The sequence below is a fragment of the Pseudomonas sp. VMV1 genome (genome assembly GCF_056790235.1).
On sequence record NZ_JBXGSE010000004.1, the window covers coordinates 281,238 to 336,253 of the forward strand.

A 55,016-nucleotide genomic window follows, 5' to 3' on the forward strand; every position below is an offset into this window, starting at 1 on the left:
GGGGCGACTGTCCATTCTCATGAGCCGCCGTGCCGGCCCCATGGCCTGCCTGCCCGACGACATCAACGACAACCGCATCATCAACCAGCTCGTCGAATTGCGTACCCAGCATCCCCAGGAGCGGGTGGTGCTAGTCACCAAGGACATCAACATGCGCCTCAAGGCGCGTGGCTGTGGCATCGCCGCGGAGGACTACCAGACCGACCAGCTGCTCGACGACGTCTCCCTGCTATCCCAGGGTTATCACAATCTACCCGGGTCCTTCTGGGACAACGTGAGCAAGGTGGAAAGTCGCCAGGAGCTGGGCCGGGTCTGGCACCGGGTGCAGCTGTCCGCCGAGTTGCCGCCGTTCAACGTCAACGATTTCGTGCTCGACGAGCAGGGTTTCGTTGGCTGGGTCAAGGCGGTACGCGACGGTGAGGTCATCCTGCTGGACATGCATCAGGAGCCGTTGATGCATCAGGAGGCCTGGGGCCTCAAGCCGCGGGACATCTATCAGGCATTGGCACTGTTCGCCCTGCTGGAGCCGGACATCCACCTGGTCAACCTGACCGGTGCCGCGGGTTCGGGCAAGACCATCCTGGCGTTGGCCGCGGCCATCGAACAGACCATGGTCACCAAGAGATACCGGCGGATCATCGCCACCCGCAGCGTCCAGGGCCTGGACGAGGACATCGGCTTTCTGCCCGGCACCGAGGCCGAGAAGATGGAGCCCTGGCTGGGTGCCATCACCGACAACCTCGAAGCCCTGCACATGGATGACCACAACCCCCACGGCAGCGTGGACTACATCCTCAGCAAGGTGCCGCTGCAATTCAAATCCCTGAACTACATCCGTGGTCGCAGCTTCCAGCAGAGCCTGATCCTCATCGACGAATGCCAGAACCTCACCCCGCACCAGATGAAGACCATCATCACCCGCGCCGGTAGCGGCTCCAAGGTGATCTGCCTGGGCAACCTGGCGCAGATCGATACGCCTTACCTCTCCGCCACCAGCTCGGGTCTCACCTACCTCTCCGAGCGCTTCAAGGGCTTCAACCACGGGGTGCACATCACTCTCCAGGGCGTGCCCCGGTCCATCCTCGCCGAATACGCCGAGGCTCATCTGTAAAGGCCATGATCCCCGCCTGGCCAGGGGCGGGGATCAAATCTCCCACGGCAGGTCTACAATGGCAGGTCCTTTTCAGGAGTCATGCCGTGCTGACCCATCTCGATTCCCAAGGCCGTGCCAACATGGTCGACGTCACCGACAAGCAGGTGACCTTCCGTGAAGCCACGGCCGAAGCCCGGGTGCGCATGCGTCCGGACACCCTTGAACTCATCCAGAGTGGCGGCCACCCAAAGGGCGATGTCTTTGCCGTGGCGCGCATCGCCGGTATCCAGGCGGCCAAGAAAACCGCCGATCTCATTCCGCTCTGCCATCCGCTGATGCTGACCAGCGTCAAGGTCCACCTGACCGCTGAAGCACCGGATGCGGTACGTATCGTTGCCACCTGCAAGCTGTCTGGCCAGACCGGGGTGGAAATGGAAGCCCTGACCGCAGCCAGCGTGGCGGCCCTGACCCTCTATGACATGTGCAAGGCGGTCGATCGCGGGATGACCATCGAGGCGGTGCGCCTGCTGGAAAAGAGCGGTGGCAAAAGCGGTCATTTCCGCGCCGAGGAGCAAGCATGATCCGCGTGCAATTCTTTGCCCGCTATCGCGAGGTCCTGGGCTGCGCCGAGGAAAATCTCGCCTGGGAGCCGGACTTGGCCACCGTGGGTGATCTGCGGGAGCATCTGGTCCAGCGTGGCGGGCTCTGGGCCGATACGCTGGGCGAGCGCGGGCTGATGTGCGCGCGCAATGAGGAGCTCTGTGGCCTGGCCGAGCCGTTGCACGACGGTGATGAGGTCGCCTTCTTTCCCACCGTGACCGGAGGTTGACCATGGCCATTCGTGTACAGGCTGCGGCTTTCGACCCCGGCCAGGAGCTCAATGCCCTGCATGCGGCCAACACCGGCATTGGCGCCGTCGTGGGCTTCGTCGGCTATGTGCGGGACTTCAACGACGGTCGAGACGTGGGTGGGTTGTTCCTCGAACACTTTCCCGGCATGACCGAGAAGGCACTGGCGCGCATCGTGGAGGAGGCGGGTCAGCGCTGGCCGCTGCTCAACGTCGATATTCTGCATCGTATCGGCCGGCTCGAGCCGGGCGAGCCCATCGTCTTCGTGGGCACCGCCAGCGCTCACCGTCAGGCTGCCTTCGAGGCCTGCAACTTCGTGATGGACTATCTCAAGACCCGCGCGCCTTTCTGGAAAAAGGAGGATACGGCCGAGGGTCCACGCTGGGTGGAAGGTCGCGCCAGCGATCAGGATGCCGCGGAGCGTTGGACGAAGGGATGACAAGGTAGGGTGGAAAATCGCACAGCGTTTTCCACGAGGTGAGCCGCCTGCCAGGTGGTTAAGGCTGCGCCGTTATCCACCCTGCGGAGGTGCCGGCTGCCCTGGCGAGACCGGCAGGGCAGCCTTCGGCAGTGGCGCTGGTCTCAACGCTGCCGCGGGACCGGCTTGAGCAGCTCGGCCGGCGGCATCTCGCAGCCGATCTTGCGGCCCAGCAGGGCTTCGATGGGTGGCAGGGCGAAGGAGTCGTCTTCGCCGGCGAAGCTGATGGAGGTGCCGGTGGCGCCAGCGCGGCCGGTACGGCCGATGCGGTGCACGTAGTCGTCCGGGTCTTCCGGCAAGGTGAAGTTGATCACGTGGCTGATGCCGTCGACGTGAATGCCGCGACCGGCCACGTCGGTCGCCACCAGCACGCGGATCTTGCCGGCGCGGAAGCCTTCGAGGGTCTTGATACGCTTGTGCTGAGGTACGTCGCCGGACATCTGGGCCGCGCTGATGCCGTCCTTGGTCAGGCGCTCTTCGATACGGCGCACCTCGTCGCGACGGTTGGCGAACACCATCACCCGCTCCCAGTTGTTCTGGGCGACCAGGTTGTAGAGCAGGCGATACTTGTCGCTGGAGGACACGGCGTAGACGTGCTGCTCGACGGTATCGCTGGCCACGCTTTCCGGCTCGATCTCGACGATGGCCGGATCGGTGGTCCACTGCCGTGCCAGGTTCATCACGTCATCGGTGAAGGTGGCGGAGAACAGCAGGGTCTGGCGTTCGCTCTTGGGCGGCGTCTGGCGGATGATCTGGCGGACCTGGGGGATGAAGCCCATGTCCAGCATGCGGTCGGCCTCGTCCAGCACCATCACCTCGACCATATCCAGGTGCACCTCACCGCGCTGGTTGAAGTCCAGCAGACGGCCGGGGGTGGCGACCAGGATGTCGCAATAGCGTGCTTCGAGCTGCTTGAGCTGCTTGTCGAAGTCCATGCCGCCGACAAAGCTCATGACATTCAGGCCGGTGTACTTGGCCAGATCCAGGGCGTCGTTGGCGATCTGCACCACCAGCTCGCGGGTTGGCGCGATGATCAGTGCCCGCGGCTCACCCATGTACCTTTCCTTGGGCGGCGGGGTGGTCAGCAGCTGGGTGATCGTCGAGATCAGGAAAGCAGCGGTCTTGCCGGTGCCGGTCTGCGCACGGCCAATGGCGTCCTTGCCCTTGAGGGTAAAGCCCAGTACTTCCGCCTGGATCGGCGTGCAGTAGGGAAAGCCAAGGTCATGGATGCCGTGCATCAGGCGCGGATCCAGCTTGAAGTCGTGGAAGCGCGTCTTGCCTTCCTGCGGCTCGACCGCGAAGTCTTCCAGCTTCCAGGTGTCAACCGGCTTGGGCTTGCGCGGGCTGCGTTCACGACGCGGCTTGGCAGTCTTGTCCGCCTGAGGGCAGGGCTCCTGGGCGCGGGCTTCGTTCTGGTTCCGGGGTTTGCGTGGCGGCCGCTCGACCTGGGGCTCGAGTGCGGCCGGGGCGGGAGCGGAGGGAGCTGCGGGAGCGACGCTGGGGGTAGCTTGGGGCGCAGGAGAGGGGGTCGGCTGAGCGACCTCTTGATCCTTGCCCAGAAATTTTTTGAGTGCCTTGAGCACGGAGGGTCTCGATCATCGAAAGCGGAATGAGACCGCAGTGTAAAGCAACCGACGTGCCCGGCAACAACTACCTGCCGAACACGGGCGCAATCGGATCAGCCGCTGATCCGATTGCGCCCGGCATTCTTGGCCTGATAGAGCGACTTGTCCGCGCGCCCTACCAGCTCCTCCAGGGAGTCGGCCTTGCGCATCTGGGCCAGTCCGATCGATACCGTAACGCCCGGCAGCTTGCCGCAGGGCGAATAGAAGTCCTTGATCTCCGCCAGGCTCTGGCGCAGCCGTTCAGCGATGGCAATCGCCTCGTCGCGATCGATCTCTGGCAACAGGATGACGAATTCCTCGCCACCATAGCGCGCCATGCTGTCCTTGGGTCTCAGCTGGTCGCGCAAGGTGTTGGCGACCAGGCACAGGGCATAGTCGCCCGCCAGGTGGCCGTGGGTATCGTTGTAGCGCTTGAAGTGGTCCACATCGAGCATCAGCAGGCTCAGGGGCTGTCGATTGAAGGCACAGCGGGTGCTTTCGCGCTCGAACAGCTGCTCCAGGCGGCGACGATTGAAGAGGCCGGTGAGCGTATCGACGTTGGCATTGCGCTCGGTATCGACGATGAGCTGGTTGCCACGGCGCATCCGCTCGCAGAGGATGCCGAGCAGGTTGTGCATGGCCTTGGAGGAGCGCTCGATCAGTTCGAGTACCAGGTCGCGATGCAGGCAGAGCACCTGGGTATCGGCCTCGGCGATGACATGGGCGCTGGGCCGCTCGCTGTCCATGAAGCTGATCTCGCCAGAGCACTCGCCCGGGCCGAGCAGATAGATGGGGGGATTGTCCGGCGAGCCCAGGTGGACCCGCAGCCGACCTTCCAGAATAAGGTACATGTACTGGTTGGTCATGGCCGGTGACAGCAGGCATTCGCCTGCCACCAGGCTACGGGTGACCGAGCGGGCGATGAGCGCTTCCAGCAGAAAGTTCTCCACACCCTTGAACAGGCGGAGGTCTTTCAGAGACGCGACCGGAACTTCGGCCAGCCATACCGACAAGGGGGCAGCCATCAACACATCACCTCGGGGGCTGAAAGGAAAACTCGGACCATAGCTGCTCCATGCAAATCACGACCTTCAGGCACCCCTACTGGACCGGATGGGTACCGCAAAGTTCGTTCGCTTTTCCCTTCGTGAGCCTCTGTTTGCGACCTGATGACGGGAATTGTCGACCGGTTTCCAAAAACGTCACCGCACCGCCAGCATTCCTTTATTTTCCGCCCAGACGTGTCAGCAGCCAGGCCTGGATGTCCTGGATTTCCGCCGGAATGACTTCGTGGCGCATGGGATAGTCGCGCCAGAGCGCTTCAACGCCTGCGGCAGCCAGGGCGTCGTAGGCGGCGCGCCCCAAAGCTAGCGGTACGACGTCGTCCTGACTGCCGTGCAGGCACAGCGCCGGGGTGGTACCACCCCGGTTGGTCTGATCGTTTTCGAAGCTGGGGGCATAGGTCGATAGCGCCAGGACACCGCCGAGGGTGATGCAGGAGGTGTTGTAGGCGGTGTGCAGTACCACGGCACCGCCCTGGGAGAAGCCTGCGAGCAGGATGCGTTCAGCTGCGATGCCCTGGGCCCGCTGGGCCTCGATCAAGGCATGCACGCTGGCAGCCGATTCTTCTAACTGGGCGCGATCGATGGCCCGTGCCGGATTCATTGCCAAGATGTCGTACCAGGACGGCATGGCCCAGCCGCCGTTGATGGTGACGGGACGGGTAGGTGCCTGGGGCAGAATGAAACGGGTGGTGGTCAGGGTGCGCTGCAATAATTCAGCAACGGGTTCGAAGTCATGCTGGGTTGCGCCCAGGCCGTGCAACCAAATGACGCAGCTATCGGCGGTCCCGCTGGTCGATTCCAGCACAAGAGGTGAACTTTCCAAGGCTTTGCTCCAGTTTGGTGCCACTAAAAATGGGCGTGGTAACAGATGGTGCACAAAATGCATGTCGCATTTTCGTAATTTATTTAGCCGGCTTTTTGCTCAAGGTCTCGGGATTGCCGGGTTTGAGCCAAGTGCAGCGTTGTCGCCTTCACTGGTCCGCAAATTGCCTCAACTAGGTTGCGGCCAGGTAGTGCACTAACAGGTAACACTGACTCACTGCTTCGTCACGCCTTCCAGTGCGTCACCTTCATCCCTTGATGAAGGACGCCCAGGGATCGGGTGGGCGGGTTCCACGGCAATCAGGCGAGAGACATCGTGCTGCCGTGCGACTGGAACGTAACTCATAAACAAAGTGGAGCTTATCGATGAAGATGGTGAAGTCTACCCTGGCAATTCTGACCACCGCCGCCGCTTTTGGCCTGTCCGGCATGGCTCACGCAGGCGCTACCCTGGACGCGGTGAAGAACAAAGGTTTCGTGCAATGCGGCGTCAGCGATGGCCTGCCGGGCTTCTCCTTCACCGACTCCAAGGGTGACTACAAGGGTATCGACGTGGACGTCTGCCGGGCCGTCGCCGCGGCAGTCTTCGGCGACGCCACCAAGGTTCGCTTCACGCCCCTGACCGCCAAGGAGCGCTTCACCGCGCTGCAATCCGGCGAAATCGACGTGCTGTCGCGCAACACCACCTGGACCAGCTCCCGCGACGGCGGCATGGGCCTGATCTTCGCAGGCGTCACCTACTATGATGGCCAGGGCTTCCTGGTGAACAAGAAGCTGGGTGTGCAGAGCGCCAAGGAACTGGACGGCGCTACCGTGTGCATCCAGGCCGGTACCACCACCGAACTCAACCTGGCCGACTACTTCCGTTCCAACGGTATGAAGTTCACCCCCATCACCTACAGCACCTCGGACGAAAGCGCCAAGTCGCTGGAAGCGGGTCGTTGCGACGTCCTGACCTCCGACCAGTCGCAGCTGTACGCCCAGCGCAACAAACTGTCCAAGCCCGACGACTATGTTGTGCTGCCCGAAGTGATCTCCAAGGAGCCGCTGGCGCCGGCCGTCCGTCGTGGCGATGAAGACTGGCTGACCGTGGTCAAGTGGTCGCTGTTCGCCATGGTCAACGCCGAAGAGCTGGGTCTGACCTCCGCCAACGTCGAAGCCCAGGCCAAGGACTCCAAGAACCCTGACGTGCGTCGTCTGCTGGGTGCCGATGGCGAATTCGGCAAGGACCTGAAGCTGCCGAAAGACTGGGCGGTGAAGATCGTCAAGCAGGTCGGCAACTACGGCGAAGTTTTCGAGCGTAACGTCGGCATGGGTAGCGATCTGAAGATCAAGCGCGGCCTCAACGCCCTGTGGAATGCAGGCGGTCTGCAGTACGCCCCGCCGGTCCGTTGATCTCGGCGCCTTAGTCGCCGACCACCTTCCGGATGTGCAGATTCTCGCCCTGCAGCGCTCCCCGCGCTGTGGGGCGAGAATTTAATGAGGCTTCTAGTAGATGCAAAACGTTAGCAAACCGTCCTCGCCGGTCCGTGGGTCTCTGCTCACCGATCCGCAGGCGCGCTCCTGGCTGTTCCAGATCGTGGCCGTGGTCGCCGTCGTGGCCTTCGGCTGGTTCCTGTTCAGCAACACGCAGGCCAACCTTGCCAACCGGGGTATCACCTCCGGCTTCGGCTTCCTGAACAATACCGCCGGCTTCGGCATTCCCCAGCACCTGATTCCCTACAGCGAAGGCGATACCTACGGGCGGGTCTTCCTGGTCGGCCTGCTCAACACCCTGCTGGTGTCGGTCATCGGCATCTTCCTGGCGACCATCATCGGTTTCACCGTGGGTGTGGCCCGGCTGTCGAACAACTGGCTGCTGCGCAAGGTCGCCACGGTCTACATCGAGACCTTCCGCAACATTCCACCGCTGCTGCTGATCTTCTTCTTCTATTTCGCCGTGCTCGCGCCCCTGCCGGGTCCACGCCAGAGTCTGAGCTTGGGCGACGCCTTCTTCGTCAACAACCGTGGCCTGTACATGCCCGCGCCGAGCGCCGATGCCGGGTTCCTGCCCGGCTTGATCGCGCTGCTCATCGCCATCGTCGCCAGCGTGGTGGTGGTGCGCTGGGCTCGCAAGCGGCGGCATGCCACGGGCCAGCGCTTTCCGGTGCTGTGGACCGTACTGGCGCTGCTGATCGGGATCCCGCTGCTAGCGGCCCTGGTCTTCGGCAGGCCGTTGCACTGGGAAGTGCCGGAGCTGCAGGGCTTCAACCTGCGCGGCGGCTGGGTGATCATCCCCGAGCTGGTCTCCCTGGCGCTGGCCCTGTCGGTCTACACCGCGGCCTTCATCGGCGAAACGGTGCGCGGCGGTATCCAGGCGGTCAGCCACGGTCAGACCGAGGCGGCCAGTTCCCTGGGGCTGCGTCCGGGGCTTACCCTGCGGCTGGTGATCATTCCCCAGGCCTTGCGGGTGATCATTCCGCCGCTGACCAACCAGTATCTGAACCTGATGAAGAACTCGTCGCTGGGTGCTGCCGTCGGCTATCCGGAGATGGTGGCGCTGTTCGCCGGCACCGTCCTGAACCAGACCGGTCAGGCCATCGAGACCATGGCCATCACCATGAGCGTCTACCTGGCCATCAGCATCAGCATCAGCATCCTGATGAACTGGTACAACAAGCGCATCGCGCTGATCGAGCGTTAAGGAGCGCGTATGAGTAACCAGACCCATACCTTCAAACCGGACCTGCCGCCGCCGCCCTCCAGCGTCGGTGCCTGGGCCTGGATTCGTGGCAACCTGTTTTCCAGCGTCGGCAATACCCTCCTGACGCTGTTCGGTCTCTACCTCGTCTGGCTGATCGTGCCGCCGGTGGTGAACTGGGCCTTCATCAATGCCACCTGGAGTGGCAGCACCCGTGCCGATTGCGTGCCAGGCGGCGCCTGCTGGGTGTTCATCAAGGAGCGCTTCGGGCAGTTCATGTACGGCTTCTACCCCAGCGATCAGCGCTGGCGCGTGGATCTGACCGTGGTGATCGCCGTGATCGGGGCGATTCCGCTGTTCCTCGACAGCTTCAAGCACAAGGCCCGTTACGGTCTGTCCTTGCTGGTGATCTATCCGCTGGTGGCCTTCTGGCTGCTGTATGGCGGCTTCGGTCTGCGCGTGGTGCCCTCCAGCGAGTGGGGCGGCCTGATGCTGACCGTGGTGATCGCCGCGGTGGGCATCGTCGGCGCCTTGCCGCTGGGCATCCTGCTGGCCCTGGGGCGCCGCTCCAAGCTGCCGGCGATCAAGGTCATCTGCGTGACCATGATCGAGTTCTGGCGGGGGATCCCGCTGATCACGGTGCTGTTCCTGTCGTCGGTGATGCTGCCGCTGTTCCTGCCCGATGGCATGAACCTGGACAAGCTGTTGCGCGCCATCGTCATGGTGATCATCTTCGAGGCGGCCTACATCGCCGAGGTGGTACGGGGCGGCATGCAGGCCATTCCCAAGGGCCAGTACGAAGCCGCTGCGGCCATGGGGCTGGGCTACTGGCGGACCACCGGCCTGGTGATCCTGCCCCAGGCGCTCAAGCTGGTGATCCCCGGCATCGTCAACACCTTCATCGCGCTGTTCAAGGATTCGAGCCTGGTGGTCATCATCGGCCTGTTCGACCTGCTCAACAGCATCAAGCGTGCTACTTCCGACCCGGCGTGGCCTGGTCTATCCACCGAAGGCTATGTGTTCGCCGCGCTGGTCTTCTGGGTTTTCTGTTTTGCCATGTCCAGCTATTCCGCCCGTCTGGAGCGCAAGCTGAACACCGGCCACAAGCGTTAGGAGTCAACAGATGAACGTAAGCAACAAGCAGCCGGTCGACAGCAGCAAGGTCATGATCCAGCTCAAGGACGTGAACAAGTGGTACGGCCAGTTCCACGTGCTCAAGGACATCAACCTGACCGTCACCCAGGGTGAGCGTATCGTGCTGTGCGGGCCTTCCGGCTCCGGCAAGTCCACCACCATCCGCTGCATCAACCGCCTGGAAGAACACCAGAAGGGTCAGATCATCGTCGACGGCACCGAGCTGACCAACGATCTCAAGCAGATCGAGACCATTCGCAGCGAAGTCGGCATGGTGTTCCAGCATTTCAACCTCTTCCCGCACCTGACCGTGTTGCAGAACTGCACCCTGGCGCCCATGTGGGTGCGCAAGCTGCCGAAGAAGCAGGCCGAAGAGATCGCCATGCATTACCTGCAGCGGGTGCGCATTCCCGAGCAGGCCAACAAGTTTCCGGGCCAACTGTCCGGTGGCCAGCAGCAGCGCGTGGCCATCGCCCGGGCGCTGTGCATGCAGCCGCGCATCATGCTGTTCGATGAGCCGACCTCGGCGCTCGACCCAGAGATGGTGAAGGAGGTGCTGGACACCATGATCGGCCTGGCCCAGGACGGCATGACCATGCTGTGCGTGACCCACGAGATGGGCTTCGCCCGCACCGTGGCCAACCGGGTGATCTTCATGGACAAGGGCGAAATCGTCGAACAGGCCGCACCGGACCAGTTCTTCGATAATCCGCAGAACGAGCGTACGCGCCTGTTCCTCGGGCAGATCCTGCACTGAGACGCGGCCGGGGTGGACACCCATCCGCCCCGGTCTACCTGCGAACCCAATCACGGGCGTTCGGCGGGAAGGCGGGCAAAGGACTTCAAGGCGCGGTATCCTCGATGTTTGGCGCCCGGTTTCCGGGGTCGGCGGTCAAGGTCCGCCTTGCCGTTCACCGGCTTCATTGTCGATTCCGTACCGCATCGCGAGAACGTGCGGTGCAACGGGCAGTCGAAGCCGTCATCATAGAGAGACGCCCGTGAACTCCATTTCCCATCCGCTCATGCTGACAAAAGCCAAGGCCTGGGGCGCCCATGCGGTGACCTCCAGTGGTGTGATCCTCGCGCTTCTGGCGCTGCTCGCTCTGGTCGACGGTCAACCCAAGGGTTGCCTGATGTGGCTCGGCATCGCGCTGCTCGTCGATGGTCTCGACGGCACCCTGGCCCGCAAGTTCGAGGTCAAGCGGGTCCTGCCCCATTTCGATGGTTCCGCGCTGGACCTGGTGGTCGATTACCTGACCTATGTCTTCATTCCAGCGATCTTCATCTATCGCTTCGTACCCTTGCCGCTGCACTTCGAGCTGGTGGCGGTGGGCATCATCCTATTGTCGTCACTGTTCTGTTTCTGCAATGTGAACATGAAGAGCGCCGACAACTATTTCATCGGCTTTCCTGCGGCCTGGAACGTGGTGGCGCTGTATTTCTACGTGCTGGACCTGGCGCCCTGGTTCAGCATGGCGGTGGTGCTGGTACTGGCCGCCCTGACCCTGACCCGGGTCAAGTTCCTGCACCCCTTCCGCGTCCGTCAGCTGATGGCGGTGAACATCACTATTACCTCCATCTGGCTGCTCAGCAGCGCCATGATGGTGTTCCTGCACCCCGACAAGCCGCTGTGGCTGATGGTGCTCTGGTTCGCCAGCGGCATCTACTTCGTTGGCGTGTGCGTCTGGCGTACCGCCCGGGAGTGGTTCGCCTGACGGTGAGCGATATCCCCCAGCCACCCGCGCGCACCTGGTATGTCTACCTGGTGCGCGCCGAGAACCAGGCGCTCTATTGCGGCATCAGCGATGATCCCGAGCGCCGCTTCGCCCAGCACCGCAGTGGCCGTGGTGCCCGCTTCTTCGCTTCCAGCCCGGCCCAGGCGCTGGTCTATGTCGAAGCCTGCACCGACAAGTCGGCCGCCTTGCGCCGCGAGATCCAGATCAAGAAGCTACCCAAACGAGCCAAGGAATCCCTGGTGCTGGCCCTGTCCGGCCCACGGTCCACGGCTGATTCAGGAGTGCTGTCATGTCCGAGCTGATTCTGCATCACTACTGGCAATCGCCCTTCGCCGAGAAGGCGCGCCTGCTGTTGGGCTTCAAGGGTCTCGCCTGGCGTTCGGTGATCATTCCGCGGATGCTGCCCAAGCCCGAGCTGGTGGCGCTCACCGGTGGTTATCGCAGGACTCCGGTGCTGCAGGTGGGTGCGGACGTCTATTGCGACACGGCGCTGATCGCTCGCCGCCTGGAGGCGGAAAAAGCCGTACCGGCGCTGTTTCCGGAAGGCCAGGAGGCGGTCGTGGCCGCCTTTGCCGGCTGGGCGGACTCGGTGTTGTTTCAGCACGCCGTGGCGTTGATGTTCCAGCCGGAGATCATGGGGCCGCGCCTGGCCAGTCTGCCGCCGGAGCAGGCCCAGGCCTTTCTGGATGACCGCAAGGCGCTGTTCAGCGGTGGCAGCCTGAGCCGGCTGACGCCCGAGCAGGCTCGGCAGCAGTTGCCGACCCTGTTGTCGCGGCTGGAGACGCAGCTGCAGCGCAGCCAGGGTGAATTCCTCTTCGGCGCGCCCTCGGTGGCCGACATCGCCCTGGCCCACAACTTCTGGTTCCTCAAGAGCACGCCGCAACTGGCGCCCCTGGTCGACGAACGACCCGAGATCGCCGCCTGGTTCGCGCGGGTGCTGGGTTTTGGCCACGGTACCCACGAAGAGCTCCAGGCCGAGGAGGCGCTGGTCATCGCGCAGACAGCCGAGCCTGAGGCGCTACCTCGTGATCAGGCCATTCCGGTGGAAGGCTTTGCCTGGGGTGAGCGGGTCAGCGTGGCCGCGACCGACTACGGGGTGGACCCGGTGGTGGGCGAGTTGGTCCATGCCGATAGCGAATCCCTGGTGCTCTTGCGCCACGATGAGCGACTGGGTGCGATCCAGGTGCATTTCCCTCGGCTCAATTTCCGTGTCAGTGCAGGCTAAGCCATTTCGCTAGAAAAAACGGCGCCCAAGGGCGCCGTTTTGCCTTCCAGCGCCGGTCGATCAGCCGGGGCGACGCATGCGGAACAGCGCCGATTCGGTGATCTCGAAGTAGTCGGCCGGGCCACCGCCACGGACGATGGGACGAGCCGCGGCAGTCTGGTAGATACCGTCCTTGAGCAGGCGCTGGTCGATATGGGCGGCGACCACCTCGCCGAGCACCAGCCACTGGTCCAGCTCGTCGCCGGCGGCGGTCTTGAGGCGCACAATCTGGCTCAACTTGCATTCGAAAGCCACCTGGGCACGGGCGACCCGCGGCACCTTGACGATCGTCGAGGGGGCAGGCTCCAGGCCGGCCAGGGCGAATTCGTCCACCTCCGGACCTACCATGGCGCTGCTGGCGTTCATCTCCTCGGCCAGCTCGCGGGTCGCCAGGTTCCAGACGAATTCACCGGTGCGCTCGATGTTGGCCACGCTGTCCTTGTAGCCCTGGCTGGAAAAGCCGATCAGCGGCGGCTTGTAGTTGAAGGCGTTGAAGAAGCTGTAGGGCGCCAGGTTCAGCACGCCGCTTTCGCTATGGGAGGAAATCCAGCCGATGGGACGCGGCGCGATGATGGCGTTGAAGGGATCATGGGGCAGGCCATGGCCCTGACTGGGTTCGTAGGAGTGGTAGGAGATGCTCATCGGGGTTCCTTCAGGGGGTGAGTTCCAGGATCTCGGCCTGGATCTGGCCGGCGTCCAAGGTCAGGCGGCCGACGCTGATCGGCAATCGAAAGCGGCGCGGACCGGCGCTTCCCGGGTTGACGTAGAGTACGCCATCGCGCTCTTCGATCAGCGGCTTGTGCGAGTGGCCGCTGACTACCACCCGCACCGCGGCACCGGCGGTCTGCAGGTCCAGTTCCGGCAGGATATGCAGCATATGGATGCCAATGTCGGCCAGGGTCAGGGTGACGCGCTCGGGGATGTCGTCGGCCCAGGGCACATCGTCGTTGTTGCCCCGGACCACGGCCAGGGGGGCCAGCTCGCGCAGCGCATCGAGAATCTCGGGCTTGCCGATGTCGCCGGCATGCAGGATGAAATCGCTGCCGGCCAGGGCCTCCAGTGCCTGGGGGCGCATCAGGCCATGGGTGTCGGCGATCAGGCCGACGCGATAGGGATTGGCCATGGTAGTTCCTCAGTTGGCCTGGACGATGTCCAGCGCCTCAGCTCGTTTCAAGGGCTGGCGCAGACGCTGGGCCAGGATGGCAGTAGCACGCTCTCGTTGGCAGGCGACTACACCCACTACCAGATCCTCGGCCAGCAACAGGGCGACGAAGGTCTGGTCACCCAGGCTGCCGTCGAGGTGCATGTCATCCCACTGGCGGGGGTGGCCGAGGTATTCGTAACGCTTGCCGTGGTGCAGGGTCCAGAAGAAGGGGACGTCGGCATAGGCCTCGGCCTCGCCGAGCAGATTACGCGCGGCCAGGCGGCCGTGCTGCTGGGCCAGGCGCCAGTGCTCGATCCGGGTGGGCCGGCCGGCATAGGGGAAGGTGGCCAGGTCGCCAGCGGCGTAGAGGCCTTCCGCGGCCTTGAGCTGGGCATCCACCGGTACGCTGCCATCGTCCGCCAGAGACAGGTTGGCGAGGAAAGCCGTCGCCGGAGCGATGCCGGTGCCTACCAGTACGACATCGGCAGGTAGACGGGTACCGTCCTTGAGTCTGACCTGCCGGACCTGACCCTCGCCTTCGAAGCCCACCACCTCGTGGGGCGCATGAAAGGTGACGCCATTGGCCTCGTGCAGGGTCTTGAAGTGCTGACCCAGGGTCTCACCCATCTGTTTGACGAAGGGCAGGGAGGCGGGAGAGATGACGTCCACTGCCAGGCCCTGCTTGCGCAGAGCGGAGGCGGCTTCCAGGCCGATGAAGCTGGCACCGACGATCACCGCCCGGCCCTCGTCGGGCAGGTCGGCCAGGATGGCGGCCGCGTCAGCGCGGGTCCGCAACAGGTGGATGCCCCGGAGGTTGGCGCCTGGCACGGCCAGGGGTTTGGGCTCGCCGCCAGTGGCTAGTACGCAACCGTCATAGTCCAGGGTCTGGCCATTGCTTAGTTCCAGCTGGCGTACCTGGGCATCCAGGCGCACCACCTCGGCGTGCAGGCGTTCGATGTGCTGCTGACGGAAGAAGTCGGCATCGCGCAGCGGTGGAGCCTCTTCCGGGGCCTTGTCGCCCTGGAGGACGAATTTGGACAGGGCGGTACGATCATAGGGCTCGCCCGGTTCCTGGCCGATCAGCACGAGGCGGCCGCCAAAGCCGAACTCACGCAGGGCAGCGGCGGCGGCCGTGCCTGCGGCGCCAGCGCCAACGACGACGAACAGGCGCTCGTCACGCTGGATTTCGGCCGCTTGTGCGGGCAGTGGCTCGGTACCGACCAGCACCTCGCCATCGCGCACCTCCACCGGGTAGCGCTGCAGGGCGTCCAGCGCGGGTGGTTCGCAGAGGCTGCCGTCATCCAAGGCGAAGCTCGCCTTGTGCCAGGGACAAACCAGCCGCCCCTGGCAGACGGCACCCTCGGCCAGCGGGGCGCCGGCATGGGGACAGTTGGCCTGAAAGGCCCGCACCTCGTCGCCGACGCGCAGCAGCAGGATGGTGGTGTCTTCGATCTCGACCGCGGTACCGCGGTCTTCACGCAGGTCCGCAAGGCGCGCGACCGGGTGCAGGGTATTCATGGTCATCTCCCGGCGCTCTCTGGAACGCTCTCCGAATCAGGCTTGCAGATTCGAGAGAACGCAGCGGCGCCGGGTTCCGCTCAGGTGGCGGGCGGCAGGGGATGACGGTGGGGGACGTCCGGTGCATCCAGCGGATCGGCGTGGACCAGCACCTCGGCCTGGGGGTATTCGGCGCAGATGGCCGCCTCGACCTCGTCGCACAGCACATGGGCGCGCGACAGGCTCATCTGCCCCGGCAGCTCCAGATGCAGTTGCACGAACCAGTGATTGCCGGAGAGACGGGTACGCAGGTCATGGGCACCGATCACGCCAGGTACCTGGCAGGCCAGCTGCAGCATGTGCTCGCTGATGTCGGCGGGCAGTTCCTGGTCCATCAGCACGCCGAAGGAGTCACGGGCGATGCCGTAGGCGCTCCAGAGGATGTAGAGGGCGATGGCCAGGCCGAACAGTGGATCCAGCCAGTACCAGCCGAAGCCGGTCAGCGCCAGGGCGATCAGGATGCCGACGTTGAGCAGCAGGTCGGAGCGATAGTGCAGGGCGTCGGCGCGGACCACCGTGGAGTCGGTAAGGCGGATGACGTGCTGCTGGTAGGCCACCAGCATGGCAGTCAGGGCCAGGGAAAACAGGGTGACGGCGATGCCCAGGGCATGGGCGCCGAGGGGCTCGGGGTGTTGCAGGCGGCCGATGGCCTGCCAGGCGATGAGCACTGCGCTGACGCCGATGAACACCGCCTGGGCGATGCCGGCCAGAGACTCCGCCTTGCCATGGCCATAGCGGTGGTCGTCGTCCGCCGGCTTGAGGGCGTAGTGCACCGCCAGCAGGTTGAAGACCGAGGCCAGGCCGTCGAGCAGCGAATCAGTCAGGCCGGCGAGCAGGCTGACCGAACCGCTGAACCACCAGGCGACGGCCTTGGCCAGGATCAGCGTCGTCGCCACCGCTACCGAGGCGGCCGTGGCGCGACGCAACAGCCGCTCGGTGCGGTGCGGATCGCTCATCAGGCGTGCGGGGAGAGGCCCAGGCTGGCGAGCTGTTCGGTGTTGCCACTGCGTTGCAGCAGGCGCGGGTCGTCCAGCGGCAGGTTATGGCCGGTGGCCTGCTGGATGATCGCCTTGAGGCGTGCGCGATCGACGCTGCCGTCCGGGTTGACCGCCTTGTTCAGCTCGGCCGGATCCACCTCGGCACGGCGGTTCTCGGGCAGATAGATGGCACCGGTGGCGAAGTCCACGCCAAAGGCGACCAGGCCGGGGATGATGTAGAACAGCAGGCCGATGGCATCGAGGGCGACGATGCCCGGGTCGATACGGCCACTGCCGGTGATCTGGCCGCGGCGCTCGGGGTAGAACAGGGAGCCGCAAGCGGTCAGCTGGGTGAACAGGGCGGCGGCGAGGACGCCACACACCGCGCGGGTACGCATCGACATAGACAACCTCCGGTTGGATGAGGCCGCCACTATAGCGGCCGGAATCACGGCGGGCGAGACGCTTTATACTGCCCGCCCCGTTGAGACCACCGGCCGTGCCCAATGACGCCCTTGCCCATCGATGTTGTCCTGCCCGACCTGCGCCAGGCCCTCGCCCGCCGTGATGACTGCGTGCTGGAAGCGCCGCCCGGCGCCGGCAAGACCACCCGGGTGCCCCTGGCGCTGCTGGACGAACCCTGGCTGGCCGGTCAGCGCATCCTGCTGCTGGAGCCGCGCCGGCTGGCGGCTCGCGCTGCCGCCGAGCGCCTGGCCGCGGAACTGGGCGAAGGCGTCGGCGAGACGGTGGGCTATCGCATCCGCCTGGAAAGCCGGGTAGGGCCGCGCACCCGCATCGAAGTGGTCACCGAAGGCATCCTTACCCGCCGGCTGCAGGACGATCCGGCGCTGGACGGTGTCGGCCTGGTGATCTTCGACGAATTCCATGAACGCAGCCTGGACGCCGATCTGGCCCTGGCGCTGACCCTGAGCGGGCGCGAGCTGCTACGCGATACGCCGCTCAAGGTGCTGGTGATGTCCGCCACCCTGGAAGGCGAGCGCCTGGCCGCGCTGCTTGGTGATGCGCCCGTGGTGCGTAGCGAAGGCCGGATGTTTCCGGTCACGACCCGCTGGAGTCGACCGCTCGGCCAGGACGAACGCCTGGAGGTGCGGGTGGCCGCCACGGTGCTGCAGGCATTGGACGAGGAGTCCGGCAGCCTGCTGGTGTTCCTGCCCGGGCAGGCGGAGATCCGCCGCACCGCCGAGCGGCTGGCGGATCACTTGCCTGCTGCGGTGCTGCTCTGCCCGTTGCATGGCGAGCTGGAGCTGGCGGCCCAACGGGCGGCCATCGAGCCGGCGCCAGTGGGCAGCCGCAAGGTGGTGCTGGCCACCAATATCGCCGAGACCAGCCTGACCATCGAAGGGGTACGGGTGGTGGTGGATGCAGGTCTGGCGCGGGTGCCGGCCTTCGATCCCGGCAGCGGCATGACCCGCCTGACCACCCGCCGCATCTCCCGCGCCTCGGCCACCCAACGCCAGGGCCGCGCCGGCCGACTGGAGCCGGGCGTCTGTTACCGGCTCTGGTCGGAAGAGCTGCACCAGCAATTGCCGGCCTACGACAGCGCCGAGATCCTCCAGGCCGACCTCGCCGGGCTGGCGCTGCAACTGGCCCGCTGGGGCATGAGCGCCGAGGAGCTGGCCTGGCTCGATCCCCCGCCCGCCGCGGCCCTGGCCCAGGCCCGCGACCTGCTGATGCGCCTGGGTGCCCTGGACGACCAGGGCGTGCTCACCCCTCACGGCCAGGCCATGAGCGGTCTGCCGGCCCATCCGCGGCTGGCGCACCTGCTGTTGCGTGGTCAGTCCTGGGGCCTGGCCGAGCGCGCTTGCGAGATCGCCGCACTGTTGGGCGAGCGCGACCTGGCGCCGGGGCAGGGCGCCGACCTGCATACCCGTCTGCTGCTCCTGGCCAGCGAAGGGCGCGGCCCGCGCGGCGGGGTGGCGCGCATTCGTCAGCTGGTCCGTCAGTACCGCGGCCTGCTGCGTGGCAAGGCCGAGCGGCCGGTGGCCGATCCCGAACACCCGCGCTGGACCGGGGCCCTGCTGGCCTGCGCCTATCCGGATCGTATCGCCCAGCAGCGCAAGGCCGGCGGCCAGGACTATCGGCTGGCCAATGGCCGGGCCGCCAGCTTTGGCGAGCCGGATGGGTTGATGAAGTCGCCCTGGCTGGTGGTGGCCGACCTGGGCAGTCGCCAGGGGCAGCGCGAGGAGCGCATCTACCTGGCCGCCGAACTGGATCTGGCGCTGTTCGAGGGGCCGCTGGCCGAGCAGGCGGTGAGTCACGACGAACTGGACTGGGACGAGCGCGAAGGCGTCCTGCGCGCTGAACGCCAGCGCCGGGTCGGCCAGCTGGTGCTGAGTCGCGAGCCGCTGAAGAACCTGGACGCCACGGCCCGCAGCCGCGCGCTGCTGGGGCTGGTGCGGCGGAAGGGCCTGGAGTTGCTGCCCTGGACGCCGGAGTTGCGCCAGTGGCAGGCGCGGGTGGCCTTGCTGCGCCAGCTGGACCTGCAGCAGAAGCAGGCGAGCGACTGGCCGGACGTCAGCGACGCGGCCCTGCTGGCCAGCCTGGAAGACTGGCTGCTGCCCTACCTGGACCGTGTCACCCGCCTGGCCCACTTCGCCAATCTGGACTTGGCCGCCATGCTCCAGGGCCTGCTGCCCTGGCCGCTGCCGCGGCAGCTGGACGACCTGGCCCCGCGCACCCTGGCGGTACCCTCCGGCTCCAACATCCGCCTGGACTACGGCGAGCACCCGCCGGTGCTGGCGGTGCGGTTGCAGGAGCTGTTCGGCCTGGTCGATACCCCGCGCATCGCCGGCGGGCTCCTGGCGGTCAAGCTGCACCTGCTTTCCCCAGCGCGGCGTCCGGTGCAGGTCACCCAGGACCTGGCCAGCTTCTGGGCCAACACCTACCTCGACGTGAAGAAGGACCTCAAGGGCCGCTACCCCAAGCACTACTGGCCGGACGATCCGCTGATCGCCGAACCGACGGCGCGAGCCAAGCCCAGAGGGACCTGAGCCACTGGCGTCGATGTTGAGAGGATTGGGCAAGACCACCAGACGATCCGGCAGCGAAGGCTGCGTACCCGGGCGCTAGCATGGCCGCTTCCTACACCGAGGGAGCGAGCCATGAACGAGTACAAGACCCTTTTCATCACTGGCGTGAGCAGTGGTCTGGGCAATGCCCTGGCACGGGAAGCCCTGGTGGCCGGCCATTGCGTCATCGGGACGGTGCGCCAGGAAGCCGATCGCCAGGCGTTCGCCGCCTTGTCGCCCAGGGCCCATGGCGTCCTGCTGGATGTCACGGATCACGATCGCGTGGACGCGGTAGTGGCGGAGGTCCAGGCAGCGCTTGGCCCGGTGGACGTACTGGTGAACAATGCCGGCTACGGGCACGAGGGCATCCTTGAGGAGTCACCCCTGGAAGAGCTGCGTCAGCAATTCGAGGTCAATGTCTTCGCGGCGGTTGCCGTCACCAAGGCCTTCCTGCCGTCCTTCCGCGAGCGGCGTCGCGGTCATATCATCAACATCACCTCCATGGGCGGCACCATCACCCTGCCGGGCATCTCCTACTATTGCGGTAGCAAGTTCGCCCTCGAAGGTATCTCGGCGGCCCTGGGCCAGGAATTGGTGCCGTTCGGGGTCTGGGTCACCGCCGTAGCGCCAGGCTCCTTCCGCACCGACTGGGCGGGTCGCTCGATGCGCCGCAGCGCCCGCAGCATCGCCGACTACGATGAGCAGTTCGCGCCGATTCGCACGGCGCGCGAAGCCAAGAGCGGCAAGCAGCTCGGCGATCCGCGCAAGGCCGCCCAGGCGCTGTTGCGCCTTATCGCCATGCCAGCGCCGCCCACGCAATTGCTGCTGGGCAGCGATGCCTTGCACCTGGTGCGCGAACGCCTGGCCGCGGCCAGCCGGGAGATCGACCGGTGGGAGGGCCTGACACTTTCCACCGATGGCTGAAGAGGAGGGTCCATGACCCCGAGCGATCCCGTCCCCGCGCGTCTGGTAGCCCTGCTAGGTAAGCTGGCACCACGGGAGGGCTACAACCTCAGCGCCTTGGAGGACGTCCGCTTCCTGCGCTCGGATCGCCCCCTGACCGGCGTACCGGTGCTCTACGATCCCGGTGTCGTCATCGTCTGCCAGGGTGGCAAGCGCGGCTACTTCGGCGAACGCGTCTATCGTTACGACGCCCAGCATTACCTCGTGGTATCGGTGCCCGTACCCTTCACCATGGAGACCGATGCCAGCCCGGAGGCACCGCTGCTGGCCATCTACCTGCGGCTTGATTTTCGCCTGCTCGGTGAACTGGTGCTGCAGCTCGATAGCGAACTGGGACCAACGGTCGAGCCACCCCGAGGACTCTATGCTTCGCCCCTCGATGAGCCGCTGCGCCAGTCGACCCTACGCTTTCTGGAGGTGTTGAGCGTGCCGACGGACGCCCGATTGCTGGGGCACGCCTTGCTGCGCGAGGTCTACTATCGGATCCTGACCGGTGCCCAGGGCGGCTCGTTACGCGCGGCCCTGGATCGCCAGGGACATTTCGGCCGCATCGCACGATCATTGCGTACCCTGCACGCCCGCTATGCCGAGCGGCTGGACGTCGCGTCGCTGGCGCAGGAGGCGCGCATGAGTCAGCCCAGCTTTCATCGACACTTCCGCGAGGTGACGGGTACCACGCCCATGCAGTACCTGAAGTCGACCCGGCTGCATCAGGCGCGGCTGCTGATGCTGCGCGACGCCCTGCCGGCCGCGAGCGCGGCCTTTGCCGTGGGCTACGAAAGCGCCTCGCAGTTCAGCCGCGAATTCAAGCGTCTGTTTGGCCGGACGCCGTTGGCGGAAATCGACTGGATGAAGGCGACTTACGCACTGCCGGTGCCGCCCGCGTCGGCGCTATACGTGTCTTCCCACTAGGGCAGCCCGTCCGAAAAGCCAGGTCGGCGTCTGCGCATCGGAACCAAGCGGCAGCAGTTCCGGGTCTGAATTCAGACGGGCAACACCGCCCACCCTACCGGAGCGACCCCCATGGCCGACAAGACCCTGCACGACCTGTCCAAAGCGATGAGCGATCTGGATTTCTGCATGCTGACCACCGGCACCGGGCGCCTGACCAGCCGGCCAATGAGCAACAACGGCGACGTCGAGTACGACGGTGATTCCTGGTTCTACGCCTATGACGACTCGGCCAAGATCCGCGACATCGAACAGGATCCGGCGGTGGGCCTTAGCTTCAGCGAGGGCAAGAGCCTGCTGGGCAAGCCCGGCATCTTCATCGGCATCGAGGGCCGCGCCGAACTGATCCGCGACAAGGCGCAGTTCGAGGCGCACTGGACCAAGAACCTGAACCGCTGGTTTCCGCAGGGTACCGATACGCCCGGCATGATTCTCATCAAGGTGCATGCCGAGCGCATCCGTTATTGGGATGGCGAAGACGAAGGCGAGCTGCGGCCCTAGCGTCTCAGAAGCAGGTCGCGAAGGTCTCCACCACCTGCAGGCTGTCATCTACCAGGCAGCCCTGGCGCCACTTGTCGAAGGTCAGGCAAGGATGGGAGGTACCCAGGGCGACAATATCGCCGATGGCCAGCTCCGTACCTGGCGCGACGACCATGAAGGCGTGCTGGTCCATGATGGCAGTGACGGTACAGCCGCTCATGTCGACGGCTTCAGCGCCCGCCTGGCCTGGTAGGTAGCGGCGTAGCGGCAGTGGCAGGCCGGCGTCATGGGCGACGTCGCGCTTGCCCAGGGCCAGGATGGCAAAGCCGGGTTCGGGCAGCGACTGCACGTGGGCCCAGACCTCCAGCGCTGGCTGCAGGCCCTCGGCCAGGCCGGTGCGCGCCAGGACGCCGCCCTGGGCGTCGCGGTAGATGCCGTGATCATGGACCACATAGCTGCCGGGACGCAGGACGGCCAGGAAACGTTCGCGTACCTCCAGCTGATCGAAGGCGGCGGCGATCAGGTCGTACCAGGCCGAGCCCGAAGCGGTGACGATGGGCCGGTCGAGGGAGAAGGCGCCCTGGCCACGCAACTCCTCGGCCAAACGCACCAGGGAATCGGCGAAGGCGCGGATGTCGGTCACTGCCTCGACGCCGTGAATCACGCCCTCGTAACCTTCGATACCGGTCAGCCGCAGCGCCGGTTGTCCGGCGATGGCCTGGGCCAGGGCACGTACCTCGGATTCGCTGCGGCAGCCGCAACGACCGCCAGGCACGCCGTATTCGATCATCACCTGTAGCGCCAGGCCGCGTTCGGCGAAGAAGGCGCCCAGGGCCGTGACCTGATCGGGATGGTCCACCAGGCAATGGAAATCGAAATCAGGGTCGGCGCTCAGTAGCTCGGCGATCAGCGCCATGTTCGGCGCCCCGACCAGCTGGTTGGCCATCAGCACCCGGCGTACGCCATGGGCCTGGGCGGCGCGGGTCTGGATCGCGGTGGCCAGGGTCATGCCCCAGGCGCCGGCCGCCAGCTGCCGCTGGAACAGCGCCGGAGCCATGCTGGTCTTGCCATGGGGCGCCAGCTGCGCGCCGCGGTCGCTGGCGAAGGCCTGCATCCAGGCGATGTTGTGATCGAGCGCCCGCTGGTGGATGACCAGGGCGGGCAGGGCGATGTCGCGGAGCAGGCTGTCGCCAGGGGTGGCGGCGCCTTTCTCGGGGGCATGTAGAGCGGTCATGGATTCTCCTGGCCGCCCAGGCGCTGGGACAGGCGGCGAGCGCTGTCGACCAGCACCTGGCGGTACTCGGCATGGTGGGCCTGGGCGTCGGCACGGGGCGCGACGATGCACAGGGTGGCGATGCACAGGCCGCTGGCGTCCTGCACCGGAGCGGCGAAGCAGTGGGTGTAGGTGTCGGCGATGCTGTCGAAGGAAAAGAAGCCCTCGGCGCAGGCGCTGCGGATCTCGGCGATAAAGGTCGCCGGCGGCAGGCGGCTGCCGTCGGGCAGGATGAAGTCGTCCGGATCGATCAGGGCGAGGATCTCGGCGTCGCTCAGATGGCCGAGCAGCAACCGGCCGGAGGCGGTCCAGGGAATGGGCGCGTCCTCGCCGACGTTGGAGGAGATGCGAAAGGCGCGGGCGCCTTCCTTCATCAGCGAGACGGTGTACTTGCGGCCATTGAGCTGGCACAGCTGGGCGGTCTCGCGGGTCCGGGCGACGATGTCGTCCAGCAGCAGCCCGGCCTCGCGGGCCAGGTCGAAGTGGCGCAGGTGCGCCTGGCCGAGAAAGTACAGCTCGCGGCCCAGGTAGACCTGACCGTCGCGGCCCACGGCATCGAGCATGTGCCGCTCCAGCAACAGGCCGACCAAGTCGTAGACGGTGGACTTGGGAATGCCCAGGCCGGCGGCGATCTCGTTGGGTCGCAGCGGCCGACCCACCCGCTTGAGGTGATCGAGGATGTCGAAGGCGCGGTCCAGGCCGCGGGCTCTCTGGCGGGTAGGTTCGGTCATCTGTGCGATTTGTCTCAGGCCTTGGGTTTGTAGGCGATGCAGTCGATCTCGACCTTGCAGTCCACCATCATGGAGGATTGCACGCAGGCGCGCGCCGGGGCATTGCCGGCGAAGTACTCGGCGAACACCTTGTTGAAGCTCCAGAAGTCGCGTGGATCGTCCAGCCAGACGCCGGCGCGTACCACGTGCTCCAGACCGTAGCCGGCCTCGTTCAGGATGGCGATCAGATTCTGCATGGTCTTGTGGGTCTGGGCGACGATGCCGCCGTCGATGATCTCGCCGTTCTCCATGGCCACCTGGCCGGAGACGTGCAGCCAGCCATCGGCTTCCACCGCGCGGGCGAAGGGGAGGGGTTGGCCACCTGCGCCGCGTTCGCCGGCGCCGTAACGAATGATGCTCATGGTGTTGCTCCTGTAGCGGGGATGATTCAGAAAGAGGTCCGGCCGAGGAATTCGGCGAGACGGGTGGAGCGGGGCCGCTCGAACAGTTCGCGCGGCGGACCCTGCTCCTCGATGCGACCCTGGCTCATGAAGACGATGCGATCGGAGACCTCATAGGCGAATCTCATCTCGTGGGTCACCAGCAGCATGGTCATGCCATCCTGGGCCAGGTCCTTGATCACTGCCAGCACCTCGCCGACCAGCTCCGGATCCAGCGCCGAGGTGGGTTCGTCGAACAGCATCAGGCTGGGGTTCATGGCGATGGCGCGGGCGATGGCCACCCGTTGCTGCTGACCGCCGGAGAGCTGGCCGGGATGGTGGTCGCGCCGCTCGAGCAGCCCGACCCGACGCAGCCACTGCTCGCCGAGGGCGATGGCTTCGTCCTTGCCCATCTTCTTGACCTTGCGCAGGCCGAGGGTGACGTTTTCCAGAGCGGTGAGGTGGGGGAACAGATTGAATTGCTGGAAGGCCATGCCGGTGAGCGAACGCTGGCGGGCGACCTCGCGCTCCGGCAGGCGCTGGCGGCGACCGCCGTCTTCGCGGTAGCCGATGGCCTCGCCGGCCAGCTGGATGCTGCCACCCTGGAAGTCTTCCAGCAGGTTGACGCAGCGCAGCAGGGTGGTCTTGCCCGAGCCACTGGAGCCGATCAGGGTCACCACGTCGCCACGGTAGAGGCTGAGATCGATGCCCTTGAGCACCTCCACCTCGCCAAAGCTCTTGTGCAGGCCGTTGATACTCAGCAAGGGATCGTTGGCAGCGGTCATGGCAGGGTCACCCGTTTTTCCAGGTAGCGGCCGAGCCGCTCGATGGCGAAGTTGATGAGAAAGAACAGCAGTCCGGCGAACAGATAGAACTGCAGGGTCATGAAGGTGCGGGCGATGACCTGCTGGCTGCTGAGCAGCAGTTCGGCCACGCCGATCACCGAGAGCAGGGTGGAGGCCTTGACGATCTCGGTGGAGGCGTTGACCCAGGTCGGCAGGATCTGGCGCAACGCCTGGGGTAGCAGTACCTCCTGGAGACTCTGGACGAAGGTCAGGCCGATGGCCTTGGCGGCCTCGTGCTGACCGCGCGGGATGGCCTGCAGGGCGCCACGGACGATCTCCGCCACATGGGAGCCGCAGAACAGCAGCAGGGCCGCGGTGCCGGCCTGGAAGGGCGTGGGCCGCAGGCCCAGGGCAGGGGCCATGTAGTAGCAGGCCAGCACCAGCACGAACACCGGGGTGCCGCGGATCAGATCGGAGTAGAGGCGGAACGGTAGGCGCAGCGGCCAGCGGCCGTAGGTCAGCGCCAGGCCGCCGAGGGTACCCAGCAGGGTACCGCCCAGCACTGCCAGCAGCGAACAGGCCAGGGTGGTGGCGAAACCGGCGGCCAGGGTCTGGCGAGCGTTCCACAACTCCAGGAACCAGGAGGGGGCTTCGTACACGTTCGGGCTCCTAGCGGGTCAGGCTCAGTCGCCGCTCCAGCTGGCGCAGCAGCAGGGCGATGACGTAGCAGGTGAGGATGTAGAGGACGCTGGTCACCAGCCAGGTCTCGATGACCCGGTAGCTTTCCAGGTTGATCTTGCGGGCCTGGTAGGTCAGCTCCGGCACGGCGATGGCCGCCGCCAGGGAGGTGTCCTTGAACAAGGAGATGAAGCTGTTGGAGAGCGATGGCAGGACGTTGCGCAGCATCACCGGAATGATGACGTAGGCCTTGATCTGCCATTCGCGCAGGCCGATGGCCAGGCCCGCCTCGCGCTGGCCCTTGGGAATGGCCATGAGGCCGCCGCGAAACACCTCGGCCAGGTAGGCCCCGGCATAGAGCGCCAGGGTGATGAGAAAGGAGCTGAGCTTGTCCAGGCGGATGCCGACGCTGGGCAGGGCGAAGTACAGCAGCAGGATCAGCACCAGGATCGGGGTGTTGCGCACCAGGGTGACGTAGCCCGCCGCGAGCCAGCGCAACGCCCGCACCCGCGAGAGCAGGGCGAAGGCGGTGGCCAGGCCGATCAGGCAGCCGATGGCGATGCCTACCAGGGCCAGCTGCAGGCCGAGGGCAAGCCCGGCCAGCAGGTGATCCAGGTTCTGCCACACGGGGGCGAAGTTCAGGGTGTAGTTCATGCTCAACGTCTACCGAGAGGGCGCGGACGAACCGCGCCGGGCCAGGATCACTTGAACTCGACAGGGAAGCCGATCGCCGGGGAAGGCAGCTGGACACCGAACCACTTCTTGAAGGACGCCTGGTAGGTGGGGAATTCCACACCGGTCATGGCCTCGTGCAGGGCGGTGTTGACGAAGTTCAACCAGTCCTGTTCTCCGCGCTTGACCGCGCAGGCGTAGGTCTGGGGGCTCCAGGCATAGTCGGGCGAGCGGTAGCGGCCGGGGGTCTGGGTCATCAGGTACTTGACCGAGGACTGGTCGGTGGCCACGGCGTCGGCACGGCCGGTGCCCAGGGCCTGGTAGAGCAAATCGACGCTGTCGTACTGATCGACCTTGGCGCCGGGCAGCGCCTGGTGCACCAGCTCCTCGGCATAGACGTTCTGCAGCACGGCCACGGTCAGGTCGTCCTTGGCCGCCTTGAGGTCATCGATCTGCTGGTAGCGGCTGTTGGCCGGCAGGAGCAGGGCAACGCCCTCACGGTAATAGGGCAGGGTGAAGGCGACCTGCTGGGCGCGGCTGGCGGTCACGGTGATGAACTGGCAGCTGATGTCGACCTTGTCGGTGAGCAGGTTGGGGATGCGTGCATCCGAGCCCTGGACGACGAATTCGACCTTTTCCGGATCGTTGAACAGCCCCTTGGCGATGACCTTGGAGATATCGATATCGAAGCCCTGCAACTTGCCGTCGGCGCCCTGGAAGTGCCAGGGGGCGTTGGTGCTGCCGGTGCCCACTATCAGGTGACCGCGCTTGAGTACGTCATCCAGCTTGGCCGCCTGGACGCCAGTCATGGCGACCAGACCCACCAGCAGCGCCAGTGTTTTCCACCCCTTCGTCTTGCCCGTCATTGTGCGACTCCTTTTCCGTTATAGCGGAATAATGTTCGTAACAACGGAATAGATTGCAGTCACTGTGCCAGCTTTTTCGACGGCTTTGCAAATCAATGGCTTGGCTTGAACGACGGGCAAAGAAGAGGCTCCCGGTGCCGTGGGTGGCACCGGGAAGTGGCGGAAGGTAACGGCGGCGCACCAGGTCGGGACGTTACCCGGTAGCGTTCGATCAGCAGCGTGGGAAGGTTTGCCGCAGGTCCCCGGCACGGGGCAGGAAGCGGCCATGGCGCTCGTCGATGCTCTGGTCCGGCGCATAGGCCAGACGGCCATTCACCCAGACGGCGTGGATGCCTTCGGCGGGGCGCTGTGGCTCGCTGAAATCGGCCACATCGCGAATACGGGCAGGATCGAACAGCACCAGGTCGGCATGGGCGCCCGGTTCGATCAGGCCGCGATCCTCTAAGCCGAAGCGCGCGGCGGAAAGACCGGTCATCTTGTGCACGGCGGTGTGCAGGGGGAAGAGACCGAGGTCACGGCTGAAATGGCCGAGCACCCGCGGGAAGGCGCCCCAGAGGCGTGGGTGCGGGAAGGGATCCTCGGGCAGGCCGTCGGAGCCGATCATGCTCAGTGGATGCGCGAGGATGAGGTGCACATCGGCTTCGCTCATGCCGTAGTAGACGGCCCCGGCCGGCTGCAGGCGGCGTGCGGCGCTGTCCAGGTCCAGGCCCCAGTCGGCGGCGATGGAGTCCAGGTCGCGGCCGCCGCATTCGGGATGCGGGGTGGACCAGGTGATGGTGATGCGATGCCGCTGGGTGACCTGGTTGAGATCCAGGGTGGAGGAGCTGGCGGCATAGGGATAGCAGTCGCAGCCGACCTGTTGGGTCTGCGCGGCCTCGGCCAGGGCGCCGAGCAGTTCCGGTGCGCGCCCCCAATTGTCCACCCCGGCGCACTTGAAGTGGGAGACCACCACCGGTGCCCGGGCCTGGCGACCGATGGCCAGGGCTTCGTCCAGCGCTTCGTGGACCGCGGCGAATTCGCTGCGCAAATGGGTGGCATAGAGTCCGCCCACGGCATCCAGCTCCGCGGCCAGCTGGGCCACCTCGTCGGTCGGGGCCGCCGCGGCGGAGGCATAGGCCAGGCCGCTGGAAAGCCCCAGGGCACCGGCGGCCAGGCTGTCGCGCAACTCGGCACGCATGGCGGCGATCTCGGCCGGAGTGGCGGCGCGATAAAGATCATCCAAGTGATTGCTGCGCAGCGCCGTGTGGCCCACCAGGGCGGCGACATTGACGCCGGGGCGGGCCTGTTCCACGGCGGTGCGGTAGGCGGCGAAGGTGGGATAGACGAAGGCCGCGGCCGGGCCGAGCAGATTCAGCGGGTCCGGCGGCTCACCGCGCAAACGGACCGGCGCGGCACTGATGCCGCAATTGCCCACCACCACGGTGGTGACCCCCTGGCTGAGCTTGGGCAGTTGCTGCGGCCGGCGGATGACCATGCTGTCGTCGTGGGTATGGACGTCGATGAAGCCAGGCGCCAGCACCAGGCCGCTGCCGTCGCGGACCTCTCGGGCTGGTTCAGTGGACAGGTCGCCCAGCTTCTGGATACGTCCGGCTGCGATAGCGACATCGAGCGGCCTACCCGGACGGTCGTGGCCGTCCAGCACCAAGGCATTGCGAATCAATAAGTCATGCATGCTAGAGCTATCCGAAGACCGTTGAGGGGCGGCTTTCGACCGCCGAGTGGCAAATAGCCAGGGAAGCGAAGCGACAGCTCGATAGAGACGAAACTGTTACAAGAATTTTTGTCTATTACGTCACAAATAGGGCGGTACAGCCCTAATGACCCCTTTCGCCGCCGCCCGAGCTAGCCATGAATCTGCTGACCCCTGCTGTAACGATAATGAATCGCCTGAGGTTTCCCGCCAAGTTCGTCTGCCTCGCCACCATCGTTCTGGTGCCGCTCCTGTTTCTCAGCGTCTACCTCTATCAGGATATCCAGGAGCAGCGCGTGAGCTTGACCCAGGAGATCGACGGTCAGCGCTATCTGACGCAGCTGACCCCGGTCGCCCGACTGAGCATGTTGCAGCGTGCCCTGACCAAGCGTGTCCAGGATGGCGACACCTCGGCGCAGCAGGATTGGCAGAACAATCGCGATAACCTGCTCAAGGCCTATGACGACCTGGGGCAGTTGGATCGTGAACTCGGCGGGAAGCTGGAAACCGGCGATCGCGTCAGTCAGCTGCGGCTGGGAGCCGAACGGCTGCTGCAGGGAACCTCAGGCAACTCGCTGGAGGTGTTCGAAGGCTGGAATGAGCAGCTGACCAAGACCCTCAACTTCTTCTATTACGTCTCGGCCACCTCGGGCCTGGCGCTGGATGCCGACTACGCCAGCCTCTTTCTCATCGATATCACTTCGCTGCGACTGCCTCGGGAGATCAATCTCATCGGCCAGCTGCGCGGCCTGGCGAGCGGCCTGAGCGCTACCAACAGCTTCGATCCGGCCACCCTCAATGTGGCGCGTACCCTGGTGCGCCAGGAGCGGCAGACCGCCGACGAACTGGAGCAGGGTTTGCGGCTGCTGGCGCGCCAGGCGCCTGAGCTGGCGCAACGCCTCAAGGGCTCCCTGGCGCTCGCATCGGACGACTATGCCAACTTCCGCCAGGGCATGCTGACTGCCATGAGCGGGGAGGGTGTGGTTGCCGGGCGCGCTCTGGGTGCCCAGGGCAATGCCGTGGTCGCCCGCTACTACAAGGTTCTGGAAGAGGCCCAGGGCCTTCTGTCCCAGATGCTGGCCGAGCGCCTGGCCCATGAAACCGCGCTACGCAATATGATCCTGGGCATGATCCTGGGGGCCTTGCTGCTGCTGAGCTACACCTTCGCCGGCATCTACCAGGCCCTGCGCCTGGGGATCGCCGAGCTGGTCGAGGTGACCGCCGCCGCTGCCCGGGGCGATCTGAGCCGCCGGGCCGCCTTGTCCGGGCGTGACGAGATCGCCGACATCGGTCGTAGCCTGGATGAGATGCTGGAGGCCTTCGGTCGCTCGCTACGCGAGGTCGATCAGGCCTCCCAGGCAGTCGCCCAGGCGTCCGGCGCCCTGGCCGGCTCCATCGGTCAGGCACGCTCGACCATGCAGGCGCAACAGGGCGAGACCGACCAGGTGGCCACCGCCATCACCGAGATGACCGCCAGCGTGGCGGACGTCGCCAACAACACCGAAGGCGCTGTCGCGGCTGCCCAGCAGGCCGATCAGGCCACCCGTGACGGCGCCCGGGTGATGCAGCAGACCCAACAGGCCATCGAAGCCCTGGCCGCCGAGGTGGATCTCAGCGCCACCAAGGTCGCCGCCCTGGAAAGTCACAGCCAGGCCATCGGCGGGGTCATCGCGGTGATCCGTACCATCGCCGAACAGACCAATCTGCTGGCCCTCAACGCCGCCATCGAGGCCGCCCGGGCCGGTGAGCAGGGTCGCGGTTTCGCCGTGGTGGCCGACGAGGTCCGCACCCTGGCCTCGCGCACCCAGACCTCCACCGAGGAGATCCGCCGCATCATCGAGCAATTGCAGGCCGCTACCGGCGAGGCCGTCGGCCAGATGCAGGCCAGCCGTGGCCATGCCCTGACAGGAGTCGCGGCGGCCGAGCAGGCCAGTGCCAGCCTGACCAGCATCGGCTCCGCGGTGGGACGCATCGTCGACGTCAACGTGCAGATCGCCAGCGCCGCGGAACAACAGGCCGCGGTGTCCGAAGACATCAACCGCAACACCACGGGCATCCGTGCCAGTACCGTGCAGGTACTGAGCGGGATCGAGTCCGACGCCGGTACCGCCGAGCGCCTGGCGGGCCTCTCCCAGGATCTGCGCAGCGTAGTATCGCGCTTTCGCCTCGGCGTCTGATGGCGCCGCTCATCGGCGGGGGTTAGGTCCGACTTTACAACCTGGCTCCTGCGGATAACTGTATAAATAGACAGTTATCCGCAGGAGCACCTTGTCATGTCCGTTACCGTCCTGGGTTGCCTGGCGTCGTCCGACACCCAGCTGCCGCTCTATGATTTTCGCCTGCCGTGCGGTTTTCCCTCGCCGGCCCAGGATCATCTGGAGCGCCAGGTCTCGCTGGACGAACTGGTCGACCTGCGCGCTCCTCATACCTACGTCATCCAGGTCAGTGGCGACAGCATGACCGGGGTGGGCATCTTTCCTGGCGATCTGGTGATCATTGACCGCGCCCGTCCGGCGCGGGTGGGCGATATCGTGGTGGCGGTGCGCGATCGCGAACCCACCCTCAAGCGCCTGGGCCGGCGCGGCGCGAACTTCGTCCTGCTGGCGGAAAATCCCGCCTATGCGCCGCTGGTCATCGGCGAGCGCGACGACTTCGAAGTCTGGGGTGTGGCCACCCACAGCCTGAGGCGCTTTGGCCATGGCTGAGTCGGTATTGGCGCTGATCGACTGCAATGCCTTCTATTGCAGTTGCGAGCGGGTCTTCCGCCCCGATCTCGCCGGACGCCCGGTGGTGGTGCTATCGAACAACGACGGCTGCGTGATCGCCCGCTCGGCCGAGGCCAAGCGCCTGGGCATCGCCATGGCCGCGCCCTGGTTCCAGGTGCGCGAGCTGGCCCAGCGTGGCGAGGTCGCGGCCTTCAGCTCCAACTATGCGCTCTATGGCGACCTCAGCGACCGGGTGATGCGCACCCTGGGGACTCTGGTGCCGCGCCTGGAGCGTTACAGCATCGACGAGGTATTCGCCGATCTGGCTGGCCTGCCCGAGCCCCTGGACGCCCTCGGCCACCGCCTGCAGGCGCGGGTGCAGAAATGGACGGGCATCCCGGTCAGCGTCGGCATCGCCGGCACCAAGACCCTGGCCAAGCTGGCCAATGCCGCCGCCAAGCGCTGGCCGGAGCGCACCGGTGGCGTACTGGATCTGCGCGATCCGGTGGTGCATGACTGGGTGCTGAAGCATTCGCCGATCGAAGACGTCTGGGGTGTCGGCCGGCGCCTGGCCGCGCGCCTGCGGGGCGAGGGCGTCACCAATGCCTGGGAACTAGCCGCGCAGGATGCCTGGTCACTGCGCCAGCGCTACAGCGTGGTGCTGGAAAAGACCTCCCGGGAATTGCGCGGCCTGGCCTGCCTAAGTCTCGAAGAACTGGAGGCGCCGCGGCAGACCATTTGCAGCAGCCGCATGTTCGGTCGCCGCCAGTACCAGTTCGGCGCCCTGGCCGAGGCGGTGGCCAGCTACACCGCCCGCGCCGCGGAAAAGCTGCGCGCCCAGGGTTCGCTCTGTCGCACCCTGAGGGTCAGCATCCAGACCGGGATGCATGGCGCGGACGAGGGCCGCTATGCCAACGCCAGCCTGCTCAACCTACCGGCCCCCAGCGACGACACTCGGGTACTCAACGACTATGCCCAGTCCGGCCTGCGCGAGATATTTCGCGACGGTTTCGGTTATGCCAAGGCCGAGGTGTTGCTGCTCGATCTCTGTCACCGTGACGAGGTGGCCGCGGATCTCTTCGCTGGCGCGCCGGATCCGGCCGCTACCCGGCTGATGGCAACGCTGGACGCCATCAACGGCCGGTTCGGTCGCGAAACCCTGCGTCCAGCCAGGATTCCGCGCGATCCTGCCTGGCAGATGCGCCGCGACCTGCTCAGCCCGCGCTACACCACCCGCCTCGATGAACTCTGGTCGGTGGGTTGAGCGAACTGTGGCTGGCTAGCCGCCGCGTAGCGTCCGCCGCCCGCGCCACCAGTAGCCCAGGCCCAGCAGCAGGAACCACAGCGGACTGGCCAGCAGCGCCTGGCGGGTGTCGTCCTGCAGGGTCAGCAAGACCAGCACCGCGGCGAAGAAGGCCAGCACCCCGTAGCACACCCAGCGCCCGCCAGGCAGCCGAAAAGCCGAGGCGGCGTACTGCTCCGGCCGGTTGCGTCTATAGGCCAGCCAGGCCAACAGGATCAGCGACCAGACGAACATGAACAGCACCGCGGCCAGGGTGGTGACCAGGGTGAAGGCGGTGACGAGATTGGGGATCAGGTAGATCAGCACCGTGCCCAGCAACAGGCACAGGCAGGACAGCAGCAGCCCACGTGCTGGCACGGCCGCCCGGGAAAGACGGGTGAGGCCCCGGGGCGCATGGCCTTCGCGGGCCAGGCCATAGAGCATCCTGCTGGTGGAGAAGATGCCGCTGTTGGCCGAGGAAGTGGCCGAGGTCAGCACCACGAAATTGATCAGGCTGGCGGCCATGGGTACGCCGGCCAGCACGAAGAGTTCGACGAAGGGACTCTTGTCCGGCACCACCTGGCGCCAGGGCGTCACCGCCATGATCACCACCAGCGCCAGCACATAGAAGACCAGGATGCGCACCGGAATGGAGTTGATGGCGCGCGGTAGGTTGCGCCGGGGATCGGCGGTCTCGGCGGCGGTGGTGCCCACCAGCTCGATGCCGACGAAGGCGAAGACGGCGATCTGGAAGCCAGCGAAGAAGCCGCCCAGGCCCATGGGGAAGAAGCCGCCGTCGTTCCACAGATTGCTCAGGCTCGCCACGTTGCCCGAGGGCGATTGGAAACCCCAGAAGACCAGGCCGAAGCCGGTGACGATCAGCGCGCAGATGGCGACGATCTTGATCAGTGCGAACCAGAATTCCATTTCGCCGAAGAGTCGCACCGTGACCAGGTTGAGGCCCAGCAGGAGCAGCACGCAGAGCAGTGCCGGGATCCAGGGCGCGAGGCTGGGAAACCAGAACTGGGCATAGGCGGCGATGGCGATGACATCGGCGATGGCGGTAACGATCCAGCAGAACCAGTAGGTCCAGCCGCAGAAGAAACCGGCCCAGGGCCCGAGCAGGTCGGTGCAGAAATCGATGAAGGACTTGTATTCCAGGTTCGACAGCAGCAGCTCGCCCAGGGCGCGCATGACAAAGAACAGCGCACTGCCGATGATCAGATAGACCAGCAGGATCGACGGGCCGGCCAGGGCAATGGTCTTGCCGGAGCCCATGAACAGGCCGGTGCCGATGGCGCCGCCGATGGCGATCAGTTGCAGATGACGATTGGACAGGCTGCGTTGCAGCCCCTCGGGCGGGGTGGATGACGCGGACATGACGAGCGGATACCTGACGGCGACAGCGGGGGCCACAAGGTAAGAGATGCACGCCGCGGGTGCCAGTCGTTTCACCTGGACAGCATGCCGCAGGGCCGCTGCCCCTGGTGGACGGCGCCACGCCGTCGATCACCCGCAAGACTGGTAAGGTGCCTTTGAACCCGCCTATCATGAGCGTCTGGGCTCATTGCTGAGAGCCTGGGCGGCCACCAGATCCGTCAGCGCCTCTGCCAGTGAGTCGTCCTTTGTCCTACCTTGAAAGCTTTGCTTGGGAAACCACGCCACTGGGCCATCGCACCTGCTGGCCTGTTGCTCTCAGGACCACCTACGACCTGCTGATGGCTTCGCCCTTCGCCATGTGCGCGACCTGGGGGCCCGAGCAGACGTTGATCTACAACCAGGCCTATGCCCCCTTTCTCGGGGCCCGGCATCCCGCGGCGCTGGGGCAACCGATCCACGAGGTCTGGGTGGAGTTGTGGGCCGAGATCGCGCCGCTGATCGAGCGGACGCTGGCCGGCGAGGCGCTGCATTTCGTCGACAAGCACTTCGTGATGACCCGCAACGGCTATCCCGAGGATACCTACTGGAGCTTTTCCTACAGTCCGCTGCGTGACGGCGAGACCATCGTCGGGATGCTCAACATCACCACAGAGACCACCGCCAGCGTCCAGGCCCATCGTCAGCGCGACGTGGCCGAAGCCGCGCTGCGCCGCCATAACCTGACGCTCGAACAGGAGCTGTCAGCGCGCATCGACGAACGCGACAGCGCCCGTGCCGCGGAGAGCAGCGTGCTGGCGGCCGCCGAACGGGTGCAGCTGGCCCTGGCCGCCGGCGCCATCATCGGCACCTGGTACTGGGACCTGCCCACCGATAGATTCACCGTCGACGAAGCCTTCGCCACCCACTTCGGCCTCGATCCGGCGCTGGGCCGCGATGGCCTGAGCCTGGCCCAGGTGGTCGCCAACGTCCATCCCGATGACCAGGCAGGCCTCGCCGCCGCCATCGCCGACGTGCTCGAACGCGGCGGACGCTATGCCCATCAGTATCGCGTTTGTCATCGCGATGGTCGCTACTACTGGGTGGAAGCCAACGGCCATGTCGAACTGGCGCCGGACGGTACCCCGCTGCGCTTTCCCGGCGTGCTGCTGGACGTGGATGCCCGCCGCGCCCTGGCGGATGAACGCGATCGCGCCCTGGCCGAACTGCGCGACCTGACCGCGACCCTGGAGCAGCGGGTTGAGGAGCGCACCGAGGAACTCCGGCGCTCGGAAGAGGCCCTGCGTCAGTCACAGAAGATGGAGGCCGTCGGCCAGCTCACCGGTGGCCTGGCTCACGATTTCAACAACCTGCTGGCGGGGATCTCCGGCAGCCTCGACCTCATGGGGCTGCGCATCGACCAAGGGCGCTTCACCGAGCTGGAGAAGTACCTGCTGGCGGCCCAGGGCAGTGCCAAGCGCGCCGCGGCCCTGACCCACCGGCTGCTGGCCTTCGCACGTCGCCAGACCCTGGCGCCGGAACCCACCGACGTCAACCAGCTGATAGGCGGCATGCTCGATCTGGTGCAGCGCACCGTAGGGCCGGCCATCCAGGTGCAGTTCATCAGCCTGCCGGACAACCAGCCGCTGCTGGTGGACCAGTCCCAGTTGGAAAACGCCCTGCTGAATCTGTGCATCAACGCCCGCGACGCCATGCCCGGCGGCGGACGCATCCTGATCGAGGCCGATCAGTATCAGGTCGATACCCACAGCGCGCCCGATCCTGAATTGGCCGAAGGGGACTATTTGCACCTGAGCGTGACCGATACCGGCAGCGGCATGACCCCGGATGTCGCCGCAAAGGCCTTCGAGCCCTTCTTCACCACCAAACCCATGGGGCAGGGCACCGGTCTCGGGCTGTCGATGATCTACGGCTTCGCTCGTCAGTCGGGCGGGCAGCTACGACTACGCTCGATCCCGGGCGAGGGCACCACCGTCTGCCTCTATCTGCCGCGGCGGCCGGCCGAGCGGCTGTGCGAGGTCGCCACGGAGGATGGCCGGCCCTGCACGCTGGAAGGCGCTAACGCCACCGTGCTGGTAGTCGATGACGAACCCACGGTGCGCATGCTGGTGACCGATTTGCTGCGCGAACTGGGCTACGTCATCATCGAAGCCGCCGACGGTGCCGGCGGGCTGGAAGTCCTGCACTCCGATGCCCGCATCGACCTGCTGGTCACCGACGTCGGCCTGCCCGGCGGCATGAACGGCCGCCAACTCGCCGACGCCGCCCGCGTCCACCGTCCCGCACTCAAGGTGCTGTTCATCACCGGCTTCGCCGAAACCTCGCTGCTCAGCGACGGCCACCTGGAACCCGGCATGGCGATCCTGACCAAGCCCTTCGCGGTGGAAGCCCTGGCGCAGCGGGTGAAGGGGTTGGTGGCGGGGTAGGATTGATGCTCGCAAACCCCGCAACAGGGCCTGGAAACGCAACGGCCCCCAATCAGCTGGTCCGCAAGGACTGATTGGAGGCCGTCTGGAATCTGGAGCGGGCGAAGGGAATCGAACCCTCGTCATGAGCTTGGGAAGCTCAGGTAATGCCATTATACGACGCCCGCGTGGGGTGCCTTTGTACCAGAAGCCTGCGTCCGGGTGAAGAGGCGGGAGCCGTCTGGTCGTTTCGTGGTCCAACGAACAGGACCGCACGCTGCGGTGATCGGGGGCTCTGTCCCCCACAGGAGGAGGGCGCGCATGTCTCGTAACCAGGGCACCTACCAGGGGGTTATTCCCCCCTACATTCTTGGCCGCATCATCGATCATGGCGACGAACACCAGCGTTCCTGCGCCCTGACCACCCTGAGTCATGTGCAGAGTCTGCTGCACAATCCCGGTCGGCCCGGGGTACGCCAGGCACCGGTCGGAGCCTTGCCGCGGACCGACGACGCCAGTCCGCAACGCAGCATCTTCGATGCCGGCAATGCCATGCAGCTGCCCGGGCGCCTGGTGCGCCAGGAAGGGCAGGCGTCCGTCAGCGACGTGGCGGTGGACGAAGCCTACGATCACCTGGGCGCTACCTTCACCTTCTTCAACGAGGTGTTCGGTCGTAATTCCATCGACGGTCAGGGCCTGCCGCTGGCCGGTACCGTCCACTACGGCCAGGAATACCAGAACGCCTTCTGGAACGGCGAGCAGATGGTGTTTGGTGATGGCGATGGCGAGATCTTCAACAGATTCACCATCGCCCTGGATGTCATCGCCCACGAACTGGCGCATGGGGTGACCGAGAGCGAAGCGGGCCTGGTGTACTTCAATCAGTCCGGCGCACTCAACGAGTCGGTATCCGATGTCTTCGGCATCCTGGTCAAGCAGTACCAACTCAAGCAGACCGCCGCCGAGGCGGACTGGATCATCGGCGCCGGGCTGCTCACCGACCGCATCAAGGGCAAAGGCCTCAGGTCCATGGCCGAGCCGGGTACGGCGTACGACGACCCGACCCTTGGCAAGGATCCGCAACCCGGCCATATGCGCGACTACATCGAGACCCGCGAAGACAACGGCGGCGTTCACCTCAACTCGGGCATTCCCAACCGCGCCTTCTACCTCGCGGCCGTGGCCTTGGGTGGCTATGCCTGGGAAAAGGCCGGGCCCATCTGGTACGACACCCTCTGTGACAGTCGCCTGGCCAACGATGCGGACTTCGCCGCCTTCGCCCGGCTGACGGTTTCCAACGCCGGCCGCCGTTTTGGCGCCGAGTCGGCGGAGGTGGCCGCTGTCCAGGAGGCCTGGGCCGGCGTGGGCGTTACCCTTATCTAGAGGAGCATGGCGATGCGCGAACTTCCCCCGCTGGGCAAGGACACCGTGGTGCGGCTCTCGCGGCAGGGAGGCTTCGCGCCCCTGCATGCGTTGAGCAAGCCACGGGAGATCGAATTCGGCCAGTACGACAGCACCCAGCGTGGGCGCATCTGCTCAGTGCTGGAACGCTGCCTGCCGGAATCCGGCGAACCGACCCAGGTCGGCCGTGGCGATCAGCGCTATTTCAAGGTGGAGCTGCGTTTCCGACCCCAGCCTGCCGAGCAGGAAGACGAACTGACCCTGCTGATCCCCGAAGACCGGGCGCCCAGTGAGCTGGTACGCCTTTGGGACAAGGGGTTGGTGGAGTGAACCCTAGGGCATCGACCAGGCCTCGCCGGGTGCCAGCGTCCTGAACGCCTCATCCGCCAGGCCATGCAGCGCCCGGGCATGGGCCAGGTCGCGGGGCGGGGCGAATTGATCTTCGTCGCTCAGTGGAAAGGTGCCGAAGTGGATACCCAGGCTGCTGCCTGCTCCGAGCGTCTGGTGCGCACGTACGGCATCGTCGGGATTGAGGTGACTGTCTTGCATGAACCAGCGCGGTTCATAGGCGCCAATGGGCAGGGCGGCAAAGCGTGGCGCGCCCAGGCGTTCACGGATCTGCGCGAAATGCGGTCCCCAGCCAGTATCGCCGGCGAAATAGACCGGCCCGCTAGGCGTCTCCAGTACGAAGCCACCCCAGAGCCTGCGATTGGTGTCGAAGCGACTGCGCGCCGACCAGTGTTGGCCCGGTACCAGGTGAAGGCGCACCCCGTCCTTGAGTGGCAGGCTTTGCCACCAGTCCAGCTCGCTGACCGTGACGAAACCGGTCTCGCGGCGGATCAGCTCGGCGTTACCCAGGGGCGTCACCACCGGCGTCAGGGGCGCACGCTCGGCCAGGCGCCTCAGGGTGGCCAGGTCCATATGATCGTAATGGCTGTGGCTGATAAAGATCAGATCCAACGGCGGTAGATCATCCAGGGCCACGCCAGGCGCGTGGAAACGCTTGGGGCCGATGAAGCTGAAGGGGCTGACCCGCTCCGACCAGACCGGATCGGTGAGGATGTTGAGGCCCTGATGCTGGATCAGCAGGGTGGCATGATTGACGAAGGTGATCTGCAGTTCGCCGCCCTCGACACGGGCTGGCGGGCGCGTCGGCACGGCGGGGCCGTCTTGCCAGGTCCACTGGGGGCGTGTCCGGGTGAGCTGCCACTTGAGCAGTGTCCAGAGACTCTTGTCCTCGCGCGGCGCCAGGTTATGGAAGCGCTCGCCGTCGAAATGCTCGGAGCGCGGGCCTTCATAGGCGGAAGACGCGCAACCGGCCAAGGTGAGCAGGTGGATCAGCCACAGCGGACGAAAGATGCGCATGGGACCTCGGGCGAATAGACTAGGCGATCCAGCTTACCCTTTGGCTAGCCGCCGTCGATCCCCATGTCGCGAAATCCTCGCTTCACCCCCGGCCCCCGGCCTCGCCGTCAGGCCAAGGCGCCCCCGGCCACGCCGCGGCTGCTGCTGCTCAACAAGCCCTTCGATGTGCTCACCCAGTTCGCCGATGCCGATGGCCGTGCGACCCTGAAGGCCTTCGTCGAGGTGCCAGGCGTCTATCCCGCCGGCCGTCTGGATCGTGACAGCGAAGGTCTGCTGCTGCTCACCAACGATGGCCAGCTGCAGGCGCGCATCGCCGATCCCAGGCACAAGCTGCCCAAGACCTATTGGGCACAGGTGGAGGGCACGCCCAGCGAAGAGCAGTTGCAGCGGCTGCGCCAGGGCGTCGAACTCAATGATGGTCCCACCCTGCCAGCCGAGGCGCGCCTGCTGGCCGAAGCGCCGGTGCTCTGGGAGCGCGATCCGCCGGTGCGCTTTCGTAAGAGCGTGCCGACCGCCTGGATCGAGCTGACCATTCGCGAAGGTCGCAATCGTCAGGTGCGCCGCATGACGGCCGCCGTGGGCTTGCCGACGCTACGCCTGGTACGGGTGCGCATCGGGCCCTGGACGCTGGACGATCTGGCGCCGGGTCAGTGGCGCGAGGTGCCCACGTCCCTGTAGCGCTGGACGTCAGTCCTGGCGCTGGCTGGCGGCGTCCTGCAGATCGCCGGCGATGTCGGCGAGGCGGCGGCTGATGTCTTTCAGCACGTGCGGGTCTAGGTCCCGTGGTGCTTGGCCTGGTTCGGTCAGGAGCTGATTGGCCAGCAGGGTGCTCAGGGCCCCGACCTCGGTCGCCTGGTGACGCAGGTCGTGGGTATGCTGGACGGCGGCGTCGCGCAGGAGATTGGTGCTGTGGGTCAGTCGGCCCAGTTCGTCGTCACGGCCACCGGGCAGGCGCTCGCCGAAGCGCCCGCGCGCCAGCAGGCCCAGTTGCCGAGCACAGGCCACCAGTGGATCGACCAGGCGACGCTCCACCAGCCGTACCCCCAGGAACAGCAGGCCACTGCCACAGAGCAGCAGCGCCAGGCCGGCGAGCAGGATGTCGCGTTGCGCCTCGGCGCGGATGGCGGCGATCTGCTCGGCGGTGCGCCCGTGCAGGTCGTCTACCAGGGCCGCGAAGCCCTCGGCCGTCTCACGATCGATACCCCGCACCTCGGCATCACCCCGCCGCGGATCGCGATCATGGGCGAGATAGGCGGCGTATCCGGCGCGATAGCGCTCGCCCAGGCGACCATGCTGGGCGCGCAGGGCCAGCAGCCGGGGCTGGAGATCGGGGTCGACGCGGGTGGCCAGCTGTTGCAGGCGCTGGTCGACCTCCGCCTCGCGGGTCTGGAAGGCCTGCCAGTAGCGCTCGGCGGTCGCGGCATCGCCGCCGCGCAGAAGGAAGTTCTTCCACTCCTGCACCTGGATCTTGAAGGTCAGGTGGGTGTCGTCGATCTCTACCAGTCGCTCCAGCGGGCCTTCGATCAGCTGCTGGTAGCGATGCAACTCGCGCGAGAGCAGGGCGAAGCCGGCCAGGGCGATCAGCAACATCAGCAGCAGACTGCCGCCGAACAGGAGCAGGCTCTGACTGCGGAGCGAGCGGGCGAAGGGCATGGGAGATCTCGACAGGGAACGCAGACCCGCAGCTTAGGGCGCTCGCTCGGCGAAGACCAGCCTCAGGTCGAGACCAGGAGCTGAGCCGCGACGGCAAACATCACCCCGGCCACCAGCAGGTCGATCAGCCGCCACACCCCCGGACGGGCCAGGTAGGGTGCGGCCCAGGCGGCGCCCAGGGCGAGGCCGAAGAACCACAGCATGGAAGCGGTGGCGGCGCCGAACACATAGGCCAGGGGCGCGGCCTGCTGACTGCCCAGGGAGCCTACCAGCAGCACCGTGTCCAGGTAGACGTGGGGATTGAGGAGGGAGACCGCGGCGGCGGCGAGCAGCGCCTGGCGCCGGCTGCGTGGGCTCGTGGTCTCCAGCTTGTCGATGGCCGCCGGCCGCCAGGCCCGCCGCAGCGCCTGGGCGCCGTACCAGAGCAGAAAGGCCGCGCCACCCCAGCGCAGGATGTCCACCAGCAACGGGCTGTGCTGGATCAGCGCGGCCAGGCCCAGCACGCCGGCGGCCACCAGGATCACGTCGCAGGTCAGGCAGAAGGCGGCGATGGCCAGGTGGTGCTCGCGGCGCAGTCCCTGGGCCAGCAGATAGGTGTTCTGGGCACCGAGCGCCATGATGAGGCTGGCCATGGTCAGGAGGCCGGTGAAATAGCTGTTCATTGCGGGGTAATGCCCTGTCGTCCTGGAATGGCTGCCACCTTGCCGTCTTCAGGCGTATAAGAAAAACCAATATTCCTTATGCAGCATTAGCCAGATCGATGATCGATTACAAATTGCTGGAAGCCCTGACCGTGGTGGTGGAAGAGGGTGGCTTCGAACGCGCCGCGCGGCGCCTGGGGCTGTCGCAGTCGGCGGTGTCCCAGCGCATCAAATTGCTCGAAGCCCGGGTCGGCCAGGCGGTGCTGGTCCGCGAGACACCGCCCCAGCCCACCGCGCCAGGCCTGCGCCTGCTCCGTCATATCCAGCAGGTGCGCCTGCTGGAGGCCGATCTCGGCAGTGAGGTACCGGGGCTGGCCGAGGAGGCGCCGCAGCGGCTGCGCATCGCCCTCAATGCCGACAGCCTGGCCAACTGGTGGCCTGCGGCGGTGGGGCCCTGGGTGAGGGGGCAGCGCGTGCTGCTGGATCTGGTGGTCGAGGACCAGGACGTGGTGCTGCGTCGGATGAGAGCCGGGGAGGTGGCGGCCTGTCTCTGCGCCAGCGGTCAGCCACTGGCCGGGGCCCGGGTCAGGGCCCTGGGCGCCATGCGCTATCGGGCCCTGGCCAGCCCGCTGTTCCGTGCCCAGCAGCTGGCCGATCTGCCGGATCCCCAGGCCCTGGCGCAGGCTCCGGCCATCGTATTCGGGCCGGACGACCGGTTGCAGCATCGCTATCTGGAACAGCTCGGCGTCACCCAGTCCTTCGATTACCACCTCTGTCCTTCCGCCGAGGGCTTTCTGCAGATGACCCTGAGCGGGATCGGCTGGGGGCTGCTGCCGGATATCCAGAGCGCCACCGCCCGCGCCAGCGGCGCCCTGGTGGATCTGGCGCCTGGCCATTGGGTGGACGTGCCGCTGTTCTGGCATCACTGGCGCAACGGCGGCACCGCCCTGCAGGCCCTGACCCGGCATCTGCAGCAGGTCGCCGGCCAGTGGCTGGTGCGCGACTAGCGGCGTCTACGCGACGCTTTGGTTACACTGGTTGATCGGTCGCCACCGCCGTGACCGAGGTCTTTTCAGGGAATCCCAGCGATATGCGTATCTTGATCACCGGTGCCAGCGAGGCGCTCGGTGCAGGCCTGGCCTGCGATCTGCTCGACCGCGGCCAACTGGTGCGGGTGCATGGCCGTCCGGGGGCGACCCTGGATGCCCTGGTCGAGCGTGGCGCCGAGTACCGTCCCGCCCTGCTCGACCAGCCCGAGCAGGTGGTGGCGTTGTGCGACGACATCGACGCCATCGCCCACTGCACCGACGTGGCGGGTGTGCCCAGCGCAGCCGATCTGGACCATGGCCAGGTGCTGATCGAAGCCGCCCTGCAGCAGCAGGTCGCGCAATTCCTCTATGTTTCCTCCGCCCGGGTCTACGAGCGCGGGGGCGAGGCCCTCAAGGAAGACCAGGTACCAGCCAAACCCAAGGGCAGCGAAGCCCAGCGGCGGTTGCAACTGGAGCGTCTGGTGCTGGCCGCCGGCGAATTCGGTCCTCAGGTCACGGTGTTACGGCCAGCCCAGGTGCTGGGTCTGGCCGACCGCGAATGGGCACGCTGGTTGCTGGAAAGAGCCAAGGCCAAACAGCTGGCGCGCACCGGCAATGGCCTCAATCGCTGGGACTTCACCAGCGCCGGCAATTTGCGCCAGGCCCTGGTGACCCTGCTGCTGGCGCAGCCGGTCACGGCCAACGGCAAGGTCTTCAATCTCAGCGATGGCGAGCCGCTGGTGTGCTGGGATGCGATCAACTTCCTGCTGCGGCGTTTCGAGTTGCCGCCGGTGGCCGAGCAGCACGTCTTCGCACCTCGCCGGCTCTATGCGCGGCTGCGGACACCGCGCCATGACTCGCGCTGGCCCGAGTTGCTGGACAGGCCCTTCACCCTGGACATTCGCGCCGCCCAGGAGGCCTTCGGCTATCGGCCGCACGCCAGCTCCTGGAGCGCCCTGGAAGATTACCGACCACGTGCGCCCCTGGCCCGCAGCGGTCCGGTCTAGCGGGAAACCACGTGGCGCCAGGGCATGCCATGCTGGCGCTTTGCAATCGACGCAGACTGCGTTTCGGCGCACGCTCCCAGGGCGAATCCGCGCGCGGGCTGCCTCGCGTCGGCGCTGACGGCCGTTATACTGGCCGCGATTTCGTCTTTCCGCCTTTGCTCACAGGTCTGCCATGCGCAACGATCTTCTCGATGAAATGGATAACGTCCCGAGTCTGACGCCGGAGCGTGACGATCGCCGTCCCGGTGGTCGTCGGCCGGTCGAAGCCGAAGAGGTCTATCGCGAACCCGCTGCCGGCCACGCCCGCCCGGTGCGTCGTGGTCCTTCCACCGCGCCGCTGTGGGTGCTGGTCGCCGCCCTGACCCTGGCGCTGGCCGGCGTCGCCTGGTGGAGCCATCAGCAGCTGGTGCTGATGCAGGAGCAGGTGGTGGCCACCCAGGAAAACTTCGCGCGCATCAGCGAAGACGCCCAGGGGCGGCTGAGAGATATCTCCGGCAAGCTGGTGGAGAGCGAATCCTCCGGCACCACCAGCCGCGAGGCCTTGCTGCTGCAAGTCAAGACGCTGCAGACCAAGGTCGCCGAGCTCACTCGCCAGCAGCAGGGCGTGACGGACAACCAGCAGGCGCAGGACAACCGTCTGCAAAACCTCTCCAGCGCGGTGCAGACCGTGCAGAGCGGTAGCGGCGAGGTGGAGAGCCGTCTCAAGGCCCTGGCCGAGGAGCAGGCCGCGCTGAAGAACGGCCTGGCCCAGACCGGCAGCCTGGCCGAGCAGGTCGCCAGTCTGAGCGCTCAGAACAAGGCGTTGCAGGCCGATATCGCCGCGCTGAAGAAGCCCAGCGCCCAGAGCCAGGCGCTGGGTGAGATGCAGCAGGACTTGCTGGTGCTGCGCAGCGAGCTGGACGCCCGCCCGGTGGGGCCGGACAGCAAGGAGTTCGACTCCTTCCGCCTGCAGACCACCCGCAACATCACCACCCTGCAGACCCAGGTGCAGAATCTGCAGCAGCAGATCAGCGCCGGGGCGCGTTGATCGGATCGATCTCGCTGCGCTGCCACTCCTGCGGCCAGAGCTCGCCATCGAGTTGGGCGAGCCGGCGCTGCAGGACCTTCTGCTTGAAGACTTCGAGGATTTCCACCAGCACCTCGTCCAGGGCATTGTCCTGGGCGCCGCTGGGCAGGCTCTGATCGAAGCCGTGATCGGCCAGGCGACTGGCCAGGGCGCGGAAGTCACGGGTACGCAGGCTGGCCGCCGCCTCCCGCACCAGCCCATTGACGATGTCGGTAAGCACCCCGTCCAGGGTGTCGGCCAGCCGGTCGCCCATGGGCAGTCGCTTGAGCCGGGCCAGGTCGGGGTTCTCGTCCAGGGCGCGCTGCACCACGTCCCCTACCAGCCGTTCCAGGGTGGCGCGATTCTGGCTGTAGCCCTGTTCCACCATCGCCTGGATGCGCTGCGCCATGCCGTCGATCAAGCGCTGCTTGCGCGGGCGGATGACGCGATCGATCACGCTCTGGGAAAAGTCGTCGCGGGTGTTCAGCTCGTCCTGCAACTCACCGCAGATCTTGATCATCACCCGGTCCGACAGATCCTCCATGAGCAGCTGGTAGTAATGATCGAAGAGCTGGTAGGGCCGCCAGTGGCGCATGTCGATCAGCCCCAGGCGCTGCAGGCGCAGGAGCAGGGAGATGATGCGCAGGGCGCGCAGCACGCGGAAGCCACCGAGGGGAATGCAGCCGAGTACGTCGTACCAGTGGATGAAGGGATAGTGGTACCAGCGTGAGTGACGGCGTTCGACCACCGCCACCAGCCAGCCGAGCAGCACGTCGGTGAGGAAGAAGGCGACGAACACCAGGTCGATGTGGGTGAAGTGGGCATGGATGCGTTCGCCATAGAAGGCGTGGAAGCCGGGCAGCACGGCGGCCAGGGCCTGGTTGAGCGGCCCCAGGGCATAGAGGCTGTCGAACAGGATCAGTGCCAGGTTCACGCAGACCAGGATCAGGATCAGGCCGTCCCAGAGGGCGAGCAGGCCTTCGTGGCGGCGCACGGGTGGCGCTGCTGGCGCGGCCGGCGCGCTCATGGCCGTGCGGCCTGCCAGAGCACCTCGTTCACCCCCTGGCGGCGGGCGACGATGCGCGCCGCGACGAACAGCAGGTCGGACAGGCGATTGAGATAGGGCAGGCCCTGGCCCTCCAGCGGCTCCACCGCGTGCAGGCTACGGCAGCGCCGCTCGGCGCTGCGCGCCAGGGTGCGGCAGACGTGGGCCTGGGCCACGGCGCGGGAGCCGCCGGGCAGGATGAAGTTCTCCAACGGGCCCAGCTCGGTGTTCCAGTGATCGATGGCGCCTTCCAGGCGCTCGATCTCCACCGGTTGCAGGGCACGATAGCTGGGCATGGCCAGTTCACCGCCGAGATCGAACAGTCGGTGCTGGCAGGGCGCCAGGGCCTCGCTCACCTCGGCAAGGCGCGCATCCTCGGCCAGTTCGGCGAGCAAGAGCCCCAGGGCGCTGTTGAGTTCGTCCACCGCGCCGATGGCCTCGATGCGCGGATGGTCCTTGGGGACCCGGCTGCCGTCGGCAAGGCCGGTGTCGCCGGTGTCGCCCTGGCGGGTGTAGATCTCGGTGAGGCGAAAACCCATGGCGCGGCTCCTGGCAAGGTCTTAGACGGAATCAAAATCGGCCTGGACGAGGGGCAGGCGCAGGGTGAAGCAGGTCCCTACGCCGGGCGTGGAGTGCACCTCCATCTGCCCCTTGTGGTTGTTGGTGATGATGAAGTACGACACCGACAGGCCCAGGCCGGTGCCCTGGCCCACTTCCTTGGTGGTGAAGAAGGGCTCGAAGATGCGCTTGCAGATGTCCTCGGGGATGCCGATGCCATTGTCCTCCACCTGGATCTCGGCCCAGCCGCCACGCAGCCGGGTGCGCAAGGTGATGCGGCCGTATTCGCCTTCTTCCTCGTCGTCGCGCAGGTGAATGGCCTGGGCGGCGTTCTTCAGTAGGTTGAGCAGCACCTGCTCCAGCTCGTTGGCGATCACCGGCACCGGTCCCAGCGCCGGATCGAATTCGCGGAGGATGGACAGGGTACGGAAGTCGAAGCCCTCGGCCAGGTCGAAGTCATTGCCGGCGATCTCGATGGCCTGGTCGATCAGCGGCGGCAGTTCGCTGGCTTCCATCTTGCGATTGCTGCGGCGGCTGAAGGCGAGCATGTGGCTGACGATCTTGGCCGCACGGCTGCCGGCCTGATGGATGCCGTCGAGCAGGCGGGGGATCTGGCGACTCTCCAGGTAGCAGTTCACCGCATTGAGCTCGACGCCCGATTCGGCGGCCTGTTCGAGATTCTTCGGCAGCTCCGGGGACAGCCGCCGACGGATGTTCTGCACGTTGTGCAGGATGGCGCCCAGGGGATTGTTGATCTCGTGGGCCATGCCGGCCGCCAGGCCACCGACCGAGAGCATCTTTTCCGACTGCACCATCATCTCTTCCATGTTCAGGCGCTGGGTGATGTCGTCGATGCGGATCACCACGCCGCGCCCGGCGCCGCCCATCAGCGGGTAGAAAGTCAGGGTGTAGTGACGCGGAGTGTCGGTCAGTGCCCAGGTCACTCGTTCCACCTTTTCCACCCGTAGGAGTTCGGCGGTGCGGCTCAGTTGCGGCAGGAAGGGTTTGAGTGAGGGAAAGGCGAGAAACACCGGCTGGTTCAGGGCTTCGTCCAACTGGGTGCCGGAGAGGTGGGTGGCCTCCTGGTTCCACTGGGTGACGTAGAACTGCTCGTCCACTGCGATCAGCGCCGAAGGCATAGAGTCGATGATGCTGTTGAGGTAGTTCTGGAAACCGGTGAGCTTCTTCTCGATCTTGCCGCGGACCTGCACTTCCAGCTCCAGCTTGCGGTTGGAGCGCCGGGTCTCCTCGGCCAGGCTCTGGGCCTGCAGCACCGCGTACTGGGCGTCGTCGCGGGCGCGCTTGAGTTGCTGCTCGCGGCCCTGGATGCGCCCGAGCATGGTGTTGAAGGATTCCGCCAGACGTCCCAGCTCGTCTTCGCTACCCTTGCTGGCGCGCAGCGAATAGTTTTCCTCCCGGGTCACCTGGCGCGACAGCTCTTCCAGTTCGCGGATCGGCAGGGTAATGAGCCGCTTGATCTGCCGCGCCACCACCAGCCAGAGCAGGATGCTGAAGGTCAGGATCGCCAGGCTGGCGGTGAGGGTGCCACGATAGAAGGCCCCTGGCAGTTCGCTGCTGGCCACCAGCAGGAGATGCCCGGGTGCCCCTTCGGGACGGGGCAGTTCCACCAGCAGATTGGTGCGGAATTCACGCAGGCGCCAGGTCTGCAGGTCTTCGAAACGCGCGGGTACCTGCAGGCGATCGCCGTTGTGCAGCTCGGCCAGACGTTGGCCCTGGCTGTCATAGACGGCCGCCAGGCGCAGCGGTGCATAGCCGTCCAGCTGCCGCAGTTGCACCTCGGCCGCTGCCGGCGAGGCCAGCACCTCGCGGCTGAGCACCGGGCTGGCGAACAGCCGGCCCAGGGTCTGCAGGGCCTGGGGGGCCACGCTTTCCTGGGAGATCCAGTAGGCGGCGCTGATAAAGGTCACGTTGGCCACCACCAGCACCGCGATCATCATCACCAGCAGGGCGGCCAGCAACTTGCGGCCGACCGGGAGATTCTTCAGGCGTTTGGCGAGGATCATGGGGCAGCCGCGGCAACAGGGAAGCGGGCAGGGTAGCCCGCAGCTAGTTCTCGGGCAATCCGCGCTCCGCGAGCCTGGCCTGGAGCCGCTGCTGCAGCTCGGCCAGATGCGGCACCGGCAGGCGCAGCCGTCCGGCGATCGGCAGGGCATGGCCAAGTAGGTAACTCACCTCGGTACGCTGGCCGCGCTCCACGTCCTGCAGCATCGAGGATCTGTTGTGGGCCGTGGCGGTGATCACCGCCTCGACCTCCTGCTGCAGTCCCTGGGCCGCCGGGGCGAGTCCCATGGCATCCAGCAGGGCGGTGAGTTCGTCGCAAAGCGCCGCCACCTCCGCCAGATGCTGGCGCAGTTCGCCGTTGCGGCAGCCGTGGAGCACGGTCAACGGATTGATGGCGCAGTTGATCGCCAGCTTGCGCCACAGCCGGGCATCGATGTCGTCCGTCCAACGTACCGGAAAGCCCAGCTCGGTGAGCGTATCTAGCCAGGGCGGCGGGGTATGGCTGCCGAGCTGGTCGCCTATCCAGATCTGGCCGGCGCCGGCCGCCACCACATGGAAGTCGGTCTCGCGAAAGGCGCCCTCGGTGGTGCTGGCCCTCAGGCAGCGCGCCCGTGGTACGCGGGCCGCCACGGCATCCTGGCTGCCCAGGCCATTCTGCAGGAGCAGGACCTCGGCTTCCGGTTCCAGGCGCGCGGCGACACTGGCGATGGCGTCCTCGGCGTCATAGCTCTTGCAGGCCAGGATCAACCGGCGGATCGGATTGCCCGCCTCGGGCGTTTCGGCGGGCAGCGGATAGAGACTGGTCGTGTCGCCTTCGGTGAGGCGCAGTCCGCCACCGGCGCGATACTGCGCCAGGCGGGTGCGGTCGCGCAGGATCAGGCGGACCGGTTCGCCGCCACGGAACAGGCGCGCTGCCCAGAGTCCGCCGAGACTGCCGGCGCCCAGCACGTGCCAGCTCACAGCTGTGACTCCAGGATGGGTTCGCGGGGCATGGTCGGATTCCTGCAGAAGAAGGCCAGTCGTTATAATGGTCGGTCAGGCTGCAGCGTCAAGGCTGCCCCATCGCAACCGAGGAGAAAATCCATGCCTTCCTTTGACGTGGTATCGGAGTTGGACAAGCACGAAGTCACCAACGCCGTCGACAACGCCATCAAGGACCTTGATCGTCGCTACGACCTGCGTGGCAAGGGCAGCTTCGAGGCCAAGGACTTGACCGTGACCCTCACTGCCGATGCCGACTTCCAGCTCGAGCAGATGCTGGAGATCCTCAAGGTCAACCTGGCCAAGCGCAAGATCGACGTCCAGTGCCTGGAGGTCAAGGATGCCTATGCCTCCGGCAAGACCGTGAAGCAGGAGACCACCCTGCGCGAGGGCATCGACAAGGAGCTGGCGAAGAAGATCGTCGCCCTGATCAAGGACAGCAAGATCAAGGTTCAGGCCGCCATCCAGGGCGAGCAGGTGCGCGTCACCGGCAAGAAGCGCGACGAATTGCAGGAGGTCATCACCCTGCTGCGTGGCCAGTCGCTGGGCATGCCGCTGCAATACCAGAACTTCCGTGATTGAGCTGACTCCCTTTAGGGTCGCCCCCGAGCGCGGCGACATCTGATCGAAGAGGTAACAGGAGACGCCGTTTGGATATCGAAAACCAATACAACCACCTGCTGGCGCTGACCGCGGGCTGGCTACCCATCGTCCTGCAGTATTCCGGCCGGGTACTGTTGGCGCTGCTGACCCTGGCCATCGGCTGGTGGCTGATTAACAAGGTCTCGAGCAAGGTCAGCAGCCTGGCGTCGCACCATGGCGCCGATCCAGCGCTGCTGAGTTTCCTTGGCAGCCTGGTCAGCATCATCCTCAAGATCCTGCTGGCGGTCAGCGCCGCGTCCATGATCGGCATCGCCACGACCTCCTTCGTCGCCATCATCGGTGCGGCTGGTCTGGCCGTGGGTCTGGCGTTGCAAGGCAGTCTGTCGAACTTCGCCGGCGGCGTGTTGATCCTGACCTTCCGCCCCTTCCGCGTCGGTGAATTCATCGAGGCCCAGGGCGTGCTCGGCACGGTGAATTCCATCCAGATCTTCCACACCATCCTGCTGACCGGTGACAACAAGACCGTCACCATTCCCAACGGCAATCTGTCCAACGGGATCATCACCAACTATTCGCGCCAGCCCAAGCGCAAGGTGATCTTCGATGTCGGCGTGGATTACGAGGCGGATCTGCAGAAAGGCCGTGAGGTGCTGCTGGCGCTGGCGGAAGATCCGCGGGTGCATCGGGATCCGGCTGCCGAGGTGGTGGTATCGGCCCTGGGCGACAGCGCCATCACCCTGTCGCTGCGTTTCTGGACCGCCAGCGGTGACTACTGGCCGATGATGTTCATGCTCAACGAGCAGGTCCGCGACCGCCTGGGCGCCGTGGGCATCGGCATCCCCTTCCCGCAGCGGGTGGTGCACTTCGCCAACACCGCTCCGGTCGCCGACGAGCGCGGCGAGTCCACCCCCGCCGCCTGAGTCTCTCGCTCAGTTCCCGCCGGTCTTGATGACGGCGGGATCGCGCCGCTGGCGCAGCCAGAGCACCGCGATCAGCAGCAGCGTCGGCACCCCCATCAGCGCGGTCAGCGAAAAGAACGAGCTGTAGCCGACGTGCTCCACCATGGCACCCGAATAGCCACCCAGCAGGCGCGGCAACAGCAGCATCAGCGAGCTGAGCATGGCGTACTGGGTCGCCGAGAACCTGAGGTTGGTCAGGCTCGACAGGTAGGCGACAAAGGCAGAGGTTGCCATGCCGCCGCTGACGTTGTCGGCGCAGATGGTGGCGATCAGCAGCGGCACGTTGGCGCCGGTGGAAGCGATCACCACGAACAGCAGGTTGGTCAGCGCCGAGGCGGCGCCGCCGAGAAAGAGAATCGGCAGAATCCCTACCCGGGTGATCAGCACGCCACCCAGCCCGGCGCCGAACAGGGTCATGAACACCCCGAAGATCTTGCTCACGCCGGCGATGGTTTCCTTGCTATAGCCCACGTCGATATAGAAGACGCTGGCCATCACGCCCATGACCGTATCGGACAGCCGATAGGTGGAGATCAGGCCAAGCAGCAGCAGCGCCTGCCACTGGTAGCGCTGGATGAACTCGGTGATGGGCGTCAGCACCGGCGCCATCAGCCGGCGTCCGGGGGCGGTGAGGCAGAGCCAGACGATCAGGCCGTACATCAGGCCGCGCGGCCAGTAGCCGCCGGCCAGGGCGGACAGACCGCCGGTGGCGGCCACGATGAGCACGATCAACAGGATCACCGAGACCATCTGGTGCACGAAGTCGAAGCGCGGCAATTCCTCGGCATTGGCTGCATCACGCAGCCGCAGGGGCTCGCGCATGCGGCGCATGAGATCGCTCAGCGGCTTGGAGCAGTAGCGGCCCCAGGGCGACAGGCAGCCGACGATGAACAGGCTGTAGAGCAGGGCGCGCGGCCAGGCCTGGGCGATCGCGGCATTGATGGCGGCCGGGATGGAGATCAGCATCACCAGCAGCAGGGCGACCGCCACCAGCTGATGGTTGAAGCCGAAGCGCGACTCCGCCATGGCCATGGGCGCGACCGGCTCCGGCTCGCGAATCAGGACGCTGGTGACCAGTCCCGGCAGGACCAGCAGGGCGAACAGCATGTAGGTGGTGGCCCAGGCGCTCTGGCTGTAATCGAGGCGGGACGAGCCCAGCTCCTCGGCGAGAAACAGGGCGCCGGCGCTGGCCAGCAGGGCGGCGATGCGGTAGCCGGTCATGTAGCAGGCGGCGAGGGCGGCCTGGCGCTCGTCGTCGGCGATCTCCAGGCGGTAGGCGTCCACGGCGATGTCCTGGGTGGCCGAGGCGAAGGCCACCAGGACCGCCAGGGCGATCAGTTGCTCCAGGTGCTGCTGCGGATTGCACAGCGCCATGCCAACCAGCCCCAGGCCCACCAGGATCTGCGACAGCACCAGCCAGGAGCGTCGACGGCCGAGCTTGCCGATCAACGGCAGCTTCCAGAGATCGAGCATGGGCGACCACACCCACTTGAAGGCATAGGCCAGGCCGATCCAGCTGGCGTAGCCGATGGTCTCGCGACTCACCCCCGCTTCGCGCAACCAGACCGAGAGGGTGGAAAACACCAGCATGGCTGGCAGGCCCGCAGCGAAACCCAGCAGCAGCAGGGCCAGGCAGGCCTTGGATTTGTAGGTGGTGACGGCTTCGCGCCAGAAACGTGCAAACATGCCCTTGGGCTCGGAAAAAACGCGCACTCTACTCGACACTCTCAACTGGATTCCATCGGTACCGACGCATGTCCACCCGGTCCTCGTGCAACAGCACGCCCTCGGCCCGCAACCGCTCGCGCTGCGCCTGACCGGAAGGGCTGTCGCGGGTCAGGCTCGGCCGGCCATCCGCGGCGATGACGCGATGCCAGGGCAGGGCGCTGCCCTCCGGCAGCCGACCCAGCACCCAGCCCACCCAGCGTGCGCCTCGGCCCAGGCCGGCGAGCTCCGCCAGTTGGCCATAGCTGACCACCCGCCCCGCAGGAATGGCGGCCAGCGCCTGGAAAACCGCCTGGCGACGAGGATCGGGGGGAGGGGACGTGGTCATGATGCCCTGCTGCTCCGGGAGAGAGTGCCAGTGTGCCGAAAAGTTTGGTTACGGTGGTGCTGAAACGTGTCGAGCTGCTGCTTTCTCACAAGACGTCAGACCTTTGGGCGGTATTTCCGGAAACTTGCCTAACTTTTACCCAGTAACAGTTGCGCGGGCCTCTGGCACCCGGATAATCGCGCCCCTCTCGTTTCGTTACCTTTCCACCCAAGTCCACCCAAGGTGTCCTGGTGCCCATGCGTTTTCGATTCCTTTCCTCGCTCGCGCTGTTGTCACTCGCCTCCTTCGCCCATGCCGACACCGTCTGGCTCAAGAATGGCGATCGCCTGACCGGAACCATCAAGCTGCTCGACAGCAAGAAGCTGCTCCTGCAGACCGAATACGGCGGCAACATTCCCCTGTCCTGGGACAAGATCAAGACCCTGCAACGTGACAAGCCCGTCATCGTCCAGCGCGGCAAGTACGAACCCGATTTCCCGGTGGAAAGCCTCAAGCCGGCCGAAGACGGCCAGGTGGTGGTCAGCACCGCCGACGGCCAGCAGACCGTGCCGCTGGCGAGCATCACCCAGATCGTGCCGCCGCGTCCCTTCCTGCGCGACTTCGCCTGGAAAGGCAACATCGACGCCGGCCTGGACTACATCAGCTCGTCCCAGGACAGCGAGAAGTACGATATCGACTTCAAGACTCAGGCCCGGCACGGCATGTGGCGGCACAACGCCAACGGCAGCTACGACCGCTACAAGACCGACGACGTGGTCTCGACCAGCAAGTACGGCTTGCAGTACGCCCTGGATCGCTTCTTCGATGAGAAATTCTTCTGGCAGGGCCGCGCGGAATACAAGCGCGACTGGATCCAGGATCTGGCCAAGCAGCGCACCCTGGGTACCGGTCCCGGTTACCAGTTCTGGGATAACGAGCTGGGCTCCTTCTCCCTGACCGGCCTGCTCAACCACAACCGCTACGAGTACTCGGACGGCGGCTCCGACCAGTTCCTGTCGGCGAGCGTGAAGTGGGACTACAACCGGTATCTGTACGGACAGACCATCCAGTTCTTCACCAACGGTGAACTGGGTCGGCCGCTGGACAACACCGCCAACTTGACCTTCGACGGTGATGTCGGCCTGAGATACAAGGTGACCAATTGGGCATCGCTGAACCTCAAGGCGTCCAAGGAACTCACCAGTGGTGCCCAGGGCAACGTCAACCAGACCGAGTACACCGCGGGTGTCGGCGTCTCCTGGTAACGTCATATTTCCCTAAGTGCCTGCCAGCCCGTCAAGGCCGCGATTTTTGCGGCCTTTGCATTTCTATGGGGCACCACATGCCCACCTTGAAATCGACGTGGCCGCCTCCATCTCCTGTCTTTCAACCGGTTTCTACCGTGAAGGACCTGAGATGCGCGTGACCGCCTTACTCTTCTTGCTGTTCCCCTTTGTGGAGCTGGCCGTACTCATCAAGATCGGCAGCGAAATCGGCGTGCTCGCCACCTTCGCCCTGCTGCTGCTGAGCTTTCTGGTCGGCGTCGCCCTGCTGCGCGTCGCCGGTTTCACCACCCTCTGGCGCATCCGCATGCGCCTGGCCCAGGGGCAGATGCCCGAGCAGGAGGTCATCCAGGGCCTTACCCTGGCGATCGCCGGTGCCCTGCTGATCTTTCCGGGCTTCATCAGCGACATCCTGGCGCTCGTCTGCCTTCTGCCGGTGACTCGCAAGGCGCTGCTGGGCGCGGTGATCGGCCGCGTGACCCGGCGCAATCCCGGTGCCCAGGGCTATCAGCCGGGGCCCGGTCAGGGCGCCTCTCATCGCCCCGAGGTGATCGAGGGTGAAGTGGTCCACCGCGATGAGCAAAAGCGCTAAAAAAATTACCGTCCACCCTTGAAATGCCTGGCGACAACCTCATGTAGCGGACACCGCAAGGTTGTCGCCGCAAGGCGAGCAGGTTTCGCGCTCT

General features: G+C 65.9%; 55 protein-coding genes and 1 tRNA gene (1 of these 56 only partly in view). 29 read left to right on the forward strand and 27 right to left on the reverse strand.

The features are described from left to right. The 4 genes from ACUCV0_RS15595 to moaE all read left to right on the forward strand — a co-directional run. A protein-coding gene (locus ACUCV0_RS15595) for a PhoH family protein (RefSeq protein ID WP_059313638.1) crosses the window boundary here: on the forward strand, positions 1–1,111 show its 3' portion. It extends 281 nt beyond the left edge of the window; the window shows 1,111 of its 1,392 coding nt (coding positions 282–1,392); the start codon falls outside the window, past its left edge; the stop codon is at positions 1,109–1,111. An 86-nt stretch (positions 1,112–1,197) separates the two neighbouring features. Then, entirely contained in the window at positions 1,198–1,674 is a 477-nt protein-coding gene (gene moaC, locus ACUCV0_RS15600) for a cyclic pyranopterin monophosphate synthase MoaC (RefSeq protein WP_482213073.1), read from the forward strand. Then, positions 1,671–1,922: a MoaD/ThiS family protein gene (locus ACUCV0_RS15605; RefSeq protein WP_271653936.1), complete on the forward strand. Its 252-nt coding sequence runs from the start codon at positions 1,671–1,673 to the stop codon at positions 1,920–1,922. Before moaC ends, ACUCV0_RS15605 begins: the two co-directional genes overlap by 4 nt. A gap of 2 nt (positions 1,923–1,924) precedes the next feature. After that, positions 1,925–2,380 (forward strand): molybdopterin synthase catalytic subunit MoaE, encoded by a 456-nt coding sequence (moaE, locus tag ACUCV0_RS15610; RefSeq protein WP_271653937.1) that lies wholly within the window; start codon positions 1,925–1,927, stop codon positions 2,378–2,380. A gap of 143 nt (positions 2,381–2,523) precedes the next feature. Here moaE and rhlB read toward each other — a convergent pair whose 3' ends face one another. From rhlB to ACUCV0_RS15625, 3 genes are all read right to left on the reverse strand, one after another. Continuing rightward, entirely contained in the window at positions 2,524–4,002 is a 1,479-nt protein-coding gene (gene rhlB, locus ACUCV0_RS15615; protein WP_482213074.1) for an ATP-dependent RNA helicase RhlB, read from the reverse strand. A 95-nt stretch (positions 4,003–4,097) separates the two neighbouring features. Next, complete coding sequence (locus ACUCV0_RS15620) at positions 4,098–5,048, reverse strand: GGDEF domain-containing protein (RefSeq protein WP_313647399.1); 951 nt, start codon at positions 5,046–5,048, stop codon at positions 4,098–4,100. Positions 5,049–5,247: 199 nt separating this feature from the next. Continuing rightward, positions 5,248–5,892, reverse strand: a complete 645-nt coding sequence (locus tag ACUCV0_RS15625; RefSeq protein ID WP_482213130.1) for an alpha/beta hydrolase — start codon at positions 5,890–5,892, stop codon at positions 5,248–5,250. A 383-nt stretch (positions 5,893–6,275) separates the two neighbouring features. Between ACUCV0_RS15625 and ACUCV0_RS15630 the strand changes: the two genes are divergently transcribed. From ACUCV0_RS15630 to ACUCV0_RS15660, 7 genes are all read left to right on the forward strand, one after another. Beyond that, on the forward strand, positions 6,276–7,304 hold the full coding sequence (locus tag ACUCV0_RS15630) for an amino acid ABC transporter substrate-binding protein (protein ID WP_434775805.1): 1,029 nt from the start codon (positions 6,276–6,278) through the stop codon (positions 7,302–7,304). A gap of 100 nt (positions 7,305–7,404) precedes the next feature. Then, complete coding sequence (locus ACUCV0_RS15635) at positions 7,405–8,592, forward strand: amino acid ABC transporter permease (RefSeq protein WP_271653938.1); 1,188 nt, start codon at positions 7,405–7,407, stop codon at positions 8,590–8,592. A gap of 9 nt (positions 8,593–8,601) precedes the next feature. Then, the gene (locus tag ACUCV0_RS15640) at positions 8,602–9,702 is read left to right on the forward strand and encodes an amino acid ABC transporter permease (RefSeq protein ID WP_059313647.1); all 1,101 of its coding nucleotides are present in this window, start codon (positions 8,602–8,604) and stop codon (positions 9,700–9,702) included. 10 nt (positions 9,703–9,712) lie between these two features. Next, positions 9,713–10,480, forward strand: coding sequence for an amino acid ABC transporter ATP-binding protein (locus ACUCV0_RS15645; protein WP_039976153.1), 768 nt, complete (start codon positions 9,713–9,715; stop codon positions 10,478–10,480). Between the two features lie 265 nt (positions 10,481–10,745). Further along, a complete protein-coding gene (pcsA, locus tag ACUCV0_RS15650) occupies positions 10,746–11,438 on the forward strand; it encodes a phosphatidylcholine synthase (RefSeq protein ID WP_482213131.1) in 693 nt (230 codons plus the stop codon). 2 nt (positions 11,439–11,440) lie between these two features. Beyond that, positions 11,441–11,761: a GIY-YIG nuclease family protein gene (locus ACUCV0_RS15655; RefSeq protein ID WP_482213075.1), complete on the forward strand. Its 321-nt coding sequence runs from the start codon at positions 11,441–11,443 to the stop codon at positions 11,759–11,761. Continuing rightward, positions 11,749–12,684: a glutathione S-transferase family protein gene (locus ACUCV0_RS15660; protein ID WP_482213076.1), complete on the forward strand. Its 936-nt coding sequence runs from the start codon at positions 11,749–11,751 to the stop codon at positions 12,682–12,684. The genes ACUCV0_RS15655 and ACUCV0_RS15660 overlap by 13 nt, the downstream gene beginning before the upstream one ends. Before the next feature lie 60 nt (positions 12,685–12,744). On the opposite strand, the gene ACUCV0_RS15665 is transcribed toward ACUCV0_RS15660, so the two are convergent. The 5 genes from ACUCV0_RS15665 to ACUCV0_RS15685 form a co-directional block, all read right to left on the reverse strand. Further along, the gene (locus ACUCV0_RS15665) at positions 12,745–13,365 is read right to left on the reverse strand and encodes a flavin reductase family protein (RefSeq protein WP_482213077.1); all 621 of its coding nucleotides are present in this window, start codon (positions 13,363–13,365) and stop codon (positions 12,745–12,747) included. A gap of 10 nt (positions 13,366–13,375) precedes the next feature. Beyond that, complete coding sequence (locus tag ACUCV0_RS15670) at positions 13,376–13,846, reverse strand: metallophosphoesterase family protein (protein WP_323149203.1); 471 nt, start codon at positions 13,844–13,846, stop codon at positions 13,376–13,378. 9 nt (positions 13,847–13,855) lie between these two features. Next, positions 13,856–15,385: an FAD-dependent oxidoreductase gene (locus ACUCV0_RS15675; protein WP_482213078.1), complete on the reverse strand. Its 1,530-nt coding sequence runs from the start codon at positions 15,383–15,385 to the stop codon at positions 13,856–13,858. An 80-nt stretch (positions 15,386–15,465) separates the two neighbouring features. Further along, entirely contained in the window at positions 15,466–16,380 is a 915-nt protein-coding gene (locus ACUCV0_RS15680; protein WP_059313661.1) for a cation diffusion facilitator family transporter, read from the reverse strand. Further along, complete coding sequence (locus ACUCV0_RS15685) at positions 16,380–16,805, reverse strand: polyribonucleotide nucleotidyltransferase (protein ID WP_482213079.1); 426 nt, start codon at positions 16,803–16,805, stop codon at positions 16,380–16,382. Before ACUCV0_RS15685 ends, ACUCV0_RS15680 begins: the two co-directional genes overlap by 1 nt. A 102-nt stretch (positions 16,806–16,907) precedes the next feature. On the opposite strand from ACUCV0_RS15685, the gene hrpB reads away from it, so the two are divergent. The 4 genes from hrpB (at position 16,908) to ACUCV0_RS15705 (ending at position 21,845) form a co-directional block, all read left to right on the forward strand. After that, entirely contained in the window at positions 16,908–19,412 is a 2,505-nt protein-coding gene (gene hrpB / locus ACUCV0_RS15690) for an ATP-dependent helicase HrpB (RefSeq protein ID WP_482213080.1), read from the forward strand. 111 nt (positions 19,413–19,523) lie between these two features. Continuing rightward, positions 19,524–20,354: an oxidoreductase gene (locus ACUCV0_RS15695; RefSeq protein ID WP_482213081.1), complete on the forward strand. Its 831-nt coding sequence runs from the start codon at positions 19,524–19,526 to the stop codon at positions 20,352–20,354. Between the two features lie 12 nt (positions 20,355–20,366). Continuing rightward, positions 20,367–21,305, forward strand: coding sequence for an AraC family transcriptional regulator (locus tag ACUCV0_RS15700; protein WP_323148955.1), 939 nt, complete (start codon positions 20,367–20,369; stop codon positions 21,303–21,305). 111 nt (positions 21,306–21,416) lie between these two features. After that, on the forward strand, positions 21,417–21,845 hold the full coding sequence (locus ACUCV0_RS15705; protein WP_482213082.1) for a pyridoxamine 5'-phosphate oxidase family protein: 429 nt from the start codon (positions 21,417–21,419) through the stop codon (positions 21,843–21,845). A gap of 4 nt (positions 21,846–21,849) precedes the next feature. On the opposite strand, the gene ACUCV0_RS15710 is transcribed toward ACUCV0_RS15705, so the two are convergent. The 8 genes from ACUCV0_RS15710 to ACUCV0_RS15745 all read right to left on the reverse strand — a co-directional run bounded on the left by ACUCV0_RS15710 (position 21,850) and on the right by ACUCV0_RS15745 (position 28,920). Further along, positions 21,850–23,058, reverse strand: a complete 1,209-nt coding sequence (locus ACUCV0_RS15710; protein WP_482213083.1) for an amino acid deaminase — start codon at positions 23,056–23,058, stop codon at positions 21,850–21,852. Continuing rightward, complete coding sequence (locus tag ACUCV0_RS15715; RefSeq protein WP_454252447.1) at positions 23,055–23,828, reverse strand: IclR family transcriptional regulator; 774 nt, start codon at positions 23,826–23,828, stop codon at positions 23,055–23,057. Before ACUCV0_RS15715 ends, ACUCV0_RS15710 begins: the two co-directional genes overlap by 4 nt. 14 nt (positions 23,829–23,842) lie before the next feature. Beyond that, a complete protein-coding gene (locus tag ACUCV0_RS15720; RefSeq protein WP_059313667.1) occupies positions 23,843–24,229 on the reverse strand; it encodes a RidA family protein in 387 nt (128 codons plus the stop codon). 26 nt (positions 24,230–24,255) lie between these two features. Continuing rightward, on the reverse strand, positions 24,256–25,032 hold the full coding sequence (locus tag ACUCV0_RS15725; protein ID WP_059313668.1) for an amino acid ABC transporter ATP-binding protein: 777 nt from the start codon (positions 25,030–25,032) through the stop codon (positions 24,256–24,258). Further along, positions 25,029–25,691 carry an amino acid ABC transporter permease gene (locus ACUCV0_RS15730; protein ID WP_059313669.1) on the reverse strand — a complete coding sequence of 221 codons (663 nt, stop codon included), beginning with the start codon at positions 25,689–25,691 and terminating at the stop codon, positions 25,029–25,031. The genes ACUCV0_RS15725 and ACUCV0_RS15730 overlap by 4 nt, the downstream gene beginning before the upstream one ends. A 10-nt stretch (positions 25,692–25,701) precedes the next feature. After that, positions 25,702–26,364, reverse strand: a complete 663-nt coding sequence (locus ACUCV0_RS15735; RefSeq protein ID WP_184292191.1) for an amino acid ABC transporter permease — start codon at positions 26,362–26,364, stop codon at positions 25,702–25,704. Positions 26,365–26,411: 47 nt separating this feature from the next. Beyond that, positions 26,412–27,191, reverse strand: coding sequence for a transporter substrate-binding domain-containing protein (locus ACUCV0_RS15740; RefSeq protein ID WP_482213132.1), 780 nt, complete (start codon positions 27,189–27,191; stop codon positions 26,412–26,414). Between the two features lie 268 nt (positions 27,192–27,459). Beyond that, on the reverse strand, positions 27,460–28,920 hold the full coding sequence (locus ACUCV0_RS15745) for an N-acyl-D-amino-acid deacylase family protein (protein ID WP_482213084.1): 1,461 nt from the start codon (positions 28,918–28,920) through the stop codon (positions 27,460–27,462). A 176-nt stretch (positions 28,921–29,096) separates the two neighbouring features. Between ACUCV0_RS15745 and ACUCV0_RS15750 the strand changes: the two genes are divergently transcribed. The 3 genes from ACUCV0_RS15750 to ACUCV0_RS15760 all read left to right on the forward strand — a co-directional run bounded on the left by ACUCV0_RS15750 (position 29,097) and on the right by ACUCV0_RS15760 (position 32,907). Continuing rightward, positions 29,097–31,115 carry a methyl-accepting chemotaxis protein gene (locus tag ACUCV0_RS15750; RefSeq protein WP_482213085.1) on the forward strand — a complete coding sequence of 673 codons (2,019 nt, stop codon included), beginning with the start codon at positions 29,097–29,099 and terminating at the stop codon, positions 31,113–31,115. A 96-nt stretch (positions 31,116–31,211) separates the two neighbouring features. Beyond that, the gene (locus ACUCV0_RS15755; RefSeq protein ID WP_313647411.1) at positions 31,212–31,643 is read left to right on the forward strand and encodes a LexA family protein; all 432 of its coding nucleotides are present in this window, start codon (positions 31,212–31,214) and stop codon (positions 31,641–31,643) included. Next, positions 31,636–32,907 (forward strand): Y-family DNA polymerase, encoded by a 1,272-nt coding sequence (locus tag ACUCV0_RS15760; protein ID WP_482213086.1) that lies wholly within the window; start codon positions 31,636–31,638, stop codon positions 32,905–32,907. Before ACUCV0_RS15755 ends, ACUCV0_RS15760 begins: the two co-directional genes overlap by 8 nt. Positions 32,908–32,922: 15 nt before the next feature. Here the strand turns inward: ACUCV0_RS15760 and cycA are convergent, their stop codons facing one another. After that, positions 32,923–34,305: a D-serine/D-alanine/glycine transporter gene (cycA, locus tag ACUCV0_RS15765; RefSeq protein WP_059313675.1), complete on the reverse strand. Its 1,383-nt coding sequence runs from the start codon at positions 34,303–34,305 to the stop codon at positions 32,923–32,925. Positions 34,306–34,661: 356 nt separating this feature from the next. Between cycA and ACUCV0_RS15770 the strand changes: the two genes are divergently transcribed. Beyond that, entirely contained in the window at positions 34,662–36,728 is a 2,067-nt protein-coding gene (locus tag ACUCV0_RS15770; RefSeq protein WP_482213133.1) for an ATP-binding protein, read from the forward strand. A 93-nt stretch (positions 36,729–36,821) separates the two neighbouring features. Here the strand turns inward: ACUCV0_RS15770 and ACUCV0_RS15775 are convergent. After that, positions 36,822–36,895, reverse strand: a tRNA-Gly gene (locus ACUCV0_RS15775). 133 nt (positions 36,896–37,028) lie between these two features. Here ACUCV0_RS15775 and ACUCV0_RS15780 point away from each other — a divergent pair. Together ACUCV0_RS15780 and ACUCV0_RS15785 are read left to right on the forward strand one after the other, a co-directional pair. Beyond that, positions 37,029–38,090, forward strand: a complete 1,062-nt coding sequence (locus ACUCV0_RS15780) for a M4 family metallopeptidase (RefSeq protein WP_482213087.1) — start codon at positions 37,029–37,031, stop codon at positions 38,088–38,090. Positions 38,091–38,102: 12 nt separating this feature from the next. After that, positions 38,103–38,438, forward strand: a complete 336-nt coding sequence (locus ACUCV0_RS15785; protein WP_313647461.1) for a protealysin inhibitor emfourin — start codon at positions 38,103–38,105, stop codon at positions 38,436–38,438. A gap of 3 nt (positions 38,439–38,441) precedes the next feature. Here the strand turns inward: ACUCV0_RS15785 and ACUCV0_RS15790 are convergent, their stop codons facing one another. Beyond that, a complete protein-coding gene (locus ACUCV0_RS15790) occupies positions 38,442–39,473 on the reverse strand; it encodes an MBL fold metallo-hydrolase (protein ID WP_482213088.1) in 1,032 nt (343 codons plus the stop codon). Between the two features lie 63 nt (positions 39,474–39,536). Here ACUCV0_RS15790 and ACUCV0_RS15795 point away from each other — a divergent pair, with 63 nt between their 5' ends. Further along, a complete protein-coding gene (locus ACUCV0_RS15795; protein ID WP_482213089.1) occupies positions 39,537–40,151 on the forward strand; it encodes a pseudouridine synthase in 615 nt (204 codons plus the stop codon). A gap of 9 nt (positions 40,152–40,160) precedes the next feature. Here ACUCV0_RS15795 and ACUCV0_RS15800 read toward each other — a convergent pair whose 3' ends face one another. After that, positions 40,161–41,126, reverse strand: a complete 966-nt coding sequence (locus tag ACUCV0_RS15800; protein WP_482213090.1) for a methyl-accepting chemotaxis protein — start codon at positions 41,124–41,126, stop codon at positions 40,161–40,163. Positions 41,127–41,188: 62 nt separating this feature from the next. Continuing rightward, complete coding sequence (locus tag ACUCV0_RS15805) at positions 41,189–41,788, reverse strand: LysE/ArgO family amino acid transporter (RefSeq protein ID WP_482213091.1); 600 nt, start codon at positions 41,786–41,788, stop codon at positions 41,189–41,191. 98 nt (positions 41,789–41,886) lie between these two features. Between ACUCV0_RS15805 and ACUCV0_RS15810 the strand changes: the two genes are divergently transcribed. From ACUCV0_RS15810 to ACUCV0_RS15820, 3 genes are all read left to right on the forward strand, one after another. After that, positions 41,887–42,774 (forward strand): LysR family transcriptional regulator ArgP, encoded by an 888-nt coding sequence (locus tag ACUCV0_RS15810; protein WP_482213092.1) that lies wholly within the window; start codon positions 41,887–41,889, stop codon positions 42,772–42,774. A gap of 83 nt (positions 42,775–42,857) precedes the next feature. Then, the gene (locus ACUCV0_RS15815; protein WP_482213093.1) at positions 42,858–43,802 is read left to right on the forward strand and encodes an NAD-dependent epimerase/dehydratase family protein; all 945 of its coding nucleotides are present in this window, start codon (positions 42,858–42,860) and stop codon (positions 43,800–43,802) included. Positions 43,803–43,974: 172 nt separating this feature from the next. Next, positions 43,975–44,829, forward strand: coding sequence for an ATPase (locus tag ACUCV0_RS15820; protein WP_482213094.1), 855 nt, complete (start codon positions 43,975–43,977; stop codon positions 44,827–44,829). On the opposite strand, the gene ACUCV0_RS15825 is transcribed toward ACUCV0_RS15820, so the two are convergent. Genes ACUCV0_RS15825 through ACUCV0_RS15840 form a run of 4 tightly spaced genes read right to left on the reverse strand, consistent with a single transcriptional unit; the run spans position 44,810 to position 49,432 of the window. Next, entirely contained in the window at positions 44,810–45,874 is a 1,065-nt protein-coding gene (locus ACUCV0_RS15825; protein WP_482213095.1) for an ion transporter, read from the reverse strand. The two genes, ACUCV0_RS15820 and ACUCV0_RS15825, sit on opposite strands and share 20 nt — an antisense overlap. Further along, a complete protein-coding gene (locus ACUCV0_RS15830) occupies positions 45,871–46,431 on the reverse strand; it encodes a cob(I)yrinic acid a,c-diamide adenosyltransferase (RefSeq protein ID WP_271653965.1) in 561 nt (186 codons plus the stop codon). The genes ACUCV0_RS15825 and ACUCV0_RS15830 overlap by 4 nt, the downstream gene beginning before the upstream one ends. Before the next feature lie 21 nt (positions 46,432–46,452). Further along, on the reverse strand, positions 46,453–48,474 hold the full coding sequence (locus ACUCV0_RS15835; protein WP_482213096.1) for a sensor histidine kinase: 2,022 nt from the start codon (positions 48,472–48,474) through the stop codon (positions 46,453–46,455). 43 nt (positions 48,475–48,517) lie between these two features. Continuing rightward, on the reverse strand, positions 48,518–49,432 hold the full coding sequence (locus ACUCV0_RS15840; protein WP_482213097.1) for a putative 2-dehydropantoate 2-reductase: 915 nt from the start codon (positions 49,430–49,432) through the stop codon (positions 48,518–48,520). 123 nt (positions 49,433–49,555) lie between these two features. On the opposite strand from ACUCV0_RS15840, the gene ACUCV0_RS15845 reads away from it, so the two are divergent. Further along, entirely contained in the window at positions 49,556–50,035 is a 480-nt protein-coding gene (locus ACUCV0_RS15845; protein ID WP_271653967.1) for a YajQ family cyclic di-GMP-binding protein, read from the forward strand. A 95-nt stretch (positions 50,036–50,130) separates the two neighbouring features. Then, on the forward strand, positions 50,131–50,976 hold the full coding sequence (locus tag ACUCV0_RS15850; protein ID WP_434776589.1) for a mechanosensitive ion channel family protein: 846 nt from the start codon (positions 50,131–50,133) through the stop codon (positions 50,974–50,976). A 9-nt stretch (positions 50,977–50,985) separates the two neighbouring features. Here the strand turns inward: ACUCV0_RS15850 and ACUCV0_RS15855 are convergent, their stop codons facing one another. After that, positions 50,986–52,701, reverse strand: a complete 1,716-nt coding sequence (locus ACUCV0_RS15855; protein ID WP_271653969.1) for an AmpG family muropeptide MFS transporter — start codon at positions 52,699–52,701, stop codon at positions 50,986–50,988. Between the two features lie 28 nt (positions 52,702–52,729). Then, the gene (locus ACUCV0_RS15860) at positions 52,730–53,068 is read right to left on the reverse strand and encodes an MGMT family protein (protein ID WP_059313694.1); all 339 of its coding nucleotides are present in this window, start codon (positions 53,066–53,068) and stop codon (positions 52,730–52,732) included. A 236-nt stretch (positions 53,069–53,304) separates the two neighbouring features. Between ACUCV0_RS15860 and ACUCV0_RS15865 the strand changes: the two genes are divergently transcribed. Both ACUCV0_RS15865 and ACUCV0_RS15870 read left to right on the forward strand, forming a co-directional pair. Beyond that, entirely contained in the window at positions 53,305–54,312 is a 1,008-nt protein-coding gene (locus tag ACUCV0_RS15865) for a DUF481 domain-containing protein (protein ID WP_059313695.1), read from the forward strand. Positions 54,313–54,463: 151 nt separating this feature from the next. Then, a complete protein-coding gene (locus ACUCV0_RS15870) occupies positions 54,464–54,922 on the forward strand; it encodes an FxsA family protein (protein ID WP_059313696.1) in 459 nt (152 codons plus the stop codon). The last annotated feature ends 94 nt before the right edge of the window (positions 54,923–55,016 follow it).

Coding starts and splice junctions, on each gene's coding strand:
- pcsA (WP_482213131.1), top strand. CDS start 10,746: ATGCTGACAAAAGCCAAGGCCTGGGGCGCCCATGCGGTGACCTCCAGT.
- moaE (WP_271653937.1), top strand. CDS start 1,925: ATGGCCATTCGTGTACAGGCTGCGGCTTTCGACCCCGGCCAGGAGCTC.
- ACUCV0_RS15780 (WP_482213087.1), top strand. CDS start 37,029: ATGTCTCGTAACCAGGGCACCTACCAGGGGGTTATTCCCCCCTACATT.
- ACUCV0_RS15640 (WP_059313647.1), top strand. CDS start 8,602: ATGAGTAACCAGACCCATACCTTCAAACCGGACCTGCCGCCGCCGCCC.
- ACUCV0_RS15675 (WP_482213078.1), bottom strand. CDS start 15,385: ATGAATACCCTGCACCCGGTCGCGCGCCTTGCGGACCTGCGTGAAGAC.
- ACUCV0_RS15720 (WP_059313667.1), bottom strand. CDS start 24,229: ATGAGCATCATTCGTTACGGCGCCGGCGAACGCGGCGCAGGTGGCCAA.
- ACUCV0_RS15605 (WP_271653936.1), top strand. CDS start 1,671: ATGATCCGCGTGCAATTCTTTGCCCGCTATCGCGAGGTCCTGGGCTGC.
- ACUCV0_RS15830 (WP_271653965.1), bottom strand. CDS start 46,431: ATGGGTTTTCGCCTCACCGAGATCTACACCCGCCAGGGCGACACCGGC.
- ACUCV0_RS15865 (WP_059313695.1), top strand. CDS start 53,305: ATGCGTTTTCGATTCCTTTCCTCGCTCGCGCTGTTGTCACTCGCCTCC.
- ACUCV0_RS15740 (WP_482213132.1), bottom strand. CDS start 27,191: ATGACTGGCGTCCAGGCGGCCAAGCTGGATGACGTACTCAAGCGCGGT.
- ACUCV0_RS15715 (WP_454252447.1), bottom strand. CDS start 23,828: ATGACCGAACCTACCCGCCAGAGAGCCCGCGGCCTGGACCGCGCCTTC.
- ACUCV0_RS15760 (WP_482213086.1), top strand. CDS start 31,636: ATGGCTGAGTCGGTATTGGCGCTGATCGACTGCAATGCCTTCTATTGC.
- ACUCV0_RS15695 (WP_482213081.1), top strand. CDS start 19,524: ATGAACGAGTACAAGACCCTTTTCATCACTGGCGTGAGCAGTGGTCTG.
- ACUCV0_RS15630 (WP_434775805.1), top strand. CDS start 6,276: ATGAAGATGGTGAAGTCTACCCTGGCAATTCTGACCACCGCCGCCGCT.
- ACUCV0_RS15825 (WP_482213095.1), bottom strand. CDS start 45,874: ATGAGCGCGCCGGCCGCGCCAGCAGCGCCACCCGTGCGCCGCCACGAA.
- ACUCV0_RS15665 (WP_482213077.1), bottom strand. CDS start 13,365: ATGAGCATCTCCTACCACTCCTACGAACCCAGTCAGGGCCATGGCCTG.
- ACUCV0_RS15785 (WP_313647461.1), top strand. CDS start 38,103: ATGCGCGAACTTCCCCCGCTGGGCAAGGACACCGTGGTGCGGCTCTCG.
- ACUCV0_RS15645 (WP_039976153.1), top strand. CDS start 9,713: ATGAACGTAAGCAACAAGCAGCCGGTCGACAGCAGCAAGGTCATGATC.
- ACUCV0_RS15845 (WP_271653967.1), top strand. CDS start 49,556: ATGCCTTCCTTTGACGTGGTATCGGAGTTGGACAAGCACGAAGTCACC.
- ACUCV0_RS15745 (WP_482213084.1), bottom strand. CDS start 28,920: ATGCATGACTTATTGATTCGCAATGCCTTGGTGCTGGACGGCCACGAC.
- ACUCV0_RS15835 (WP_482213096.1), bottom strand. CDS start 48,474: ATGATCCTCGCCAAACGCCTGAAGAATCTCCCGGTCGGCCGCAAGTTG.
- ACUCV0_RS15670 (WP_323149203.1), bottom strand. CDS start 13,846: ATGGCCAATCCCTATCGCGTCGGCCTGATCGCCGACACCCATGGCCTG.
- ACUCV0_RS15735 (WP_184292191.1), bottom strand. CDS start 26,364: ATGAACTACACCCTGAACTTCGCCCCCGTGTGGCAGAACCTGGATCAC.
- ACUCV0_RS15725 (WP_059313668.1), bottom strand. CDS start 25,032: ATGACCGCTGCCAACGATCCCTTGCTGAGTATCAACGGCCTGCACAAG.
- ACUCV0_RS15870 (WP_059313696.1), top strand. CDS start 54,464: ATGCGCGTGACCGCCTTACTCTTCTTGCTGTTCCCCTTTGTGGAGCTG.
- ACUCV0_RS15750 (WP_482213085.1), top strand. CDS start 29,097: ATGAATCTGCTGACCCCTGCTGTAACGATAATGAATCGCCTGAGGTTT.
- ACUCV0_RS15820 (WP_482213094.1), top strand. CDS start 43,975: ATGCGCAACGATCTTCTCGATGAAATGGATAACGTCCCGAGTCTGACG.
- ACUCV0_RS15800 (WP_482213090.1), bottom strand. CDS start 41,126: ATGCCCTTCGCCCGCTCGCTCCGCAGTCAGAGCCTGCTCCTGTTCGGC.
- cycA (WP_059313675.1), bottom strand. CDS start 34,305: ATGTCCGCGTCATCCACCCCGCCCGAGGGGCTGCAACGCAGCCTGTCC.
- ACUCV0_RS15810 (WP_482213092.1), top strand. CDS start 41,887: ATGATCGATTACAAATTGCTGGAAGCCCTGACCGTGGTGGTGGAAGAG.
- ACUCV0_RS15855 (WP_271653969.1), bottom strand. CDS start 52,701: ATGTTTGCACGTTTCTGGCGCGAAGCCGTCACCACCTACAAATCCAAG.
- ACUCV0_RS15660 (WP_482213076.1), top strand. CDS start 11,749: ATGTCCGAGCTGATTCTGCATCACTACTGGCAATCGCCCTTCGCCGAG.
- ACUCV0_RS15805 (WP_482213091.1), bottom strand. CDS start 41,788: ATGAACAGCTATTTCACCGGCCTCCTGACCATGGCCAGCCTCATCATG.
- ACUCV0_RS15790 (WP_482213088.1), bottom strand. CDS start 39,473: ATGCGCATCTTTCGTCCGCTGTGGCTGATCCACCTGCTCACCTTGGCC.
- ACUCV0_RS15795 (WP_482213089.1), top strand. CDS start 39,537: ATGTCGCGAAATCCTCGCTTCACCCCCGGCCCCCGGCCTCGCCGTCAG.
- ACUCV0_RS15635 (WP_271653938.1), top strand. CDS start 7,405: ATGCAAAACGTTAGCAAACCGTCCTCGCCGGTCCGTGGGTCTCTGCTC.
- ACUCV0_RS15620 (WP_313647399.1), bottom strand. CDS start 5,048: ATGGCTGCCCCCTTGTCGGTATGGCTGGCCGAAGTTCCGGTCGCGTCT.
- ACUCV0_RS15700 (WP_323148955.1), top strand. CDS start 20,367: ATGACCCCGAGCGATCCCGTCCCCGCGCGTCTGGTAGCCCTGCTAGGT.
- ACUCV0_RS15860 (WP_059313694.1), bottom strand. CDS start 53,068: ATGACCACGTCCCCTCCCCCCGATCCTCGTCGCCAGGCGGTTTTCCAG.
- ACUCV0_RS15710 (WP_482213083.1), bottom strand. CDS start 23,058: ATGACCGCTCTACATGCCCCCGAGAAAGGCGCCGCCACCCCTGGCGAC.
- hrpB (WP_482213080.1), top strand. CDS start 16,908: ATGACGCCCTTGCCCATCGATGTTGTCCTGCCCGACCTGCGCCAGGCC.
- ACUCV0_RS15770 (WP_482213133.1), top strand. CDS start 34,662: ATGTGCGCGACCTGGGGGCCCGAGCAGACGTTGATCTACAACCAGGCC.
- ACUCV0_RS15705 (WP_482213082.1), top strand. CDS start 21,417: ATGGCCGACAAGACCCTGCACGACCTGTCCAAAGCGATGAGCGATCTG.
- ACUCV0_RS15815 (WP_482213093.1), top strand. CDS start 42,858: ATGCGTATCTTGATCACCGGTGCCAGCGAGGCGCTCGGTGCAGGCCTG.
- ACUCV0_RS15755 (WP_313647411.1), top strand. CDS start 31,212: ATGTCCGTTACCGTCCTGGGTTGCCTGGCGTCGTCCGACACCCAGCTG.
- ACUCV0_RS15680 (WP_059313661.1), bottom strand. CDS start 16,380: ATGAGCGATCCGCACCGCACCGAGCGGCTGTTGCGTCGCGCCACGGCC.
- ACUCV0_RS15685 (WP_482213079.1), bottom strand. CDS start 16,805: ATGTCGATGCGTACCCGCGCGGTGTGTGGCGTCCTCGCCGCCGCCCTG.